54 protein-coding genes (2 of these 54 only partly in view) are annotated in these 57,428 nt (G+C 54.8%); 36 read left to right on the top strand and 18 right to left on the bottom strand.

The genetic code is table 11. The features are described from left to right. The 3 genes from umuC to BJP35_RS14770 all read right to left on the bottom strand — a co-directional run. Positions 1 to 766: the 5' portion of a translesion error-prone DNA polymerase V subunit UmuC gene (gene umuC / locus BJP35_RS14780; protein ID WP_047744565.1), read on the bottom strand. Its footprint begins 497 nt before the window's first position; only the first 766 of its 1,263 coding nucleotides appear in the window; its start codon is at positions 764 to 766; the stop codon falls past the left edge of the window. Continuing rightward, complete coding sequence (gene umuD, locus BJP35_RS14775) at positions 750 to 1,184, bottom strand: translesion error-prone DNA polymerase V autoproteolytic subunit (RefSeq protein WP_044866940.1); 435 nt, start codon at positions 1,182 to 1,184, stop codon at positions 750 to 752. Before umuD ends, umuC begins: the two co-directional genes overlap by 17 nt. A gap of 233 nt (positions 1,185 to 1,417) precedes the next feature. After that, positions 1,418 to 2,284 (bottom strand): aldo/keto reductase family oxidoreductase, encoded by an 867-nt coding sequence (locus BJP35_RS14770; RefSeq protein ID WP_020884301.1) that lies wholly within the window; start codon positions 2,282 to 2,284, stop codon positions 1,418 to 1,420. Between the two features lie 144 nt (positions 2,285 to 2,428). Between BJP35_RS14770 and BJP35_RS14765 the strand changes: the two genes are divergently transcribed. After that, entirely contained in the window at positions 2,429 to 4,090 is a 1,662-nt protein-coding gene (locus BJP35_RS14765; RefSeq protein ID WP_014169836.1) for a methyl-accepting chemotaxis protein, read from the top strand. A 37-nt stretch (positions 4,091 to 4,127) separates the two neighbouring features. Here the strand turns inward: BJP35_RS14765 and smrA are convergent, their stop codons facing one another. Together smrA and BJP35_RS14755 are read right to left on the bottom strand one after the other, a co-directional pair. After that, the gene (gene smrA / locus BJP35_RS14760) at positions 4,128 to 4,691 is read right to left on the bottom strand and encodes a DNA endonuclease SmrA (RefSeq protein ID WP_020884302.1); all 564 of its coding nucleotides are present in this window, start codon (positions 4,689 to 4,691) and stop codon (positions 4,128 to 4,130) included. Positions 4,692 to 5,045: 354 nt separating this feature from the next. After that, a complete protein-coding gene (locus tag BJP35_RS14755) occupies positions 5,046 to 5,957 on the bottom strand; it encodes a LysR family transcriptional regulator (RefSeq protein WP_047744564.1) in 912 nt (303 codons plus the stop codon). A gap of 175 nt (positions 5,958 to 6,132) precedes the next feature. Here BJP35_RS14755 and BJP35_RS14750 point away from each other — a divergent pair, with 175 nt between their 5' ends. From BJP35_RS14750 to uspE, 7 genes are all read left to right on the top strand, one after another. Next, the gene (locus BJP35_RS14750; protein ID WP_047744563.1) at positions 6,133 to 7,443 is read left to right on the top strand and encodes a M20 family metallo-hydrolase; all 1,311 of its coding nucleotides are present in this window, start codon (positions 6,133 to 6,135) and stop codon (positions 7,441 to 7,443) included. Next, the gene (locus BJP35_RS14745; RefSeq protein ID WP_086463354.1) at positions 7,443 to 8,888 is read left to right on the top strand and encodes a M20 family metallopeptidase; all 1,446 of its coding nucleotides are present in this window, start codon (positions 7,443 to 7,445) and stop codon (positions 8,886 to 8,888) included. The genes BJP35_RS14750 and BJP35_RS14745 overlap by 1 nt, the downstream gene beginning before the upstream one ends. 49 nt (positions 8,889 to 8,937) lie before the next feature. Beyond that, positions 8,938 to 10,464 carry a p-aminobenzoyl-glutamate transporter gene (gene abgT, locus BJP35_RS14740; protein WP_020884305.1) on the top strand — a complete coding sequence of 509 codons (1,527 nt, stop codon included), beginning with the start codon at positions 8,938 to 8,940 and terminating at the stop codon, positions 10,462 to 10,464. Positions 10,465 to 10,474: 10 nt separating this feature from the next. Further along, a complete protein-coding gene (ogt, locus tag BJP35_RS14735; RefSeq protein WP_020884306.1) occupies positions 10,475 to 10,990 on the top strand; it encodes a methylated-DNA--[protein]-cysteine S-methyltransferase in 516 nt (171 codons plus the stop codon). Positions 10,991 to 11,173: 183 nt separating this feature from the next. Beyond that, positions 11,174 to 11,926 (top strand): fumarate/nitrate reduction transcriptional regulator Fnr, encoded by a 753-nt coding sequence (gene fnr, locus BJP35_RS14730; protein ID WP_014070017.1) that lies wholly within the window; start codon positions 11,174 to 11,176, stop codon positions 11,924 to 11,926. Between the two features lie 176 nt (positions 11,927 to 12,102). Then, positions 12,103 to 12,255 (top strand): hypothetical protein, encoded by a 153-nt coding sequence (locus BJP35_RS14725; RefSeq protein WP_223398027.1) that lies wholly within the window; start codon positions 12,103 to 12,105, stop codon positions 12,253 to 12,255. Positions 12,256 to 12,365: 110 nt separating this feature from the next. Beyond that, a complete protein-coding gene (gene uspE, locus BJP35_RS14720) occupies positions 12,366 to 13,316 on the top strand; it encodes a universal stress protein UspE (RefSeq protein WP_014169827.1) in 951 nt (316 codons plus the stop codon). A gap of 50 nt (positions 13,317 to 13,366) precedes the next feature. On the opposite strand, the gene pntB is transcribed toward uspE, so the two are convergent. Next, entirely contained in the window at positions 13,367 to 14,755 is a 1,389-nt protein-coding gene (pntB, locus tag BJP35_RS14715) for a Re/Si-specific NAD(P)(+) transhydrogenase subunit beta (RefSeq protein WP_025204333.1), read from the bottom strand. A gap of 10 nt (positions 14,756 to 14,765) precedes the next feature. Continuing rightward, the gene (pntA, locus tag BJP35_RS14710) at positions 14,766 to 16,295 is read right to left on the bottom strand and encodes a Re/Si-specific NAD(P)(+) transhydrogenase subunit alpha (RefSeq protein WP_020884308.1); all 1,530 of its coding nucleotides are present in this window, start codon (positions 16,293 to 16,295) and stop codon (positions 14,766 to 14,768) included. A 535-nt stretch (positions 16,296 to 16,830) separates the two neighbouring features. Between pntA and ydgH the strand changes: the two genes are divergently transcribed. The 3 genes from ydgH (at position 16,831) to folM (ending at position 20,105) form a co-directional block, all read left to right on the top strand. Further along, complete coding sequence (gene ydgH, locus BJP35_RS14705; protein ID WP_020884309.1) at positions 16,831 to 17,775, top strand: DUF1471 family protein YdgH; 945 nt, start codon at positions 16,831 to 16,833, stop codon at positions 17,773 to 17,775. A gap of 185 nt (positions 17,776 to 17,960) precedes the next feature. Beyond that, on the top strand, positions 17,961 to 19,343 hold the full coding sequence (locus tag BJP35_RS14695) for an amino acid permease (protein ID WP_020884310.1): 1,383 nt from the start codon (positions 17,961 to 17,963) through the stop codon (positions 19,341 to 19,343). Positions 19,344 to 19,382: 39 nt separating this feature from the next. Next, a complete protein-coding gene (folM, locus tag BJP35_RS14690; RefSeq protein ID WP_025204335.1) occupies positions 19,383 to 20,105 on the top strand; it encodes a dihydromonapterin reductase in 723 nt (240 codons plus the stop codon). On the opposite strand, the gene BJP35_RS14685 is transcribed toward folM, so the two are convergent. Beyond that, a complete protein-coding gene (locus tag BJP35_RS14685) occupies positions 20,102 to 20,437 on the bottom strand; it encodes a GlpM family protein (RefSeq protein WP_025204336.1) in 336 nt (111 codons plus the stop codon). The genes folM and BJP35_RS14685 overlap by 4 nt on opposite strands. Before the next feature lie 128 nt (positions 20,438 to 20,565). Between BJP35_RS14685 and rstA the strand changes: the two genes are divergently transcribed. The 3 genes from rstA (at position 20,566) to tus (ending at position 24,070) form a co-directional block, all read left to right on the top strand. Further along, entirely contained in the window at positions 20,566 to 21,282 is a 717-nt protein-coding gene (gene rstA / locus BJP35_RS14680; RefSeq protein WP_025204337.1) for a two-component system response regulator RstA, read from the top strand. Between the two features lie 485 nt (positions 21,283 to 21,767). Beyond that, a complete protein-coding gene (gene rstB / locus BJP35_RS14670; protein ID WP_014169816.1) occupies positions 21,768 to 23,066 on the top strand; it encodes a two-component system sensor histidine kinase RstB in 1,299 nt (432 codons plus the stop codon). A gap of 74 nt (positions 23,067 to 23,140) precedes the next feature. Beyond that, positions 23,141 to 24,070: a DNA replication terminus site-binding protein gene (gene tus / locus BJP35_RS14665; protein ID WP_047744562.1), complete on the top strand. Its 930-nt coding sequence runs from the start codon at positions 23,141 to 23,143 to the stop codon at positions 24,068 to 24,070. Here the strand turns inward: tus and fumC are convergent, their stop codons facing one another. Beyond that, complete coding sequence (gene fumC / locus BJP35_RS14660) at positions 24,071 to 25,465, bottom strand: class II fumarate hydratase (RefSeq protein WP_047744561.1); 1,395 nt, start codon at positions 25,463 to 25,465, stop codon at positions 24,071 to 24,073. A 137-nt stretch (positions 25,466 to 25,602) separates the two neighbouring features. Next, a complete protein-coding gene (gene fumA / locus BJP35_RS14655; RefSeq protein ID WP_086463353.1) occupies positions 25,603 to 27,249 on the bottom strand; it encodes a class I fumarate hydratase FumA in 1,647 nt (548 codons plus the stop codon). 197 nt (positions 27,250 to 27,446) lie between these two features. On the opposite strand from fumA, the gene manA reads away from it, so the two are divergent. Further along, positions 27,447 to 28,622, top strand: coding sequence for a mannose-6-phosphate isomerase (manA, locus tag BJP35_RS14650; RefSeq protein WP_049022014.1), 1,176 nt, complete (start codon positions 27,447 to 27,449; stop codon positions 28,620 to 28,622). 99 nt (positions 28,623 to 28,721) lie between these two features. Continuing rightward, positions 28,722 to 30,299: a YdgA family protein gene (locus BJP35_RS14645; protein ID WP_086463352.1), complete on the top strand. Its 1,578-nt coding sequence runs from the start codon at positions 28,722 to 28,724 to the stop codon at positions 30,297 to 30,299. A 69-nt stretch (positions 30,300 to 30,368) separates the two neighbouring features. On the opposite strand, the gene BJP35_RS14640 is transcribed toward BJP35_RS14645, so the two are convergent. Next, positions 30,369 to 31,397: a Mal regulon transcriptional regulator MalI gene (locus BJP35_RS14640; protein WP_014169810.1), complete on the bottom strand. Its 1,029-nt coding sequence runs from the start codon at positions 31,395 to 31,397 to the stop codon at positions 30,369 to 30,371. A gap of 177 nt (positions 31,398 to 31,574) precedes the next feature. On the opposite strand from BJP35_RS14640, the gene malX reads away from it, so the two are divergent. The 3 genes from malX (at position 31,575) to add (ending at position 35,486) form a co-directional block, all read left to right on the top strand. Further along, positions 31,575 to 33,167 (top strand): maltose/glucose-specific PTS transporter subunit IIBC, encoded by a 1,593-nt coding sequence (gene malX / locus BJP35_RS14635; RefSeq protein WP_086463351.1) that lies wholly within the window; start codon positions 31,575 to 31,577, stop codon positions 33,165 to 33,167. A 48-nt stretch (positions 33,168 to 33,215) separates the two neighbouring features. Continuing rightward, complete coding sequence (locus BJP35_RS14630) at positions 33,216 to 34,388, top strand: MalY/PatB family protein (RefSeq protein ID WP_063156060.1); 1,173 nt, start codon at positions 33,216 to 33,218, stop codon at positions 34,386 to 34,388. Between the two features lie 96 nt (positions 34,389 to 34,484). Next, complete coding sequence (gene add, locus BJP35_RS14625; protein WP_014169807.1) at positions 34,485 to 35,486, top strand: adenosine deaminase; 1,002 nt, start codon at positions 34,485 to 34,487, stop codon at positions 35,484 to 35,486. 45 nt (positions 35,487 to 35,531) lie between these two features. On the opposite strand, the gene BJP35_RS14620 is transcribed toward add, so the two are convergent. Beyond that, positions 35,532 to 36,572, bottom strand: coding sequence for an oxidoreductase (locus BJP35_RS14620; RefSeq protein WP_086463350.1), 1,041 nt, complete (start codon positions 36,570 to 36,572; stop codon positions 35,532 to 35,534). 243 nt (positions 36,573 to 36,815) lie between these two features. Between BJP35_RS14620 and blr the strand changes: the two genes are divergently transcribed. The 12 genes from blr (at position 36,816) to gstA (ending at position 47,209) form a co-directional block, all read left to right on the top strand. Beyond that, positions 36,816 to 36,941, top strand: coding sequence for a division septum protein Blr (gene blr / locus BJP35_RS14615; RefSeq protein ID WP_168112406.1), 126 nt, complete (start codon positions 36,816 to 36,818; stop codon positions 36,939 to 36,941). A 232-nt stretch (positions 36,942 to 37,173) separates the two neighbouring features. Next, positions 37,174 to 37,389, top strand: a complete 216-nt coding sequence (ydgT, locus tag BJP35_RS14610) for a transcription modulator YdgT (RefSeq protein WP_006174966.1) — start codon at positions 37,174 to 37,176, stop codon at positions 37,387 to 37,389. An 86-nt stretch (positions 37,390 to 37,475) separates the two neighbouring features. After that, a complete protein-coding gene (locus BJP35_RS14605; RefSeq protein ID WP_025204344.1) occupies positions 37,476 to 37,916 on the top strand; it encodes a DUF2569 domain-containing protein in 441 nt (146 codons plus the stop codon). A gap of 76 nt (positions 37,917 to 37,992) precedes the next feature. Continuing rightward, entirely contained in the window at positions 37,993 to 38,574 is a 582-nt protein-coding gene (rsxA, locus tag BJP35_RS14600) for an electron transport complex subunit RsxA (RefSeq protein WP_014169803.1), read from the top strand. Continuing rightward, complete coding sequence (gene rsxB / locus BJP35_RS14595; RefSeq protein ID WP_014169802.1) at positions 38,574 to 39,152, top strand: electron transport complex subunit RsxB; 579 nt, start codon at positions 38,574 to 38,576, stop codon at positions 39,150 to 39,152. Before rsxA ends, rsxB begins: the two co-directional genes overlap by 1 nt. Further along, entirely contained in the window at positions 39,145 to 41,367 is a 2,223-nt protein-coding gene (rsxC, locus tag BJP35_RS14590) for an electron transport complex subunit RsxC (RefSeq protein ID WP_063156062.1), read from the top strand. The genes rsxB and rsxC overlap by 8 nt, the downstream gene beginning before the upstream one ends. Beyond that, a complete protein-coding gene (rsxD, locus tag BJP35_RS14585; protein WP_014169800.1) occupies positions 41,368 to 42,420 on the top strand; it encodes an electron transport complex subunit RsxD in 1,053 nt (350 codons plus the stop codon). It abuts the gene before it with no gap. Positions 42,421 to 42,430: 10 nt separating this feature from the next. Then, positions 42,431 to 43,051: an electron transport complex subunit RsxG gene (rsxG, locus tag BJP35_RS14580; protein WP_063156063.1), complete on the top strand. Its 621-nt coding sequence runs from the start codon at positions 42,431 to 42,433 to the stop codon at positions 43,049 to 43,051. A gap of 2 nt (positions 43,052 to 43,053) precedes the next feature. Beyond that, complete coding sequence (locus BJP35_RS14575) at positions 43,054 to 43,740, top strand: electron transport complex subunit E (protein ID WP_063156064.1); 687 nt, start codon at positions 43,054 to 43,056, stop codon at positions 43,738 to 43,740. After that, the gene (gene nth / locus BJP35_RS14570; protein ID WP_014169797.1) at positions 43,737 to 44,372 is read left to right on the top strand and encodes an endonuclease III; all 636 of its coding nucleotides are present in this window, start codon (positions 43,737 to 43,739) and stop codon (positions 44,370 to 44,372) included. Before BJP35_RS14575 ends, nth begins: the two co-directional genes overlap by 4 nt. A 617-nt stretch (positions 44,373 to 44,989) precedes the next feature. Further along, positions 44,990 to 46,498 carry a dipeptide/tripeptide permease DtpA gene (gene dtpA / locus BJP35_RS14565; protein ID WP_014169796.1) on the top strand — a complete coding sequence of 503 codons (1,509 nt, stop codon included), beginning with the start codon at positions 44,990 to 44,992 and terminating at the stop codon, positions 46,496 to 46,498. Positions 46,499 to 46,603: 105 nt separating this feature from the next. Beyond that, positions 46,604 to 47,209, top strand: coding sequence for a glutathione transferase GstA (gene gstA / locus BJP35_RS14560; protein ID WP_014169795.1), 606 nt, complete (start codon positions 46,604 to 46,606; stop codon positions 47,207 to 47,209). Between the two features lie 59 nt (positions 47,210 to 47,268). On the opposite strand, the gene pdxY is transcribed toward gstA, so the two are convergent. The 5 genes from pdxY to anmK form a co-directional block, all read right to left on the bottom strand. Next, complete coding sequence (pdxY, locus tag BJP35_RS14555; RefSeq protein ID WP_014169794.1) at positions 47,269 to 48,129, bottom strand: pyridoxal kinase PdxY; 861 nt, start codon at positions 48,127 to 48,129, stop codon at positions 47,269 to 47,271. 65 nt (positions 48,130 to 48,194) lie between these two features. After that, positions 48,195 to 49,469, bottom strand: coding sequence for a tyrosine--tRNA ligase (gene tyrS, locus BJP35_RS14550; RefSeq protein ID WP_032678025.1), 1,275 nt, complete (start codon positions 49,467 to 49,469; stop codon positions 48,195 to 48,197). A gap of 125 nt (positions 49,470 to 49,594) precedes the next feature. Beyond that, positions 49,595 to 50,251, bottom strand: coding sequence for a pyridoxamine 5'-phosphate oxidase (pdxH, locus tag BJP35_RS14545; RefSeq protein WP_047744890.1), 657 nt, complete (start codon positions 50,249 to 50,251; stop codon positions 49,595 to 49,597). A 57-nt stretch (positions 50,252 to 50,308) separates the two neighbouring features. After that, on the bottom strand, positions 50,309 to 50,632 hold the full coding sequence (gene mliC, locus BJP35_RS14540) for a C-type lysozyme inhibitor (protein ID WP_020884329.1): 324 nt from the start codon (positions 50,630 to 50,632) through the stop codon (positions 50,309 to 50,311). Positions 50,633 to 50,725: 93 nt separating this feature from the next. After that, positions 50,726 to 51,850 carry an anhydro-N-acetylmuramic acid kinase gene (gene anmK, locus BJP35_RS14535; protein ID WP_020884330.1) on the bottom strand — a complete coding sequence of 375 codons (1,125 nt, stop codon included), beginning with the start codon at positions 51,848 to 51,850 and terminating at the stop codon, positions 50,726 to 50,728. Positions 51,851 to 52,105: 255 nt separating this feature from the next. On the opposite strand from anmK, the gene slyB reads away from it, so the two are divergent. Together slyB and BJP35_RS14525 are read left to right on the top strand one after the other, a co-directional pair. After that, complete coding sequence (gene slyB / locus BJP35_RS14530) at positions 52,106 to 52,573, top strand: outer membrane lipoprotein SlyB (protein ID WP_014169789.1); 468 nt, start codon at positions 52,106 to 52,108, stop codon at positions 52,571 to 52,573. Positions 52,574 to 52,808: 235 nt separating this feature from the next. Continuing rightward, positions 52,809 to 54,170 carry a GGDEF domain-containing protein gene (locus BJP35_RS14525; protein WP_047744553.1) on the top strand — a complete coding sequence of 454 codons (1,362 nt, stop codon included), beginning with the start codon at positions 52,809 to 52,811 and terminating at the stop codon, positions 54,168 to 54,170. 35 nt (positions 54,171 to 54,205) lie between these two features. Here the strand turns inward: BJP35_RS14525 and slyA are convergent, their stop codons facing one another. After that, entirely contained in the window at positions 54,206 to 54,646 is a 441-nt protein-coding gene (gene slyA, locus BJP35_RS14520) for a transcriptional regulator SlyA (RefSeq protein WP_014169785.1), read from the bottom strand. Between the two features lie 186 nt (positions 54,647 to 54,832). Here slyA and BJP35_RS14515 point away from each other — a divergent pair, with 186 nt between their 5' ends. The 3 genes in view from BJP35_RS14515 to BJP35_RS14505 are tightly spaced (at most 2 nt apart) and all read left to right on the top strand, a layout consistent with a single transcriptional unit that may run on beyond the window. Next, positions 54,833 to 55,069, top strand: coding sequence for a DUF1656 domain-containing protein (locus BJP35_RS14515; RefSeq protein ID WP_020884333.1), 237 nt, complete (start codon positions 54,833 to 54,835; stop codon positions 55,067 to 55,069). A 2-nt stretch (positions 55,070 to 55,071) separates the two neighbouring features. Continuing rightward, positions 55,072 to 55,932: an HlyD family secretion protein gene (locus BJP35_RS14510; protein WP_040017309.1), complete on the top strand. Its 861-nt coding sequence runs from the start codon at positions 55,072 to 55,074 to the stop codon at positions 55,930 to 55,932. Next, positions 55,932 to 57,428: the 5' portion of an FUSC family protein gene (locus BJP35_RS14505; protein WP_047744552.1), read on the top strand. Its footprint extends 537 nt past the window's final position; 1,497 of the gene's 2,034 nt are visible here — the first part of the coding sequence; the start codon lies at positions 55,932 to 55,934; the stop codon falls past the right edge of the window. The genes BJP35_RS14510 and BJP35_RS14505 overlap by 1 nt, the downstream gene beginning before the upstream one ends.

Genomic DNA, 57,428 nt, shown 5'->3' with positions numbered 1-57,428 from the left:
TACGGTGTCCAAACGAGCGGCTACAGATAATCTGCTGCTTCGTGGGCGTGAACTCTTCCAGATCAAGACAGGGCTCGCCGCGCAGCTCGCGCGCCGTGCGCTCCAGGACAACGTTAAAATGTTTGCGAATGACCCACGAGGAAGCTTGTGCCAGCTCCAGCGCCGTGGTGACGCCCATCGCATTAAGTTTTTTGGTAATGCGCCGCCCGACGCCCCACACCTCCTCTACCGGTACGCGCGCCAGCAGTTTACGCTGCCGCTCGCGATCCGATAAATCCACTACGCCTCCCGTGCTGTTCCACCGCTTTGCCGCATAGTTGGCCAGCTTCGCCAGCGTTTTCGTGGGGGCAATGCCTACGCCAACGGTTAATCCCGTATTTTTAAACACCTGCGTGCGCATATGATGACCAAACGCCTCCAGCGCCATGCAGTTGCTGATGCCAGCAACGTTCACAAACGCCTCATCAATGGAGTAAATCTCTATGGCCGGGGCGAAATCGGTCAGCGTCTGCATCACCCGGCTGCTGAGATCGGCGTAAAGCGCATAGTTCGAGCTAAAGACGTAAACCCGCGCGGGAAAGCGCTTCTCTTTGAATTTGAAATACGGCTCGCCCATTTTTATATCGAACTGCTTTGCCTCCCGCGACAGCGAAATAATGCAGCCGTCGTTATTGGAGACCACCACCACGGGTTTGCCCCGCAGATCGGGCCGAAACACCGTCTCGCAGGAGGCATAAAAGCTGTTCACATCAACCAGTGCGAACATGTTTATGCGTTTTGAGTGTGTGGGTGACAACACCGAAGATCTGCAGTTCTTCTTCGGACTGAAACGTGATCGGCTGATAGCGAACGTTATGCGGCACTAACCTCAGGATCGGGCGGGTCTGCAGCTCTTTGACCGTAAACTCACCCGCGACGGATGCCACCACAATATCCCCGTGCACGGCGTTTAACGAACGATCGACGACCAGCAGATCGCCATCGCCGATCCCAACGCCGATCATCGAGTCTCCGCTCACCTTCACAAAGTAGGTCGCGCTGGGATGCCTGACGGCCAGGCGGTTAAGATCGAGACGATCTTCCACATAATCCTGTGCCGGGCTTGGAAAACCACACGCTACGCGTTCTACAAATAACGGTAATTCAAGGGGTTGCTTTGGATAATAAGAAAAGAGAGTGTCCATAAATGCCTTTCTCGCCAGATACTGTATATAAATACAGTATTACGGATTATGGACAAGGATCAAGGTCCTTTACGGGGGTCACCCCAAACGCATTGAAGTGTGAGCGGATTTAATTCAGCCGTATCCTGCGCATCGGCGAAAGAATAGCCAGATAACGCCTGCGGCAGCGACATTCAGGTTTCAAGAGGGACAAAAAAGCCCAAAGCACTGCTTTGGGCTTATGCCTGTCTGGCTTAATCCGCCAGCGAATCGAGCGTTTCCAGCGCGTCAGCCGGGAGCACCAGCTCCGCCGCCGCAAGATTTTGTCGCAGATGCGCCACGGAGGAGGTGCCGGGGATCAGCAGGATGTTCGGCGAACGTTGCAGCAACCACGCCAGCGCGACCTGCATTGCCGTTACGCCCAGCGAATCAGCGACCGCCTGCAGCCCGGATGATTGCAGGGGTGTAAAACCGCCCAGCGGGAAGAACGGCACATACGCAATCCCCTGCTGCGCCAGCGAATCCACCAGCGCATCATCGCCACGGTTCACGATGTTGTACATGTTCTGCACACACACCACCTGCACCATCTTCTGCGCTTCCGCAACCTGGGTGGCCGTGACGTTGCTCAGGCCAATATGGCGCACCAAACCTTGCTGTTGTAACTCGGCCAGCGTGGCGAGAGGTTCAGCAATTGAGCCTTCTGCTGGCCCGTGTGCGCTGAACATGATGCGCAGATTAACCACATCCAGCACATCCAGCTGCAGATTACGCAGGTTGTCATGTACCGCCTGCGTCAGTTCCTGCGCGGAGAAGGCCGGCAGCCAGGAGGCATCACTGCCGCGACGGGCACCGATCTTGGTGACGAGCGTCAGATCGTCGCGGTACGGATGAAGCGCCTCGCGGATCAGCTGGTTGGTGATATGCGGCCCGTAAAAATCGCTGGTATCAATGTGATTCACCCCAGCAGCCACCGCTTCGCGGAGCACATCCAGCGCGGCATTTTTGTCCTTTGGAGGACCAAACACGCCCGGCCCGGCAAGCTGCATCGCGCCATAGCCAAGCCGTTTAACCGTCCGCGACCCCAGTGCGTACGTCCCGCTTTTATCAATGCTGCTCATGTCGACCTTCCTCATAAAAATGATCCGGATTTACAACGAGTTCCTTAACAGACCCCGTAGTTAAGCGCGAGTTAAATTAAAGTTTAATTTCTCTACGACGATAGTATTTGTGTAACCCTGCATCTTCTCTAACGGACGACCGCTATGCTGAAAAATCTGCACGTGATTACCGGTATTATCTTTGCTCTCACCATATTCTGTCTGTTGCAAGTTGTCACGGGAGGGTTGTTCTACTCTGCCGTCAGCAACGACCGCCATAACTTCCAGAACTCCGGGGTGCTCAATGCCCAGCAGGAGAGCCTGAGCGACAGCGTGAACACGCTGATCAAAACGCGCGTCACCGTCACCCGCGTGGCGATCCGCTACCTGAAAAACCAGCGCGACCCGGCGTCCCTTGCGGCGATCAACAAACTGCTTGGCACCGCGGCTGATTCTCTGGCTAAAGCTGAAGCCTATAACAAAGAGTGGCAGAAAATGCCGCAGGTTAACGGCCAGAACGCGGCATTAACCGACGAAATGCAGAAATCATGGAGCCAGATGCATGAAGTGATGCGTCTCTCCATTGCGTATCTGCGTGCCGACAACTACCAGGCCTATGGCGATCTGGATGCCCAACAGGCCCAGGACGATATGGAAGGGGTTTATAACCGCTGGCGCGCCGAAAACAACACCCTGCTGAAAGCCGCAACCGAAGAGAACCAGAGCAGCTTTACCCAGATGCAATGGACGCTGGCAGCGATCTTCCTGGCCGTTATCGCGGTGCTGGTGGTGATCTGGCAGGGTTTACAACACCTGCTGTTAAAACCGCTCCACATGATTATGAACCATATTCGCGCCATTGCGGGCGGCGATCTGACGCAGGATATCGCCCTGTCTGGCCGCAATGAGATGGGCCAACTGGCGGCGGGTCTGCATGAGATGCAACAGTCGCTGGTGACCACCGTCAGCGCCGTGCGTGGTAGCACCGACTCCATTTACACAGGCGCAGGTGAAATTGCCGCCGGAAGCAACGATCTGTCTGCCCGCACCGAGCAACAGGCGGCTTCGCTGGAGGAGACGGCTGCCAGCATGGAAGAGCTGACCGCAACGGTTAAACAGAACTCCGACAACGCCCGTCAGGCTACGCTACTGGCGAAGAACGCTTCAGAAACGGCGGCCCGTGGCGGTCACGTGGTGGATAACGTTGTCCGTACCATGACCGAAATCGCCGACAGCTCGCAGCAAATTGCGCACATTACCGGCGTGATTGACAGCATTGCCTTCCAGACAAACATTCTGGCGCTTAACGCGGCGGTGGAAGCCGCGCGTGCCGGGGAGCAAGGTCGTGGCTTTGCGGTCGTCGCAGGTGAAGTCCGCACGCTGGCCAGCCGCAGTGCGCAGGCGGCGAAAGAGATCAAAGGGCTGATTGAGAACTCCGTCAGCCGGGTGAATACCGGTTCAGAGCAGGTCAGCGAAGCGGGCGCAACCATGAAGGAGATTGTCGCGGCCGTCACCCGCGTGACCGATATCATGGGCGAGATTTCGTCGGCGTCCGATGAACAGAGCCGCGGCATTGAACAGGTGAGCCTGGCCGTTTCGCAGATGGACAGCGTCACACAGCAAAACGCCGCGCTGGTACAGCAATCCGCCACGGCGGCGGCGGCCCTGGAAGATCAGTCGGAACAACTGCGCCAGGCTGTGGCAGCGTTTCGCCTGAACGGAAAGGAAAAAGCCACCGCACCCCGCCCGGCCACGGTGAAAACCCCACAGCTGTTACGCCCGGCAACGGCCAACACCGCCACCGACAGCAACTGGGAAACCTTCTGAGTGACAGGCGGGCGAACGTCTCGCCCGCCAGAAGCACTTAACGGCTGCGCTTAGCGTGCCGTTCCCAGTTCTCCTGTTTCGCTTCGTCAGACTTTCGTAGCGAAACATAGCATGCTCCGCTGCCGCCGTGATGCGGCAGCGCCACGCAAAAGGCCTGCACTTCCTCGAACTCGGTTAACCAGCGCGCCAGATAGCTGCGTACCACGTTGGGATGGGCGTTCTGCTCCCGCCCTTTTCCATGAATGATCACCAGGTTACGTAATCCATCGCGTCCAGCCTGGCGGATAAAGGAAAACAGCATCTGCCGGCAACGCTCGGCGGGCTGGCGTAACAGATTTAAGCTGGCCTGGCGGGAATATTTACCCGAGCGGAGCTTATCAATAACGCCCTGTTGCACCCCTTCCCGTCTGAACGCCAGCGGCTCCTCCAGGGGCAGAAGTTCCAGGAAGCCCAGGGTCAGGAAGTTATCCAGTTGCTCGGTATCAATCTCCTGACGCGTCCGCGTGTTGCGGCTCGGCTGCCAGTGAATATCCGTGCAGCGCTTCAGGGGCTGGATACCCTCCATGGCGTCAAGAAAAAGTGATTTGTCGTCAGGGTTCATGGACATCCTCCCGCTACATCTGAGCCTGTACTATACCTGCGCCAGGCATGGGCCTCAATAACCGCCCCCCAGGATGAGGGCATAAATATTAACCTGATGAATATAAAAATTATTTCTCCGCAAAAGTTAAACGCGACTTAACTTAAATTTCAGCACACATAAAACAGAAAGTTTAGGTTAAAAAAATGTGGAATCAATGATGCTAAAACATATCTTTTTGAGGGTGGGCTGTTATAATTAAATAAACCTGCTTCACGGATATAACATTCAGGATCTGCGAAGGGAAGCACTGCTGTGTGTTGTAGGGTCTGTCTGATGTCGGACAGGCTCTGTTTTTTTATTTTACTCCCCGCTTCACTCCGATACTATTTTCCGCGCCTCTCTTCTGAATTGCGTAATTAACGATTCGGTCAGGGGTGTCTGACGAGAATCACGGCGCTGAATTAAATAATAGGCCGCTTTAGGTAGCGATTCGACAACGGACAGCATAACCAGACGGTGCGCCAGCAGCGGGTCACAGCCCAGTTCCTTTGGAAGGATACTTAAAAAATCACTTTGTGCAACAAGACTAATGCAGGAAGAAAACGTTTCGCAAACAACGTCAATGCGCGGTATTTGCGAGCGATGAGTAAAAACATCTTCTAATTGCTTATAATAACTCCCGCGTGGCGTCGGCATTGTCCAGTTATAATTCAGCAATTCGGTAATGGATGTCGCGCCCGTCGCCGGATGCCCTTCCCGACAAAATACGGCGAAAGGCTTTTCAAACAATTTTTCAAACGTAAACTCATGATCGTACGGCCCCTGATAATAGGTGTTGATGGTGAAATCCAGCTCGCCCTGGCGTAATTCATTGATCATCGACACCAGTTGCCCTTCCATAATCCGGACTTTTACCTGCGGATATTGTGCATGAAAGCGGGTGATCACCGCGGGCATAAGGCTTCGCGAAATACTGGCTCCCATTCCAATATTAATCTGCCCGGCCAGTTCCCCCTGGCGCTGACGGATATCATCCTGCGCCGCGCGTAACTCTTCCAGAATCAGCCTGGCGCGTGAGTAAAACCCTTCCCCACATTCGGTCAATGCGACGCCTTTACTCCTGCGCACAAACAGCTGCGCCGCCATCCCCTCTTCCAGCTCTTTGATCGATTTGGTCAGCGCCGGTTGCGAAAGATTAAGCGTCCTGCTGGCACCGCGGATACTGCCCTGACGCGCGACTTCAACAAACGCCCGGATTTGATGAAATTTAATCTGAAATGACATAGCCCGACCGATAACCGTTGTTTATCAGAGTAAAGAAACTGTCATCTACTTTAATGGAAATGGATGTGCGAGGGTAATTCCTGAACGGTTAAAACTGTGAAAAAACGGTTAGTGATAAGTAAAAACTATCACAGCGTGAAGCAGTTCACATATTTTAATGATGACAGGAAGAGATATGGAATCACTGGCGCAGTACATCCAGACATTAGCCCCACAACTGAGCGCATGGCGTCGCGATTTTCACCATTTCGCGGAGTCCGGATGGCTCGAATTTCGCACGGCGGCGAAAGTCGCGGAAATCTTAGACCAGCTGGGTTATTCGCTGGCGATGGGCCGCGACGTGGTGGACGCAGAAAGCCGTATGGGATTACCCGATGACGCCACGCTGGCGCGAGAGTTTGCCCGCGCCCGGGCGCAAGGCGCACCAGAGAAATGGCTGGCCCCGTTTGAAGGGGGATTTACCGGCATTGTGGCGACCCTGAATACCGGCCGCCCAGGCCCGACGCTGGCGTTTCGCGTGGATATGGACGCGCTGGATTTAAGCGAAGCACTCGATGACAGCCATCGCCCGTTCCGCGACGGGTTTGCCTCCTGCAACCCGGGGATGATGCACGCCTGCGGCCACGATGGCCACACCACTATTGGACTGGGGCTGGCGCACGTGCTTAAGCAAAATGAATCGCAACTCAATGGCACCATCAAACTGATCTTCCAGCCTGCCGAGGAAGGCACCCGAGGCGCTCGCGCCATGGTGGCCGCCGGGGCGCTCGACGACGCGGACTACTTCACCGCGATTCACATTGGCACCGGTGTGCCCGCCGGTGTGGTGATCTGCGGCAGCGATAACTTTATGGCCACCACCAAGTTCGATGTGCATTTTACCGGGGTTGCCGCACACGCCGGCGGTAAACCGGAGGACGGCCGTAATGCCCTGCTCGCCGCGGCTCAGGCCGCTATCGCGCTTCACAGCATTGCCCCACACAGCGAAGGTGCATCGCGGGTGAATGTCGGCGTGATGCAGGCCGGCAGCGGACGCAACGTCGTGCCAGCTAACGCCCTGCTCAGGGTTGAAACCCGCGGCGTAAGCGAAGCCATTAACCAGTACGTCTTTGAACGCGCGCAGGCCGTGATTACCGGTGCGGCGGCACTCTACGGCGTGAGCGTCGAGATGCGTCTGATGGGCGCCGCCACCGCCAGTGCCCCTACACCGGCCTGGGTAGATTATCTGCGCCAGCAGGCAAGTCAGGTTACCGGTGTGGTGCAGGCCATTGACAGAGTCAACGCCCCCGCAGGTTCCGAAGACGCGACGCTGATGATGGCCCGCGTGCAGCAGAACGGCGGAATGGCGTCGTATATGGTGTTCGGTACCGAGTTAAGCGCAGGTCATCACAATGAAAAATTTGATTTTGATGAGCAGGTCATGAACCTCGCTATCGAAACGCTGGCGCGCACTGCGCTTAATTTCCCGTGGACGCGAGGTGTGTAATGCAGGAGAACTACGCTTTTATTGCCGATGCCATCGACACGCGATGTCAGCTGTTAACCGGCATTGCCGACGACATCTGGGATCACCCTGAAACGCGTTTTGAAGAGTTTTGGTCCGCGGAACGGATTGCCGGCGCGCTGGAAGCGGAAGGTTTCACCCTGACCCGTGAAGCCGGCGGGATTCCGAATGCCTTTATCGCCAGCTTCGGCAGCGGTAAACCCGTTATCGCCCTGCTGGGGGAATATGATGCTCTGGCCGGATTGAGCCAGCAGGCACACTGCGCGACGGCACAGTCCGCCACGCCGGGTGCCAACGGCCACGGCTGTGGCCACAATTTGCTGGGAACGGCAGCGCTGGCGGGTGCCATTGCGGTGAAAAGCTGGCTGGAGCAGCACGGGGGGAGCGGCACCGTGCGTTTCTACGGCTGTCCTGGTGAAGAAGGTGGTTCAGGGAAAACCTTTATGGTGCGCGAAGGTTTGTTTGATGACGTTGATGCCGCCGTCACCTGGCACCCTGAAGCATTTGCCGGCATGTTTAACGTCAGCACGCTGGCCAATATTCAGGCCGCCTGGCGGTTTCACGGCGTGGCGGCACATGCTGCTAACTCGCCACATCTGGGGCGTAGCGCGCTGGATGCCGTAACGCTGATGACCACCGGCACCAATTTTCTCAACGAACACATCATTGAGAAAGCGCGCGTTCATTACGCTATCACCGATACCGGTGGAATCTCACCCAACGTGGTGCAGGCGCAGGCTGAAGTGCTGTACCTGATCCGCGCGCCGGAAATGGCCGATGCGCAGCAGATCTACGAACGTATCGAGAAAATCGCTCAGGGCGCGGCAATGATGACCGAAACCACCGTTGCGTGTCGCTTTGATAAAGCCTGCTCCAGCTACCTGCCCAACCGCACGCTCGAAGCGGCGATGTATCGCGCCCTGCAGCATTACGGCACGCCGGAATGGACGGAAGAAGAGCGCCAGTTTGCGCAGGATATTCGTGCCACGCTAACGCCAAATGACCTGCAAAACAGCCTGAAGAACATTGCCGCGACGGGGGGAGAAGCCGGTAACGCTTTTGCGCGCCGTCAGCAGGAGATGTTACTGACAGATGAGGTCGCACCTTACGCCATTACCGATAACGTACTGGCAGGGTCAACCGATGTGGGCGATGTCAGCTGGAAAATGCCGGTGGCACAGTGTTTCAGCCCCTGCTTTACCATCGGAACGCCTTTGCATACCTGGCAACTCGTGGCTCAGGGGCGAACCTCCATTGCTCATAAAGGCATGCTGCTGGCCGGAAAAGTGATGGGCGCAACCGCGCTAAATCTGCTCCAGGATGCAACGCTGCTGCAACAATGCCGGGAAAAGTTCGAACAACAAATCACCGAAAAGCCGTACGTGTGTCCGATTCCGGCAGGCGTGACACCGTCACCTTTAAAATAATAAAACACAAGACAACAACACAACACAACAACAGTCCCGAGGAACGCCCATGAGTATGTCTTCCATACCTTCGCATTCCCCATCCGGTAAGCTCTATGGCTGGGTTGAAAGGATCGGCAATAAAGTGCCGCACCCTTTCCTGCTTTTTATCTGGTTGATCGTGGTTTTGATGGTGGCGACAGCGGTGCTGTCCGCCTTTGATGTCAGCGTGCGCAGTCCGGCCGATGGCAGTATGGTGGCGGTCAAGAACCTGTTAAGTGTCGAAGGGTTGCACTGGTTCTTACCGAATGTGGTTAAAAACTTCAGCGGCTTCGCCCCGCTGGGGGCCATTCTGGCGCTGGTACTGGGCGCCGGGCTTGCCGAGCGTGTCGGTCTGTTACCGGCGCTGATGGTGAAAATGGCCTCCCACGTCAGCGCACGTTACGCCAGCTACATGGTGCTGTTTATCGCCTTCTTTAGCCACATCTCCTCTGATGCCGCGCTGGTGATCATGCCGCCCATGGGCGCTCTGATTTTCCTCGCCGTCGGACGCCATCCCGTGGCGGGTCTGCTGTCGGCGATTGCGGGCGTAGGCTGCGGCTTTACCGCCAACCTGCTGATCGTGACCACCGATGTCCTGCTCTCAGGCATCAGCACGGAGGCGGCCAAAACCATCGACACCGCGATGCACGTCAGCGTCATCGACAACTGGTACTTTATGGCCAGCTCGGTGGTCCTGCTGACCCTGGTGGGCGGACTGATTACCGATAAACTCATTGAGCCGCGTTTAGGGAAATGGGAAGGCCGAAGCGATGAGAAGCTGGAGACGCTAAGTAAAGAGCAACGCGTTGGCCTGCGCGTGGCAGGCGTGGTCTCGCTGGCGTTTATTGCCGCGGTCGCGCTGATGGTGGTACCGGAAAACGGCATCCTGCGCGATCCGGTTAAACATACCGTTCTCCCCTCGCCGTTTATTCAGGGCATTGTGCCGCTGATTATTCTGTTTTTCTTTGTCGTTTCGCTCGCCTATGGGATCGCCACCGGCAAAATTCGCCGTCAGGGCGATCTGCCGCAGCTGATGATCGAACCCATGAAAGAGATGGCGGGCTTTATTGTGATGGTGTTCCCGCTGGCGCAGTTCGTGGCGATGTTTAACTGGAGCAACATGGGCAAATTTATGGCCGTGGGTCTGACCGATGCGCTGGAAGCGGCGGGGTTAAGCGGCGTCCCGGCATTTGTCGGCCTTGCGCTGCTGTCGTCACTGCTGTGCATGTTTATCGCCAGCGGCTCGGCAATCTGGTCGATTCTGGCCCCCATCTTTGTGCCGATGTTTATGATGCTGGGGTTCCACCCGGCGTTTGCCCAGATCCTGTTCCGTATCGCAGACTCCTCCGTCATCCCGCTGGCACCGGTCTCACCGTTTGTTCCGCTGTTTTTAGGCTTCCTGCAGCGCTATAAACCAGAGGCAAAACTGGGTACCTACTATTCGCTGGTTTTACCCTATCCGCTTATCTTTTTAGGGGTATGGCTGGTGATGCTGGTGGCATGGTATCTTGTCGGTCTGCCGATTGGGCCGGGGATTTACCCAAGGCTGCACTAAAGGATTATCGATGCTGAGATTACTCGAAGATAAAATTGCCACGCCGCTTGGTCCACTGTGGGTGATTGCAGACGAGCAGTTCTGTCTGCGCGCCGTTGAGTGGGAAGAACACAGCGACAGGATGGACACGTTGCTCAACGTGCACTATCGCGCGCAGGGTTATGAACGTATCAGCGCCACCAACCCCGGCGGCCTGAGCGACAAACTGACGGCGTACTTCGAGGGCGATCTCAGCATCATTGACACCCTGCCGACCGCCACGGCAGGCACACCTTTCCAGCGCGAAGTCTGGCAGGCGCTGCGCAGTATTCCGTGCGGACAGGTCATGCATTACGGCCAGCTCGCCGGGCAACTCGGCCGTGCCGGTGCGGCCCGCGCGGTCGGCGCGGCAAATGGCGCTAACCCCGTCAGTATTGTGGTCCCCTGCCACCGCGTGATTGGCCGTAACGGCACCCTGACCGGCTATGCCGGTGGCGTGCAGCGCAAGGAGTGGTTACTGCGTCACGAGGGGTATCTCCTGCTCTAGTTTCCAGGCTTTTAGTGCTTAATTTTCTTCCGGTTAGGCTAAAAATCCATAATCAAGCTGTGGAATTTCAAGAAGATGGCAACAGGTTGCCGTCTCTTGTCCTTATTGATGGTTTGGCAGGCTTACGTACTTACCAAAAAGATGTTAAAATTGACCAATATCAATTAAGGCTTGAGCAAACCTATGATCCCGGAAAAGCGAATTATACGACGCATTCAGTCTGGCGGTTGTGCTATCCATTGCCAGGATTGCAGCATCAGCCAGCTCTGTATCCCGTTTACTCTGAATGAGCATGAACTCGATCAGCTTGATAATATCATCGAGCGCAAAAAGCCTATTCAGAAAGGGCAGACGCTGTTTAAAGCGGGAGACGAACTGAAATCGCTCTATGCTATCCGTTCTGGCACCATCAAAAGCTACACCATCACGGAACAGGGTGATGAGCAGATCACCGGCTTCCATCTGGCGGGTGACCTGGTTGGCTTTGATGCCATCGGTACTGGCCATCACCCGAGCTTTGCTCAGGCGCTGGAAACCTCAATGGTTTGCGAAATCCCGTTTGAAACGCTGGACGATCTCTCAGGTAAAATGCCCAATCTGCGTCAGCAGATGATGCGTCTGATGAGCGGTGAGATCAAAGGCGATCAGGACATGATTCTGCTGCTTTCTAAAAAGAATGCAGAAGAACGCCTGGCCGCGTTTATCTATAACCTCTCACGCCGCTTCGCGGAGCGCGGTTTTTCCCCGCGTGAATTCCGTCTGACCATGACGCGTGGCGATATCGGTAACTACCTGGGCCTGACCGTGGAAACCATTAGCCGCCTGCTGGGTCGTTTCCAGAAAAGCGGAATGCTGGCCGTTAAGGGTAAATACATTACCATCGAAAACGGTGAAGCTCTGGCCGTTCTTGCCGGTCACTCCCGCAACGTGGCATAACGCCCCCGCATGATTGATGCCAGGCCGATAAATTTTTATGATTTATTGGTCTGGTACGTCACCACTTCCGTTTCACCACGTTTCCCTGGCACCGCCCCACTCAGTCCCTGAAAGGTTCTTGTTGAGGTTATGAATTGAGAGAAAGTTTATTTTTCGTTTCAGTCGTTATCGCCTCAGTGACCTTCATATTCATCTGGATCATGCTTGTCGGGCCAATGAAGGGTGAAGAAAAAACCTACGTACAGGATTCAACGACGTTTGCGATTGCGGTGATGGTACTGCTGCTGATTGCCTTTATCGCGGTAACGACAACGGTTCTTTTTCTGTGACAGATTTTCATGATTTATTGATCTGACAAAAACTTCCCCCCTGTTTCATTCAAGATATATAGGTTACTCTTTTAATTACAGACTGTGGTGACAGTAGTAAGGAGACCTGTATGGCAAAGTATCAAAACATGCTGGTGGCTATCGATCCTAACCAGGACGATCAGCCGGCATTACGACGTGCTGTGTATCTACATCAACGGATTGGTGGCAAAATCAAAGCGTTTTTGCCGATCTATGACTTCTCATATGAGATGACCACCCTTCTGTCGCCTGACGAACGCACCGCAATGCGTCAGGGAGTGATCAGCCAGCGTACCGCGTGGATCCGTGAACAGGCCAAATATTACCTGGAAGCGGGTGTTCCTATCGATATTAAAGTGGTCTGGCATAACCGACCTTTCGAAGCCATTATCCAGGAAGTGGTCGCCGGTGGGCACGACCTGTTGCTGAAAATGGCGCACCAGCATGACAAGCTGGAATCCGTGATCTTTACCCCTACCGACTGGCACCTGCTGCGTAAATGCCCTTGCCCGGTGTGGATGGTAAAAGACCAGCCGTGGCCAGAAGGCGGCAAGGCCGTCGTGGCAGTCAACCTGGCGAGCGAGGAGGATTACCACAATTCGCTCAATGAAAAGCTGGTCAAGGAGACGATCCAGCTTGCCGAGCAGGTTAACCACACTGAAGTCCATCTGGTGGGCGCTTACCCGGTAACACCGATTAATATTGCCATCGAGCTGCCTGAATTTGACCCGAGCGTGTATAACGATGCGATCCGGGGGCAGCACCTGCTGGCCATGAAGGCGTTACGCCAGAAATTCAGCATCGATGAGAAAATGACACATGTGGAAAAAGGGTTGCCTGAAGAGGTGATCCCGGATTTAGCAGAACATCTGCAGGCGGGGATTGTGGTACTGGGTACCATTGGCCGGACCGGTATTTCTGCCGCGTTCCTGGGCAATACCGCCGAACAGGTGATCGACCATCTGCGCTGTGACCTGCTGGTCATCAAGCCGGATGAGTATCAGACACCGGTTGAACTGGACGACCCGGAAGACGACTAAGTTCAGACATAAAAAAACCGCCGTTTCCGGCGGTTTTTTTTGTCGCTGATTTACAGCGATTTCAGAATCGCATCGACACTGGCTTTTGCATCGCCAAACAGCATGTGCGTGTTCTCTTTGAAGAACAGCGGGTTCTGAACCCCTGCATAACCGGTATTCATAGAACGTTTGAAGACAATCACGTTCTGCGCCTTCCACACTTCCAGAACCGGCATACCGGCGATTGGGCTACGCGGATCGTCCTGCGCCGCCGGGTTAACGGTGTCGTTGGCACCAATAACCAGGACGGTGTCGGTATCGGTGAAATCATCGTTGATCTCATCCATCTCCAGCACGATGTCGTAAGGCACTTTCGCTTCCGCCAGCAGCACGTTCATGTGGCCTGGCAGACGCCCCGCTACCGGGTGAATGCCAAAGCGAACCTTGATACCACGCGCACGCAGCTTCTCGGTGATCTCCGCAACCGGATACTGAGCCTGCGCCACCGCCATGCCGTAGCCTGGGGTAATGATGACCGAGTGTGAGTTTTTCAGCATCTCTGCGGTATCTTCCGCGGTGATCTCACGGTGCTCACCCACTTCTTCGTCAGAACCGGTTGAGGAGCCATCAGAACCAAAGCCACCCGCGATAACGCTGATAAACGAACGGTTCATCGCCTTACACATGATGTAAGACAGGATCGCACCAGAAGAACCGACCAGCGCACCGGTGACGATCAACAGATCGTTGCTCAGCATGAAGCCAGCTGCCGCCGCGGCCCAACCGGAGTAGGAGTTCAGCATGGAGACAACCACTGGCATATCGGCACCACCAATGGAGGCCACCAGGTGCCAGCCAAAGGCCAGAGCAATCAGGGTCATCACCAGTAACGCCAGCACCTGCAGGCCCACGCTTTCAGTGCGCACGAAGACCACCAGCAGCACAAAGGACACGACCAGCGCCGCCAGGTTCAGCTTGTGACGGTTTGGCAGCATCAGCGGTTTAGAAGAGATCTTACCGCGCAGTTTGCCGAACGCGACAATTGAGCCGGTGAAGGTCACCGCACCAATGAAGATGCCGAGGAACACTTCCGTCAGATGAATGTTGACCAGAATCGGTTCCAGACCGGGTGTGTGGTACAGATAGCTGTTGAAGCCCACCAGCACCGCCGCCAGCCCCACGAAGCTGTGCAGAATGGCTACCAGCTCCGGCATCTCGGTCATTTCAACGCGTTTCGCCAGGCGAATACCAATCGCGCCACCGATGATCATCGCCACCAGGATCCATGCAACGTTGCCGGTGTCCGGCCCGAAGATGGTGGCAATCAGCGCAATCGCCATCCCGGCGATACCAAAGTTATTTCCCTGCTGAGACGTTTCGTGTTTGGAAAGTCCCGCCAGACTGAAAATAAACAGGATTGCAGCAACAATGTATGCGGCTGTGACTAATCCTCCAGACATATGCTACCCCTTAGCCTTTACGAAACATTTTCAGCATGCGCTGAGTCACGGTGAACCCACCGAAAATATTGATACTGGCGATCAGCACCGCGATAAAGCTCAGGAAGCTTACCCAGCCGCCGTGGCCAATCTGCAGCAGCGCCCCGACCACGATAATCCCGGAGATGGCGTTAGTGACCGACATCAGTGGCGTATGCAGCGCATGGGAGACATTCCACACGACGTAGTACCCCACCACACACGAGAGCGCGAAGACGGTAAAGTGGCCGAGGAATTCTTTCGGCGCGACATCTGCCAGCCAGCCAAACAGAATAATGACCAGCGCCATGATCGCGTATTTGCGCCACGGAGAAGCCGGTTTAGCTGGCTCTTTAGGCTCAGGTGCCGCTTTCGGTGCCGCCTGAGGCTGCGCGGACACCTGAATCGGTGGCGCAGGCCAGGTGATTTCACCTTCACGCACCACCGTTACGCCACGCACAACAACATCGTCAAAATCAACGGTGATGTTGCCGTCTTTCTCTTTGCAGAGCAGTTTCAGCAGGTTAACAAGGTTGGTACCGTACAGCTGAGAAGACTGCGTTGGCAGACGGCCCGGCAAATCGGTATACCCGATCACCTTCACGCCGTTAGCAGTGGTGGTCACCTGATTTGGCACGGTGTATTCACAGTTGCCACCGTTCTGCGACGCCAGGTCCACAATCACGCTGCCCGACTTCATTGAGTCAACCATCTCACGGGTAATTAGCTTCGGCGCGGGTTTACCGGGGATAAGCGCGGTAGTGACAATGATGTCGACATCTTTGGCCTGCGCGGCGAAGAGTTCCATTTCCGCTTTGATAAAGGCTTCGGACATGACCTTCGCGTAACCGTCACCGCTGCCCGCTTCTTCCTTGAAGTCCAGCTCAAGGAATTCGGCACCCATACTTTGGACTTGTTCTTTTACTTCAGGACGGGTGTCAAAAGCGCGTACGATAGCGCCCAGGCTGTTTGCCGCGCCGATAGCCGCAAGACCCGCCACGCCCGCGCCAATCACCATCACTTTCGCCGGAGGCACTTTCCCTGCCGCGGTGATCTGACCGGTAAAGAAGCGACCAAACTCATGCGCCGCCTCAACAATCGCGCGGTAACCGGCGATATTCGCCATGGAACTTAAGGCATCCAGCGACTGCGCGCGCGAAATACGCGGCACGGAGTCCATGGCCATCACGGTCACGCCACGTGCTGCCAGCTTCTCCATCAACTCAGGATTCTGTGCAGGCCAGATGAAGCTCACCAGCGTCGTGCCAGGATTCAGCAGTTCAATCTCGCTCTCTTCCGGCGCATTAACCTTGAGAATAACGGGCGACTGCCAGACTTCAGCACCGTCCACCACTTCCGCGCCAGCCTGAATAAAGGCCTCGTCATCGAAACTCGCCAGTTTGCCCGCGCCGCGTTCAACTGCGACGGTAAAACCCAGTTTAAGCAGTTGCTCCACCGTTTTCGGTGTTGCCGCTACGCGGGTTTCATTGGCTAACCGTTCTTTTGGTACCCCAATACGCATAGTTTTCCCTTCCATCGGTTTTTGATGATGGTTTGTCGATAAATGCCCGCGGTTTGTATCAACTTTCGCCAGCAGGACAGCGACGACATATGATTAACCCCAGAAAATAAAACAGTAACAAACTTTCTATAACCTACTGAAAATAACGCCCGTGATCTACCGCCAGAAAACACTATTTCTTACTTTATCTGTGAAAAATAAGTGATCTGCGTCGCTGACAGTGATATTTACCTTAAATTCATCGTTGAGACCGATAAATAGCGCAAGCGAAGCGGTAAAAACATGATATAGCGCCATTAGAGAACAACTTATTAACATTAAATTAACTTGTAAAAGTCATAAGCTTTATCAGTTTTGCTTGTCAGACGCCTGTTTTTTCAACATATCACTAAATGTTATCAAATCAGATGATTCAGTGAGCACAGGCTGTGAAAAATGGCGCAGACAGCGACGGGTTTTAAATGCCATAATCGGGACCGTCTCAAATTAACAACAATACCAGTACATGGTTTGCGCAAGGCGAAGGATTATTTTTATGAAGCTTAAGAACACACTCCTGGCGTCCGCACTTCTCTCCGCGACCGCCCTGTCTGCGAATGCCGCGACAGAGTTAACGCCGGAGCAAGCGGCAGCGTTAAAACCTTTTGACCATACGGTCATTGTGGGTCGTTATAATTCTATTGGCGATGCCGTCGCCGCCGCATCAAAAGCCGCCGATAAAAACGGTGCGGCCTCGTTTTACGTTGTTGATCAGTCTGACTCCGGCAACAGCGGTAACCAGCGCGTGACGATTGCGCTGTATAAAGACAATGCGCCGAAAGCTGACGCACCGAAAAACCGCGTGATTAACGGCGTCGTTGAATTACCGAAAGATCAGGCGATTGAGCTGGAACCTTATGACACCGTCACCGTGCAGGGCTTCTATCGCAGCCAGCCTGAAGTGAACGATGCCATTACCAAAGCCGCAAAAGAAAAAGGCGCGTACTCTTTCTTTATCGTGCGTCAGGTCGATGCTAACCAGGGTGGCAACCAGCGCATTACTGCGTTCATCTATAAAGAAGATGCGAAGAAACGCGTTCTGCAAAGCCCGGACGCTATTCCTGCTGATTCCGAAGCGGGTCGTGCGGCGATAGCGAAAGGCGGTGAAGAAGCGAAGAAAGTGGAAATTCCAGGCGTAGCCACCTCTGCCGCACCAAGCGCTGAAGTGGGCCGTTTCTTCGAAACACAATCCACCAAAGGTGGCCGTTACTCCGTTACCCTGCCAGACGGAACCAAAATTGAAGAGCTGAACAAAGCCACTGCAGCGCAGATGGTGCCGTTCGACAGCATTAAATTTACCGGCAACTACGGCAACATGACGGAAGTCTCTTATCAGGTCGCGAAACGTGCGGCGAAGAAAGGGGCGAAGTATTACCACATCACCCGCCAGTGGCAGGAACGTGGTAACAACGTGACCATCAGCGCCGACCTGTACAAGTAACAGAACGGTTGATCCGAGGCGGCGCAATGCCGCCTTTTTTGTTACTTTTTTTTGAAATTCGGCCCCACGTCATTGCATGCTCTCGTGACACTCCGTAAAATCCCGCGCCTTAGTGTGATCCACCATTTTTATGCGCCTGTGCGAAATAATTATTCTGGATTTGGACCTTTCATAACAGGAAGCCAATGGAAAAGAAACTAGGCTTGAGTGCTTTGACTGCACTCGTTTTGAGCTCAATGCTGGGTGCGGGCGTGTTCAGCTTACCGCAGAATATGGCGGCGGTCGCAAGCCCTGCCGCACTGCTTATAGGGTGGGGCATCACGGGTGCCGGGATTTTGCTGCTGGCGTTCGCAATGCTGCTGCTGACCCGCATCCGCCCGGATCTGGATGGGGGGATTTTCACTTACGCCCGTGAAGGTTTCGGCGAACTGATTGGCTTCTGTTCCGCATGGGGCTACTGGCTGTGTGCGGTCATCGCAAACGTCTCCTACCTGGTGATCGTCTTTTCGGCGCTCAGTTTCTTTACCGATACCCCTGAACTGCGGTTCTTTGGCGACGGCAATACCTGGCAGTCCATTGTGGGCGCCTCGGTACTGCTGTGGGTTGTTCACTGGCTGATTCTACGTGGCGTACAGACGGCGGCCAGCATTAACCTGGTGGCAACCCTGGCCAAACTGGTTCCGCTCGGCCTGTTTATCGTGCTGGCCTTTATGGCGTTCCGTCTCGATGTGTTCAGTCTCGATTTCAGCGGTGTCGCGCTGGGCGTACCGGTCTGGGAGCAGGTCAAAAACACCATGCTGATCACCCTGTGGGTCTTCATCGGTGTTGAAGGGGCCGTCGTGGTCTCTGCCCGGGCGCGGAATAAGCGCGATGTGGGTCGCGCCACGCTGCTGGCGGTACTGGCGGCGCTGGGCGTGTATCTGATGGTGACGCTGCTGTCGCTGGGGGTGGTCGCGCGTCCTGAGCTGGCCGAAATGCGTAACCCGTCGATGGCGGGCCTGATGGTGAAAATGTTCGGACCGTGGGGTGACGTGGTGATTGCCGCGGGGCTGATTATCTCCGTGTGTGGCGCGTACCTGAGCTGGACCATTATGGCGGCAGAAGTGCCGTTCCTGGCCGCAACGCACAAAGCATTTCCACGCCTGTTTGCTCGTCAAAACAAAAACAGCGCGCCGTCGGCCTCACTCTGGCTGACCAACATCAGCGTTCAGGTCTGTCTGGTGCTGATCTGGCTCACAGGTTCAGACTATAACACTCTGCTGACCATCGCCTCGGAGATGATTCTGGTACCCTATTTCTTAGTGGGTGCGTATCTGTTAAAAATCGCCACACGTCCGGCGCACTATGTGGTGGGTGTCGGAGCCTGTATTTACGGCCTGTGGTTGTTGTATGCTTCCGGGCCTATGCATCTGCTGCTGTCGGTGGTGTTGTATGCACCGGGCCTGCTGGTGTTTATCTACGCCCGCCGCACGCATCAGTTAGAGAACGCGCTTAGACGCCGTGAGATGGCCTTAATCGGGCTGTTACTGGTTGCTGCCGTACCGGCAACCTGGATGTTAATGGGATAGAATCGCCTTTCCCATTGTTGAACTGAAAAGGAGAACACGATGGGAAACGCGCAGCAACGCCCAATACTGATTACTGGTGGAGGCCGTCGTATCGGCCTCGCCCTTGCCCATCACTTTCTCAATCTTCGCCATCCGGTCATCATCAGTTACCGCAGCGAATATCCCTCGATTGAGGGGCTACGCAAAGCCGGTGCGATCTGCATTCAGGCCGATTTCTCAACCGATGACGGTATTCTGGCCTTCGCTGAAAAAGTAAAATCTACCACCCCCGGGCTGCGCGCCATTATCCATAATGCCAGCGCCTGGCTTCCCGAAAAATCCGGTACGCCACTCAGCGAAACGCTCTCCTGCATGCTGCAGATCCACGTCAATGCGCCCTATCTGCTGAACCATGCCCTGCTCGACCTGTTGCGCGGTCACGGACATGCGGCGGGTGATATTATTCATTTCACCGATTACGTCGTGGAGCGCGGCAGCGACAAGCACATCGCCTATGCGGCCAGTAAAGCTGCACTCGATAACATGACGCGCTCGTTCGCCCGTAAACTTGCCCCTGAAGTTAAGGTGAACGCCATCGCCCCGGCGATGATTTTATTCAACGAAGACGATGATGCGGAGTATCGCCAGCAGGCGCTAAATAAATCGCTGATGAAAATTGCGCCAGGTGAAAAAGAGGTTATCGATCTTATCGATTATCTGCTCACCAGTTGCTATGTCACTGGCAGAACCTTTGCCGTGGACGGCGGTCGACCGCTGCGCTAGTGAAAGCGGCTCCAGAAGAAGATAAGCACCCAGGCGCTGAGTCCCCAGCAGACAACGGCCCCGCTCAGCGCCAGGGGAAGTCGCATAAAACCGGTGAAGTACCAGAGCGAAAGCAGATAGAGAAAATAAGGGATGATCGACCACATCCCGAACACGATGGTCGTACGCAATGCTTCCGTGCCTCGTTCTGAGGCGACAATATAGTGCGCTATTAACGCAAAGGTCGGGAAGAGTGGGATCAGCCCGGCAATATAATAATTCCTGGTTTTAGCCAGAACACCAATCAGTAACACCACCAGCGCACCCAACGCGGCTTTTATCACCAGCCCCATCTTTTTCCCTATAACAATCAAATAACACTATGAGCCAGAATAACGGAACTGGCGTTAATTATGAAAGATTAATGGAACGTTAAGGTTGTGCGGTGTATGTTGGCTTTTTTCACGATAACAGACGTTGTATGAATAAGATTGTTTATGTTGAAGACGAGCCCGAAGTGGGGCAATTGATTGCCGCCTATCTGGGTAAGCATGATATGGACGTCATTGTTGAGCCTCGTGGCGATCGTGCCGAAGAGGTGGTCTTACGTGAAAACCCGGACCTGGTGCTGCTGGACATTATGCTGCCCGGCAAAGATGGCATGACGGTCTGCCGCGATCTGCGCGCCCGGTGGGAGGGGCCTATCGTGCTGCTGACCTCGCTGGACAGCGACATGAACCATATTTTGTCACTCGAAATGGGTGCCAATGACTACATTCTGAAAACCACGCCCCCTGCCGTCCTCCTTGCTCGTCTGCGCCTTCATTTACGCCAGCGTGCCAGCGTTGAACGAGAAGCGCCTGCTCAGTCGCTGACCCCGCACAAAGCGATGCGTTTTGGTACCTTGTCTATTGATCCGATTAACCGTCAGGTTCTGCTTTCTGGCGAGCTTATCGCCCTTTCCACCGCAGATTTTGACCTGCTCTGGGAACTGGCAACCCACGCCGGGCAGATCATGGACCGCGATGCATTACTGAAAAACCTTCGCGGCGTCAGCTACGACGGAATGGATCGCAGCGTTGACGTGGCTATTTCGCGCCTGCGTAAAAAACTGCAGGATAATGCCACTGAGCCGTACCGCATTAAAACCGTGCGTAACAAGGGCTATCTGTTCGCGCCTCACGCCTGGGAAACCTGATGCCGGTTCCCCGAACGAGACTGTTTAAAACATTACGCAGACGAGGTCTGACAGTTGCATAAAATAAGAACACTCAGCCTGATCTGCTGTTTTGGGTTAACCGGGTGCGTTGTCGCAGATATGGATTCAAGTCATTATGACTATGTTCCGTATATTCAGACTATCCAGAATCCCTGGACCCCGGGCCATACCAATGTGCAACAACGCCGTGAGGATTTGTACGCCTGCGGCGTTGATCGAAAGTATTCGCTCAATTCATGGGACGAAAACTTCAGTCGTAACCGCCTGCTGCCGGGCGAAACGATAGAACAGCAAGATTCCAGGATCAAAAAAATAGAAGACTGTATGAAATCAAAAGGGTACGTTCTGTGGGATTACTCACAATGCGGGCCCCGTAAAAAACCGAGCGGTATGTGTAACTAGTTTGGGTTTGCGTGTTTGTCTTCGACGCAGGTTGTTAACGTATTGATTTTCGGTGAGATTGAATGAAAAAGCTGTTTGTACAGTTTTATCTCCTGCTGTTTGTCTGCTTCCTGGTGATGACCATGCTGGTTGGGCTGGTCTATAAATTCACCGCCGAACGTGCGGGCAGGCAGTCACTGGATGATTTAATGAAAAGCTCGCTCTACCTGATGCGCAGCGAGCTGCGAGAGATCCCGCCACACGACTGGGCCAAGACCTTAAAAGAGCTGGATCTGAACCTGTCGTTTGATCTGCGCATCGAGCCGATGAAGGATTTCGATTTAGAGCCACCCGCCATGCAGCGACTGCGTGACGGGGACATTGTGGCGCTGGATGAGAAATATACCTTTATCCAGCGCATTCCACGGAGCCATTACGTTCTGGCCGTGGGGCCGGTACCTTATCTCTATTATCTGCATCAGATGCGCCTGCTGGACCTTGCCCTGCTGGCTTTCATTGCCATTTCGCTCGCGTTCCCGGTCTTTATCTGGATGAGGCCACACTGGCAGGACATGCTGAAACTGGAATCAGCTGCGCAACGTTTTGGTGACGGGCATTTTACCGAGCGCATTCACTTCGACAGCGGTTCCAGCTTCGAGCGTCTTGGCGTGGCGTTTAACCAGATGGCTGATAACATCAATGCGCTGATTATCAGTAAAAAACAGCTCATTGACGGAATTGCTCACGAGCTGCGTACGCCGCTGGTACGCCTGCGCTATCGGCTGGAGATGAGCGAAAACCTGACGGAGGCCGAGTCTCAGGCGCTGAACCGCGACATTGGTCAGCTTGAGGGCCTCATTGAGGAGCTCCTGACCTACGCGCGCCTCGATCGCCCGCAAAACGAACTGAACCTCAGTACGCCGGACCTGCCCGGCTGGTTACAAACCCATATTGATGATGTCCAGAGCGTAAACCCGCAACGTACCCTGCTGACACACGTCACGCCCGGCGATTATGGCGCACTGGATATGCGTCTGATGGAACGTGTGCTGGATAATCTGATGAACAACGCCATGCGCTATAGCGAGAGCACGCTGCAGATTGGCTTAGATTTACAGGGTAGTCAGGCCTGTCTGACGGTTGAGGATGACGGACCGGGCATCGCCCCGGAAGCGCGTGAAACGGTGTTTGAGCCGTTTGTACGCCTCGACCCCAGCCGCGATCGTGCCACGGGGGGATGTGGCCTCGGGCTGGCAATTGTTTACTCCATTGCGCAGGCGATGGGCGGCACGGTGCATTGTGAAGAGAGCGCACTCGGCGGCGCGCGCTTCTGCTTTAGCTGGCCGGTATATCACAACATCACCCTTCCCGTCCCTGCCTGACCTTTATCGCACGCTGGCCTGACCCGGCGTGCTGTGCTATATGATAAGTATGTTGTAACTAATGAAGAGTTATCATGGCGACGTACGATCTCATCGAAAGGCTGAACAGCACGTTCCGCGACATTGAACACGAGTTACTGACCCTGACCGAACGTTTGCAGACCTGCCGTCTGTTAGCCGCGCGGGTCTTTACCCTGCCGGATGTGGTGAAAGGCGCTGAACACGACCCGCTGGAAACCATAGAGGTACAGCAGCATATCGGCAAAGCGGCGCTGGAACTGACGCTGCGGCACTACCGTCGCCTGTTTATCCAGCAGCAGTCAGAAAACCGCAGCAGTAAGGCGGCCGTTCGTCTGCCGGGCGTAATCTGCCTGCAAACTGATGCAACAACGCGAGAAGCGCTGGAAAACCAGATTGCGCATATCAACACGCTTAAGGCGACGTTTGAAAAGATCATCACTGAAGAGTCGGGTCTGGCCCCTGCCGCCCGTTTTGAATGGGTACACCGACAGCTACCGGGATTAATCACCCTGAATGCCTACCGTACGCTGACGGTACTGCGTCATCCCGCCACGCTTCGCTTCGGCTGGGCCAACAAGCACATCATTAAAAACTTCACCCGGGATGACATTCTGGCGCAGCTGGAAAAGAGTCTGAAGGCACCGCGGACTGTCGCACCGTGGTCACGCGAGCAGTGGATTGAACGGCTTGAGCAGGAGTACCACAGCATCGCCTCACTGCCGGCGAATACTCGGCTTAAGATTAAGCGTCCGGTGAAGGTGCAGCCTATCGCGCGCGTCTGGTATTCCGGCCAGCAAAAGCAGGTACAGTATGCCTGCCCGACGCCGCTGATCGCACTGTATGATGCCGATCAGGGGGCCATTGTGCCGGATATTGGCGAACTGCTGAATTACGATGCTGAAAATGTCCAGCATCGTTACAGACCTCAGGCGCAACCGCTGCAGCTGATTATTCCGCGGCTGCACCTGTATGTGGCGCAGTGATTATTTCAGGCTGCCGACCATCGATTCCGGGCGTACCCATGCATCAAACTCAGCCTCCGTCAGGTAACCCAATGCCAGAGCGGAGGCTTTCAGCGTCAGCCCCTCTTTATGCGCTTTTTTCGCAATCTCGGCGGCTTTGTCGTAGCCGATATGGGTATTCAGCGCGGTCACCAGCATCAACGACTCATTGAGCAACTGGCTGATGCGCTCGCGGTTTGGCTCAAGGCCTGACGCACAGTGCTCGTTGAAACTCTCCATACCGTCCGCCAGCAGGCGTATGGACTGAAGCACGTTATGAATCACCATCGGCCGATAGACGTTCAGCTCAAAGTTACCGGATGCGCCGCCCATGTTAACGGCAACGTCGTTACCCATTACCTGGCAGCAGAGCATAGTCATGGCTTCACACTGGGTTGGGTTTACTTTGCCCGGCATGATAGAGCTACCCGGCTCGTTTTCCGGAATGCTAATTTCACCGATACCGCAACGGGGACCCGAGGCCAGCCAGCGCACATCATTGGCGATTTTCATCAACGATGCTGCCAGCCCCTTGAGGGCTCCGTGGGTATGAACCAGCGCATCACAGGTGGCCAGCGCTTCAAACTTATTCGGCGCCGTGATAAACGGCTGCCCGGTGATGGCCGCCAGCTCGTAGGCAACGCGCACCGCATATTCCGGATGGGTATTTAACCCCGTACCGACCGCCGTTCCGCCCAGCGCCAGCTCTGCAAGATGCGGCAGGCTGTACTCGATGTGCTTGAGGTTATGTTCTAACATTGCCACCCAGCCGGAAATCTCCTGGCCGAGCGTCAGCGGCGTGGCATCCTGCAGGTGAGTACGTCCTATTTTGACGATATCGCTGAAAGCCTGCGCCTTCTCGCCAAGGGTGGTTTTAAGCACGTTGAGCTGCGGGATCAGCTGTTCACGAAGCGCAATCACCGCCGCCACGTGCATCGCCGTCGGGAAGACGTCGTTCGAACTTTGGCTTTTGTTTACGTCATCGTTCGGGTGAACCTTACGCTCCATACCGCGCACGCCGCCCAGCAGTTCGCTTGCCCGGTTCGCCAGCACTTCGTTCATATTCATGTTGCTCTGGGTGCCAGAACCGGTCTGCCAGATGGCGAGGGGGAATTCATCGGGATGCTTGCCGGCCAGCACTTCATCGGCAGCAGTGATAATCGCGGTGGCCTTATCTGCCGCCAGCAGGCCTAAATCCTGATTCACTTTGGCGGCCGCACGTTTAGTGAGCGCCAGCGCCTGAATCAGCGAGACGGGCATTTTCTCGGTCGAAATACGGAAATGTTCCAGCGAACGCTGGGTTTGCGCGCCCCATAGCTTGTCAGCCGGGACATCGATCGCGCCCATTGAGTCTTTCTCACGGCGTACCGTAGTCATTACTTTCTCCTTGATAACACTGTCGGGATTGCTCACATGCTTCAGAGATAAGTATTGATTGCTTTACAGAAAAGATATGGCGCTTTGTGCGCTCTTTGATGTGCCGGGTGACGTGAACGCCACCCGGCTATAGTAGATTACTTCACACACGCCGAACATTGAGAGGACTGGATCTGCCTGAAGAAGTCGTTGCCTTTGTCATCCACAAGGATAAACGCCGGGAAATCTTCCACTTCAATTTTCCAGATAGCTTCCATACCCAGTTCCGGATATTCAATGCACTCAAGGCTCTTGATGCTGCCCTGCGCGAGTACGGCAGCCGGACCGCCGATGCTGCCCAAGTAGAAGCCACCGTGTTTATGGCAGGCATCCGTCACCTGCTGGCTACGGTTTCCTTTTGCCAGCATGATCATGCTGCCGCCGTTGGCCTGCAGCTGGTCAACATACGAGTCCATACGGCCTGCGGTGGTCGGGCCTAACGAGCCAGAGGCGTAGCCTTCTGGCGTTTTGGCCGGGCCTGCGTAGTAAATCGGGTGATCTTTGATGTACTGCGGCAGCCCTTCACCATTGTCCAGACGCTCTTTCAGTTTCGCGTGAGCGATGTCACGACCAACGATGATGGTTCCGTTAAGAGAGAGACGGGTCGACACCGGATACTGAGACAGCTGCGCCAGAATCTCTTTCATCGGACGGTTCAGGTCAACGTGAACGGCTTCACCCTCGCCCGCTTTGCGCAACGCTTCAGGAATGTACTTCCCTGGGTTATTCTCCAGTTTTTCGATCCAGACGCCTTCGCGGTTGATCTTCGCCTTGATGTTACGATCCGCAGAACAGGAGACCCCCATCCCAACCGGGCAGGAGGCACCGTGGCGCGGCAGACGGATCACACGCACATCATGGGCAAAATATTTGCCGCCGAACTGCGCACCCAGGCCAAGGTTACGCGCTTCTTCCAGCAGTTCCTGTTCGAGCTGAACATCGCGGAACGCCTGGCCGTGCTCGTTCCCTTCGGTAGGCAGGCCGTCGTAGTATTTGGTCGACGCCAGCTTCACCGTTTTCAGGGTGCTCTCTGCTGACGTACCGCCAATCACAAAGGCAATATGGTACGGCGGGCAGGCAGCGGTGCCGAGCGTGCGCATTTTCTCAACCAGGTAATTCTTCAGCTTGCCCGGTGTGAGCAGCGCTTTGGTTTCCTGGTAGAGATAGGTTTTGTTCGCTGAACCACCACCTTTGGCGATGCAGAGGAATTTGTATTCATCACCGTCCACGCTATACAGGTCAATCTGCGCAGGCAGGTTTGTGCCCGTGTTGACCTCTTTGTACATATCCAGCGCCGCGTTTTGCGAGTAGCGCAGGTTGTCTTCGGTGTAGGTGTTGTACACGCCGTGCGCCAGCGCCGCTTCGTCGCCGCCGCCGGTCCAGACGCGCTGGCCTTTTTTACCCACAATGATGGCCGTGCCGGTGTCCTGGCAGGTAGGTAAAATACCTTTCGCCGCGATATCCGAGTTACGCAGGAACTGCAGGGCGACGTATTTGTCGTTTTCGCTGGCCTGCGGGTCGCTCAGGATATCGGCAACCTGCTGCTGGTGCGCAGGGCGGAGCATAAACGAGGCGTCGTGGAAAGCCTGCTGCGCCAGTAACGTCAGCGCCTGCGGATCGACCTTGAGGATCTCCTGCCCTTCGAATTCAGCGACGGAGACGTGATCGCGGGTTAACAGGTAATATTCGGTTTGATCCTTACTGAGGGGGAAAGGATCCTGATAATGAAAGGGTTTGTTCGACATTGTTCTCTCACTTACTGCTTCAGTCTGATTATTTGGGCAGATGTTCCGCTGCCCGCTTAAAAGCGAGTCAGCTTATCCTACACAATTTTTTAACAAAAACTGAGACTAGTACGACTTTTTACATCCACAGGTTACTTCCATGTGGTTTATTGCTTTAATACCCGGAGTTAATTCCACCATTGAATCAGGGCTTGATAATGCAAAAACTCATTAACTCAGTGCAAAACTACGCCTGGGGAAGTAAAACTGCGTTAACGGATCTCTACGGTATCGCGAACCCAAACAACCTGCCAATGGCAGAACTGTGGATGGGTGCGCACCCGAAGAGCAGCTCAAAAATTGAAGACGCAAGCGGCCAGGTTCGCTCTCTGCGCGACGTGATTGATGCCGACAAAGCCACCCTGCTGGGTGACAAGGTTGCCAGCCGTTTTGGTGAGCTGCCGTTCCTGTTTAAAGTGCTGTGCGCCGACCAGCCGCTCTCGATCCAGGTGCACCCGAATAAAAAAGCCTCTGAGATGGGCTTTGCGAAAGAGAACGCGGCCGGTATTCCGTTAGATGCCGCCGAGCGTAACTACAAAGATCCTAACCACAAGCCGGAACTGGTCTTTGCGCTGACCCCCTTCCTGGCGATGAACGCGTTTCGCGAGTTCTCAGAAATCATCTCCCTGCTGCAGCCGGTGGCGGGTGCTAACAACGCTATCGCTCACTTCCTGGAAAACCCGAATGCAGCAGGCCTGAGCCAGCTTTTCGCCAGCCTGCTGAACATGCAGGGAGAAGAGAAATCTCACGCCCTGGCGGTGCTGAAAGCAGCGCTGGACAGCCAGCACGGTGAGCCGTGGGATACCATCCGCCTGATTTCTGAATTCTACCCGGACGACAGCGGCCTGTTCTCCCCTCTGCTGCTGAACGTGGTGAAGCTGAACCCGGGCGAGGCGATGTTCCTGTTTGCTGAAACCCCGCACGCCTACCTGCAGGGCGTGGCGCTGGAGGTGATGGCCAACTCAGACAACGTACTGCGTGCAGGCCTGACGCCGAAATACATTGATATCCCTGAGCTGGTTGCCAACGTGAAGTTTGAGGCGAAGCCTGCGGATCACCTGCTGACTCAGCCTGTTAAACAGGGTGCGGAGCTGGACTTCCCGATCCCGGTGGATGATTTTGCCTTCTCACTGCATGACCTGAGTCCGGCAGAAACCGCCATCGCGCAGGAGAGCGCAGCAATCCTGTTCTGCGTTGAGGGTGAAGCAACGCTGCATAAAGGTGGCGAACGTCTGGTGCTCAAGCCAGGCGAATCGGCATTTGTAGCGGCAAACGAGTCGCCGGTGAGCGTGAGCGGTACCGGTCGTCTGGCGCGTGTTTTTAATAAGCTATAAGCACTTACTGAATTTTTTAACAACTCTTGCTAAGCTAGTTGAAGACTTTACATCACCGGGCGGTTTCTACCGCCTGGTTTCATTTTAGGGATAGTCGCAATGAAAAAATCGGTCGTAGCGGTAGGAGTGATTGTAGCGTTAGGCGTGGTCTGGACAGGTGCCTCCTGGTTTACCGGGAAACAGCTGGAAAGCCGTCTGGCTGAGATGGTGGCACAGGCTAACGGAGAGCTTAAGCGTGGCGCGCCGGAAGCAGGCGTGGAGCTTGCCTACCAGAATTATCAGCGTGGTATCTTTACCAGCCATATGCAGGTGGTTGTCAAGCCTGTTGCCGGTAATGAAAATGGCTGGCTGAAACCGGGCCAAAGCGTGGTGCTGGATGAAGTGGTCAGCCACGGTCCGTTCCCGCTGGCACAGTTAACGTCTTTTAACCTGATCCCGTCGATGGCGTCTGTTCACACTGTACTGGTGGATAACGACTTAACCAAACCTCTGTTTGATCTGGCAAAGAACGAGTCACCTTTCGAGGTTAACACCCGCATCAGCTACGCCGGTGACACACGTTCCAGTATCGATCTGAAAGCACTGAACTACGAGAAAGATAACGAGAAAGTGACCTTTAGCGGGGGGAATTTCAAGGTTGATGCTGACCGCGATGGAAATGTCTTCTCCCTGACCGGTGAAGCAGAGAGCGGCCTGATCAATGCCGTCAATGAATACGGTCAAAAGGTTCAGCTGACGTTCAATAACCTGAAAGCCGACGGCGACAGCAAGATGACCGATTTTAAAGAGCGTATCGGTAATCAGAAACTCTCTTTTGACAAGATTGCTATCGCGGTTGAAGGGAAAGAGATGGCCGTGCTGGAAGGCATGGAGGTGGACGGCAAATCCGACGTGTCTAAAGACGGTAAGAGCATCAATACCCAACTGGATTACGCCCTGAAGAGCCTGAAAGTGCAGAACCAGGATCTCGGGACCGGCAAACTGTCGCTGAAGATTGGCAATATCGACGGTCAGGCGTGGCATGAATTTAGCCAGAAATACAGCAAAGAGAGCCAGGCACTGCTGAGCAATGCCGCGCTGCAGCAGAATCCGGAAGTTTACCAGCAGCAGGCCATGGCGGTGCTGATGAACAACCTGCCAATCCTGCTGAAAGGCGAGCCGGTTATCACCGTGGCCCCGCTGAGCTGGAAAAACAGCAAAGGCGAAACCAACTTTAATCTGTCCCTGTTCCTGAAAGACCCGGCAACCGCAACGGGTGAACCTCAGACCCTGGCGCAGGAAGTGGATCGCAGCGTGAAGTCACTCGACAGCAAGCTGACCATCCCTGTGGATATGGCGACCGAGTTTATGACCCAGATTGCGAAGCTTGAAGGGTATGGTGATGAAGATGCCGGCAAGCTGGCGAGCCAGCAGGTGAAAGGCCTGGCGGCAATGGGCCAGATGTTCCGCATCACGAAGATGGAAGACAACACCATTTCCACCAGCCTGCAGTATGCCAACGGTCAGGTCACGCTGAACGGCGATAAAATGCCGCTGGAAGATTTTGTCGGGATGTTTGGTATGCCTGCCCTGGGGATGCCGGAACCGGCTGAACCTGCAGCGCCGGCCGTGCCTGAAGCACCCGCTGCACCCGCTGCACCCGCTGCACCCGCTGCACCCGCTGCACCACAGCAGTAATCATCAAAACCCCTCTCTGAGGGGTTTTTTATTACCGGTTGCAGGTACTCAGACTGGTGCCACGAAATACTATTTCACCGTCACTAACCGTGCCGACACAATCTGGTGCCCGGCCTGCACGTCTGCTTTTTCGATGCGCTGCATAATCCTGTCCGCCAGCGTGTAACCCATCTCCCGGGCAGGTGTGGTGGCCCAGACAATGGGCAGATCGTCCAGCGCGTTTTCACCAACGTCGGCAAATGCCCCTAACGCCACCTGGTGGCCGAAGAAGGTTTCAACTCCACCCTCGCCGCTCTGACGCCCGGCGCGGATCAGGCCAAACCAGGCCCCCATCGCAATCACCTCGTTATAGCAAATCACGGCGCTTATCGTCGGGCTACTCCGTAATAACGCGTTTATCGCTTCCGCGGCTTTCTTCTGGCTGGATTCGCATTCCACCACCCATTCGCTGTGGAACGGGAGACCGTATTTAATCAGCGTCGCGCAGTAACCGCCTACCCGCTCGGCTCGCGTCAGGGACGAGCTTTTTCCGCCAAGCCAGGCAATGCGCTGATGCCCCCGATGAATAAGATGCTCCGTCAACATTTGTGCGGCCTGCATGTTGTCCGGTCGCAGGGTATCGGCTTCGTCCAGATAACTGGCGCGCGAGGCAAACACCAGCGGCACGCCTTTTTCGGCGGCGCGCTCGCACAAGTCATTACTCACACCCGACGCGCCGGCGACGATCACCCCGTCGACGCCCTGCGTAAGCAGCATATCCAGACGGGAAAGGAGCTGATCGGCCTCGCGACCGCCGTGAAGCAAAAAGACCATCCGTCCCTGCGCTTCAAGCGCTTCGGTCAGGCCCGCGGTCAGTTCGGCATAAAAGGGAGAGGTCAGGTCACGCACAATCAAACCGATCACACCGCTTTGGCCGCCGCGCAGCGCTGATGCCTGGCGGTTACGTACAAAGCCCAGTTGCTCAACCGCCTCGTTAACCCGTTGCCCGGTCGCGGGAGAAATGCGTCCTTTCCCACTGAGCACCAGTGAAACGGTGCTGACGGAAACCCCCGCCGCCAGCGCGACATCGTTGATGGTGATTTTTTTCGCTACAGCCATGTGTCGGCGTGACTCCCTGAAATGAGATCGGTAAAACGTTTTATCAATATGCAATCTTTATACTACCAGTCAAAGCCTGAGAATGTGATTCAGAGCGCACTAAACTTTGATAAAACGTTTTATCTTCTCGCAGCATTGAAGCAGATAAACTGATTTTAACAATAAAGGAGTCGTTTTATGACGGCGAAAGCAGCACAAAAAATATCGCTGTGGGAATTTTTCCAGCAACTGGGTAAAACCTTTATGCTGCCCGTGGCACTCCTCTCGTTCTGCGGGATCATGCTCGGGATCGGCAGTTCGTTGAGCAGTAAGGACGTCATCACGCTGATCCCGTTCCTCGGGACACCTGTGCTGCAGGCGATCTTTATCTGGATGAGTAAAGTTGGCTCCTTCGCCTTTAGCTTCCTGCCGGTGATGTTCTGTATTGCTATCCCGCTGGGTCTGGCACGCGAGAACAAAGGCGTGGCCGCCTTTGCCGGGTTTGTCGGTTATGCGGTAATGAACCTTGCGGTGAACTTCTGGCTGACGGCAAAAGGCATTCTGCCCACCACCGATGCCGCCGTGCTTAAAGCGAACAACATTCAGAGCGTTATCGGGATTCAGTCCATTGATACCGGGATCCTCGGTGCGGTGATCGCCGGGGTGATTATCTGGATGCTGCATGAGCGCTTCTACAATATCCGCCTGCCTGATGCGCTGGCGTTCTTCGGGGGCACCCGCTTTGTACCCATTGTAACCCTTGTGGTCATGGGTCTGTTTGGCCTTATTATTCCGCTGATCTGGCCAGTCTTTGCGCTGGGGATTAACGGGATTGGCCGCATCATCAACGGTGCGGGCGATTTTGGTCCGATGATCTTCGGAACCGGCGAACGTCTGCTGCTGCCGTTTGGTCTGCAACATATTCTGGTGGCGCTGATCCGCTTTACCGAAGCGGGCGGCACAATGGAGGTGTGCGGACACGATGTGAGCGGTGCGCTGACCATCTTCCAGGCACAGCTGAGCTGCCCGACCACGCACGGCTTCTCTGAAAGTGCGACCCGCTTCCTGTCACAGGGTAAAATGCCGGCCTTCCTCGGCGGCTTGCCGGGTGCGGCGCTGGCCATGTATCACTGTGCTCGTCCGGAAAACCGCCATAAAATTAAAGGGCTGCTGATTTCCGGGGTCATCGCCTGTGTCGTGGGCGGTACAACGGAGCCAATCGAATTCCTGTTCCTGTTTGTCGCGCCAGTGCTGTATCTCATCCACGCGGTACTGACCGGTCTGGGCTTCACCGTGATGGCGGTGCTGGGCGTCACCATCGGGAATACCGACGGCAACGTCATCGACTTTGTGGTGTTCGGGATCCTGCACGGGTTGTCGACCAAGTGGTACCTGGTACCGGTGGTCGCCGCTATCTGGTTCGCGGTGTACTACGGCATTTTCCGCTTCGCCATCACCCGCTTTAACCTCAAAACGCCTGGACGGGATACCGATACCGCCAGCAGCGTTGAGCAGGCTGTTGCAGGTACCGTGGGTAAGTCCGGCTATAACACCCCTGCGATTCTGGCGGCGCTGGGCGGTGCGGATAACATTACCTCTCTGGATAACTGCATCACCCGACTGCGCCTGTCGGTGGCGGATATGTCGAAAGTGGACACCAACGCCCTGAAAGCCAACCGGGCCATCGGCGTGGTACAGTTAAATCAACATAATTTGCAGGTGGTTATCGGCCCGCAGGTTCAGTCAGTGAAAGATGAGCTGGCAACCCTGATGCGTACAGTGGAAGCCTGATGCCTCACCCCCTCGCGCTGAGGGGGTTTTTCTTTAAGGACTTGAGTCATGTTCGATTTTTCAACCGTCGTGGATCGACACGGCACCTGGTGCACGCAGTGGGACTATATCGCCGACCGCTTTGGCGCGGCCGATCTGCTGCCCTTCACCATCTCCGATATGGATTTCGCGACCGCGCCCTGCATCACCGAAGCGCTGCATCAGCGTATTCATCACGGGGTGTTTGGCTACAGCCGCTGGAAAAATGAAGAGTTTCTCGCCGCTGTGGCGCACTGGTTCCGGCAGCGCTTTAACAGCCACATTGATACCGAATCGCTCGTGTACGGGCCTTCCGTTATTTATATGGTGTCCGAACTGATTCGCCTCTGGTCAACTCCCGGTGACGGCGTGGTGGTCCATACCCCCGCTTACGATGCGTTTTATAAGGCTATCGAGGGGAATGCCCGCCAGGTGGTCGGCGTGGCGATGGAAAAACATGCCACGGGCTGGCAGGGAAATAGGGCCGCACTTGAGGCGGCGCTGGCAAAACCGGAAAACAAAATTTTGCTGCTGTGCAGCCCGCAAAATCCCACGGGTAAAGTCTGGACCCGTGAAGAGCTGAGTCACATGGCAGAACTGTGCGCCCGTTATGACGTGGCGGTGATCAGCGATGAAATTCATATGGACATGGTGTGGGGAGGCCGTCGCCATACGCCGTGGAATGAAGTGGCACGCGGCAAATGGGCACTTCTGAGCTCTGGTTCAAAAAGTTTTAACATACCGGCGCTCACCGGTGCCTGGGGGCTGATTGGCGATGAAGAGAGCCGTAACGGTTACCTCAGCGCATTAAAAGGTCGTGACGGGCTCTCTTCCCCTTCCGTGCTGGCGCTGACGGCCCACATTGCTGCCTATCAGCAGGGAGAGCCATGGCTGGATGCGTTGCGGGCGTATCTGGAAGAAAATCTGTTGTACATTGCACGCGAATTACACCGCGCGTTTCCGACGCTCAACTGGCAGCCACCCGAAGCCACGTATCTGGCCTGGATCGATTTACGCCCACTCAACCTTGACGATAAAATGCTACAAAAAGTCCTGATTGAGCAGCAAAAGGTCGCCATCATGCCGGGATACACCTACGGCGAAGGGGGTAACGGTTTTGTCCGTCTGAACGCGGGATGCCCGCGTAGCAAGCTTGAGCAAGGGGTTCAGCGGCTGATCGCTGGCATAACGACGCTCCTGTAATCAGATTGCGCAACGGAATATTCCCTTGCGCAAATAGCTTTTTACCTCGTTTTGTTTTTATAATATGACGCACTTTAACCAGAAAAGAGTGCGACCATGATTGATACACGCCTGCCACTAACTGATATTCACCGCCATCTTGACGGTAACATTCGTGCCCAAACCATCCTCGATCTTGGCCGCCAGTACAATCTCACGCTCCCTGCACAAACGATTGAGACCCTAATCCCCCACGTTCAGGTCACCTCAAATGAACCGGATCTGGTCAGTTTCCTGAGCAAACTCGACTGGGGCGTGAAGATGCTGGCCTCGCTGGATGCCTGCCGCCGTGTTGCTTTCGAAAATATTGAAGATGCCGCCCGTAATGGCCTGCACTACGTTGAACTGCGCTTTTCGCCAGGCTATATGGCGATGACCCACAACCTGCCCGTTGCAGGCGTGGTTGAAGCGGTAATTGACGGCGTGCGCGAAGGGTGTAAAACCTTCGACGTTCAGGCTCGCCTGATTGGCATTATGAGCCGTACCTTCGGTGAAGCGGCCTGCCTGCAGGAGCTGGAAGGGTTACTGGCACATCGTGATGCGATCGCTGCCGTTGACCTGGCGGGGGATGAACTCGGCTTCCCGGGCAGTTTGTTCCTTTCTCATTTCAACCGCGCGCGTGACGCCGGCTGGCACATTACCGTGCATGCCGGTGAAGCGGCAGGCCCTGAAAGCATCTGGCAGGCCATCCGTGAGCTGGGTGCAGAGCGTATCGGTCATGGTGTCAAAGCCGTTGAAGATCGCGCCCTGATGGATTTCCTTGCCGAGCAGCGTATTGGTATTGAATCGTGTCTGACGTCCAATATTCAGACCAGCACAGTGGCATCACTGGCGCATCACCCGCTGAAAACCTTCCTGGAGCACGGTGTTCTGGCCTCACTGAACACGGACGATCCGGCAGTACAGGGCGTGGATATTATTCATGAGTACACCGTCGCCGCACCGCAGGCTGGCCTGAGTCAGGATCAGATCCGCCAGGCGCAGATTAACGGCCTGGACATCGCCTTCCTGACGCCAGCAGAGAAACAGGCGCTGCGGGATAAGGTCGCCCGCGGCTAAGCCCGTTGCCGGGTGGGCGCTTCGCCTTACCCGGCTTTGCCAGAATCACGCCAGACAGAGCGTTGCGCGGTGTTTAGCTGATTCAATCCCCAGTTCAATCAATTCCATAATCTGAATCGCCTGGCTGGCCGGAACCGGGTTATCCCCCGTCCCGTTTAGCGCATCACGGATAGCGGCATAATACGCCGGATAGTTACCCGGGATCGTCAGTAACGTTTCTTCAACCCTCTCCTCGCCTTCCACCCGCGTCACAACCCCGTCCCGCATGTCATAGCCCCAGTCTTCCTGCGGCAAACGCTCGCCGTTTTTCAGGCGTTCTTCCTGAGGATCGAGACCAAACTTCACAAAGCTCCCGCGGGTACCGTGGAGGATATAACGCGCTGATTCGGCGGCTGCCACCATTGTCCCGTGCAGTACAATACGCCGCTGCGGGTAACTCAAGACGGCATGAAAGTAGTCAGTGGTTTGCGCTCCGGGTCTGAGCTGGGCCAGATCGACCGTCATGCTGACCGGCAGGCCAAACAAATTTATGGCCTGATCGAGAAGATGCGGCGCTAAATCGTACCAGATGCCGCTGCCCGGCCCGGCTTGCTCACGCCAGCGGTTTCGGACCTGAGGGCGGAACCGGTCAAAGTGCGATTCAAAAAAGAGGATTTCGCCCAGCGTGCCTTCATTAAGGAGCGCTTTTACCGTCAGGAAATCACTGTCCCAGCGGCGGTTATGAAATACCGAAAGCACTCTGCCAAAACTTTTTGCCAGCGCATCCAGTTCGCGTGCCTGTGACAACGTCACCGTGAAGGGTTTATCGACAATAACGTGCTTACCGGCTTCCAGTGCGGCCTTTGCCAGCGGAAAATGCGTGTCATTGGGGGTGGGAATGACGATCAGATCAATATTAGGGTCGTTAAAAAGATGCTTAGGTTCAGAAACAACCGGCACGGAGGGCCAGTCGGCATGCACTTTCGTGGCATCGCTACTGGAAACTGCCGCCAGCGCCATGCCCGGCGTCCCGGCAATCAGAGGCGCATGAAAAGTCTTGCTCGCGTAACCGTAACCAATAAGCCCGACGCGGATGCTATCACTCATAATGTTGCCCTCTTTTATGACTATCTTATTTCACACTGGCTACTCTGACGTTCTTACAGATTAATCATGTGCCATATGACGTAAAATAGCAGGCTATGCCGGTTGTTTTTGTTACATAGATTTAACGTTCTGATTTTGTTTAGGGGAACCGTTCCCAAAGCACTTGCCGCGGGGGAAACGGCGCTGTAACATTTGCAACCTGTATTTATGGATAAATTACACGTACCAGTCATGACGTCAATTATTAATCGAATCATTGAATTAGCGGGATGGATTGTCCTTGGGGTATCGGTCATTTTGCTTGGCGTTGCCAGCCATATCGATAACTACCAGCCGCCGGAGCCTGTCACCGTCGCCCAACCTAAGTAACCGGTTACCGCAATAAAGAGTGACATAATATGTCAGTTACTTATTGCCAGCCCTGGTGAACACGGTTAACCTTCTCTTCCAGGCATCGTCTGATGCCTGTACTTTCAGCAAAGAAAACTCCTAATTTAGTCGCGTTATCTGAGTGGGCTGTTTACGTCTTTATTAATCCGTTTATTATTCGGACGAATTACCTTAACTGGTATTACTCACTTTTATATGGAAACTTATTAATATGACAGTTCAGGACTATTTATTAAAATTTCGCAAGATCAATTCGCTTGAGAGCCTGGAAAAACTGTTTGACCATCTGAACTACACGCTGTCGGATAATCAGGAAATCATCAATATGTATCGCGCCGCTGACCACCGCCGTGCGGAGCTGGTCTCCGGTGGCCGTTTGTTCAACGTCGGTGAAGTGCCTAAGTCTGTATGGCGTTACGTTTTATAAGAAAGTAGCCATCCGCGCGAAATGTTATATACTCTCCGCCCTGCAAACTGGCTGTACAACATTTCGCGCAGATTATGGGAGAGTTCATGACCGCAACGCCTGGAGAACGAATTGGAGGCTGGTTAATCGCCCCACTGGCATGGCTGCTGGTTGCCTTATTAAGCGCATCACTTGCGCTGCTGCTTTATACCACCGCACTGATTACACCTCATGCAATCCAGACCCTGATGTCGCAAAGTGTGCTTAATATTACGATGTGGTTTGTGTCGTTCGTTTTTGCAATCGGGATGTGGTACTACACGCTATGGCTGACCATTGCCTTCTTTAAGCGCCGTAAGGGTGTCCCTAAACACTACATTATCTGGCTGCTGATTTCGGTCCTGCTGGCGGTGAAAGCCTTTGCTTTTTCGCCAGTTTCTGATGCCCTGGCCGTTCGCCAGCTGCTTTTCCCGTTACTGGCCGCGGCGCTGCTGGTGCCCTATTTCAAGCGTTCGACGCGGGTGAAGAACACCTTTGTGAACCCGTAATAACCTTACAGATAACCTGTTGTCGCCTGCGGTGGTTTGTCCGATAATAGGCGGCTTTTTTATTTCAGGCTAAATAATGACCGATTACTTACTGCTCTTTGTCGGCACTGTGCTGGTTAACAACTTCGTCCTGGTGAAGTTCCTTGGCCTGTGTCCATTTATGGGGGTTTCCAAAAAGCTGGAAACTGCAATGGGCATGGGGCTGGCAACCACCTTCGTGATGACGATGGCGTCTATCTGCGCGTGGTTGATTGATAACTGGATCCTCATCCCGCTGGATTTAATCTATCTGCGTACGCTGTCCTTTATTCTGGTCATCGCGGTGGTAGTGCAATTCACAGAAATGGTGGTGCGTAAAACCAGCCCGGCTCTCTATCGCCTGCTGGGTATCTTCCTGCCGCTGATTACCACCAACTGTGCAGTACTTGGCGTGGCGCTGCTGAACATCAACCTTGGGCATAATTTCATGCAATCGGCGCTGTACGGTTTTTCTGCCGCCGTCGGTTTCTCTCTGGTGATGGTGCTGTTCGCCTCGATTCGCGAGCGTCTGGCAGCAGCGGATATCCCTGCGCCATTCCGCGGTAACGCGATCGCCCTGGTGACAGCAGGTTTAATGTCTCTGGCCTTTATGGGCTTTAGTGGTCTGGTGAAGTTGTAATGAGTACTATCTGGATAGCCATCGCCTCTATCAGCGTGCTGGGGTTGGTGTTTGGCCTTATTCTGGGTTACGCCTCCCGCCGTTTCGCGGTAGAGGACGATCCTGTTGTAGAAAAAATCGATGAGCTTCTGCCGCAAAGCCAGTGCGGGCAGTGTGGCTATCCTGGCTGCCGCCCCTATGCCGAAGCGGTAGGCGTGCAGGGTGAAAAAATTAACCGCTGCGCACCCGGCGGTGAAGCGGTAATGCTGAAAATAGCCGCCCTGCTTAACGTTGACCCGCAACCTGTTGACGGCGATGAAGATGTGCAGGAGCCGGTTCGCGCCCTCGCCGTGATTGACGAAGCGAACTGCATCGGCTGCACAAAATGCATTCAGGCATGCCCTGTCGACGCCATCGTTGGCGCAACGCGCGCCATGCACACCGTCGTGGCGGATCTGTGCACCGGCTGTAACCTCTGCGTGGCACCCTGCCCGACGCAATGTATAACGTTGCGCCCGGTTGAACCGACTACCGAAAGCTGGAAGTGGGATCTTCAAACCATTCCGGTTCGCATCATTCCTGTGGAACAACATGCTTAAGTTATTTTCTGCTTTCAGAAAAGAGAAGATTTGGGACTTTGACGGTGGTATCCATCCACCTGAAATGAAAACCCAGTCCAACGGCACGCCGCTGCGCCAAATTCCGCTGGCGTCCCGTTACGTCATGCCACTGAAACAGCATATCGGTGCTGAGGGTGAACTGTGCGTGAAAGAAGGGGATACCGTCCTTCGCGGCCAGCCGTTAACATTCGGTCGCGGACGTATGCTGCCGGTCCACGCTCCGACGTCCGGTACAGTGGTGGCGATCGCCCCCCATACCGTTGCACACCCCTCTGCGCTCTCCGAGCTGAGCGTCATTATTGAAGCCGACGGAGAAGACCGCTGGATCGACCGTGACGGCTGGAGCGACTACCGCAACCGGAGCCGCGAAGCGCTTATCGAGCGTATTCATCAATTCGGCGTTGCCGGCCTGGGCGGCGCAGGGTTCCCTACCGGCGTCAAACTGCACGGCGGCGGCGATAAAATTCAGACTCTGATCATCAATGCAGCAGAATGTGAACCCTACATCACCGCCGACGATCGTCTTATGCAGGACTGCGCCGCGCAGGTCGTGGAAGGGATCCGCATTCTTGCCCATATTCTGCAGCCACGCGAAGTGCTGATTGGCATTGAAGATAACAAGCCACAGGCTATTTCGATGCTGCGCGCCGTCCTCAACGGCAGCCACGATATCGGCCTGCGCGTTATCCCAACCAAGTACCCCTCTGGCGGCGCCAAACAGCTGACGCAAATTCTGACCGGCAAGCAGGTTCCGCATGGCGGACGCTCTTCGGACATCGGGGTGCTGATGCAAAACGTCGGGACAGCCTACGCCGTGAAACGTGCGGTGGTGGACGGTGAACCGCTGACCGAGCGCGTGGTTACGCTGACCGGTGAATCTGTCGCACGTCCGGGCAACGTCTGGGCGCGTCTGGGTACGCCGGTTCGTCATCTGCTGGAACAGGCTGATTTTTGCCCGGGCAGCGACCAGATGGTGATCATGGGTGGCCCGCTGATGGGCTTTACCCTGCCGTGGCTCGATGTCCCGGTAGTAAAAATCACAAACTGCCTGCTTGCCCCCTCCCCGACCGAAATGGGTGAAGAGCAGGAGGAGAAAGGCTGTATCCGCTGCAGCGCCTGTGCCGATGCCTGTCCGGCGGATTTACTTCCGCAACAGTTGTACTGGTACAGCAAAGGTCAGCTGCACGATAAAGCGCAGGCCCATAACCTGGCCGACTGCATCGAATGCGGTGCCTGCGCCTGGGTCTGCCCAAGTAACATTCCTCTGGTGCAGTACTTCCGCCAGGAGAAGGCCGAGATTTATGCCATCTCCATGGAAGAGAAACGCGCAGCCGAAGCGAAAGCGCGTTTTGAAGCGCGTCAGGCGCGTCTGGAACGTGAAAAACTGGCCCGTCAGGCGCGTCACAAACAGGCCGCAGTTCAGCCCGGCGAAAAAGACCAGGATGCGATTAATGCCGCACTGGCACGCGTGCGGGAGAAAAAAGCGACGGCAGCCCAGACCGTGGTGATCCCGGCCGGTGAAAAACCGGATAACAGCGAAGCGATTGCCGCCCGCGAAGCGCGTAAAGCGGCTGCGCGCGCCCGTCAGGCAGAAAAAGCACAGTCAGCCTCCTCTGACGCTGAGATCGATCCGCGTAAAGCCGCCGTTGAAGCCGCCATTGCCCGCGCCAAAGCCCGTAAGGCCGGCGAGCAAAACGTGGTAGTTGAACAAGACGCGGAGACCATAGATCCCCGTAAGGCGGCTGTTGAAGCGGCGATCGCGCGCGCCAAAGCCCGTAAGGCCGGCGAGCAAAACGCGGTGGTTGAGCAAGAAGTGGAGGCCGTAGATCCCCGTAAAGCGGCTGTTGAAGCGGCGATCGCGCGCGCTAAAGCGCGCAAAGCAGCGGAGCAGACTGAAACCGCTACGCCTGAAACCCCCGTCGACCCGCGTAAAGCGGCTGTCGAAGCCGCCATTGCCCGTGCCAAAGCGCGTAAAGCGGCGGCGCAGCCTGAAGCCGCTGAACCTGAAGCACCTGTCGACCCGCGTAAGGCGGCTGTTGAAGCCGCCATTGCCCGCGCCAAGGCCCGCAAAGCAGCACAGCAGGAAGAACAGCAGCCGGCCGCAAACGACGACCCACGTAAAGCCGCAGTCGCCGCCGCCATTGCGCGCGTTCAGGCGAAGAAAGCCGCACAGCAAGCAGTTAACGAGGATTAAATGGTTTTCAGAATCGCAAGTTCCCCTTACACCCATAATCAGCGCCAGACATCACGCATCATGATGCTGGTGTGCCTGGCGGCGCTGCCGGGCATTGCCGTTCAGTGCTGGTTTTTCGGCTGGGGAACGCTGTTCCAGATAGTGCTGGGTTGTGCCAGCGCCTTAGGGGCAGAAGCCCTGGTGCTTAAACTGCGTAAGCTGGCGGTTTCCCGCATCCTTGCCGATAACTCAGCACTGCTGACTGGCCTGTTGCTGGCAATCAGTATTCCACCGTTTGCTCCGTGGTGGATGGTGGTGCTCGGTACGGTGTTTGCAGTCATTATTGCCAAACAACTTTATGGTGGGCTGGGCCATAACCCGTTCAACCCGGCGATGATTGGCTACGTCGTACTGCTGATCTCCTTCCCGGTTCAGATGACCAGCTGGTTGCCGCCGCATGACATTGCCGCGACGGTACCCGGCTTTATGGATGCCCTGCACGTTATCTTTACCGGCCATACCGCGCTCGGTGCGGATATGAACGCGCTGCGTATGGGCGTGGATGGCATCAGCCAGGCCACACCACTCGATACGTTTAAAACCTCCCTGCATGCCGGGCACTCCGTCGATCAGATTATGAAATCTGCCATCTTCAGCGGCATGCTGGCGGGCGCGGGCTGGCAGTGGGTGAACCTTGCTTATTTGCTGGGCGGGCTATTCCTGCTGCAGCAGAAAGCGATCCGCTGGCATATTCCGGTCAGCTTCCTCGTGACGCTGGCGGTCTGCGCCACACTGGGATGGGTGTTCTCGCCAGAATCGCTCGCCAGCCCACAGATGCATCTGCTCTCGGGGGCAACCATGCTGGGTGCGTTCTTTATCCTGACCGATCCGGTAACGGCATCTACCACGAACCGTGGCCGCCTGATCTTCGGTGCACTGGCCGGCTTGCTGGTGTGGCTCATCCGCAGCTTTGGCGGTTACCCGGACGGTGTGGCATTCGCGGTTCTGCTTGCAAACATCACCGTTCCGCTCATCGACTACTACACGCGTCCGCGCGTGTACGGCCACCGTTAAGGGTTTCGCGATGCTGAAAACAATGCAAAAACACGGCGTCACGCTGTCCATTTTCGCCGCGGTCCTCACCGGACTGACGGCCCTGGTGAACAACCTGACCAAATCGACCATCGACGAACAGGCGGTGAAGCAGCAAAAAGCCCTGTTCGATCAGGTGATCCCCCCTGATTTCTACGATAATGACCTGCAGAAAAGTTGCTTCGTGGTCCAGGCACCTCAGTTAGGCAAAGGCCCGCACCGCGTCTTTATTGCCCGTAAGGGGGATAACGCGGTAGGCGCGGTAATGGAAGCGACGGCGCCCGATGGCTACTCCGGGGCGATTCAACTGCTGGTCGGCAGCGATTTCTCCGGTACCGTGTTGGGTACGCGCGTGACGGAACATCATGAGACGCCAGGCCTGGGGGATAAAATTGAAACCCGTCTGAGCGACTGGATTTTGCATTTTGCCGGAAAAGTGATCCACGGCGAAGCGGATCCTGCGTTTGCTGTGAAAAAGGATGGCGGCGAGTTTGACCAGTTCACGGGGGCAACCATTACCCCACGGGCCGTGGTCAATGCCGTAAAACGAGCCGGGCTGTATGCGGAAACGCTGCCCGCGCAGATGAACAATCTCCCGGCCTGTGAGGAGTAATCATGAGCCAGATTAAAGAGGTTATCGTCCAGGGATTGTGGAAGAACAACTCCGCGCTGGTACAGCTGCTGGGGATGTGCCCACTGCTGGCGGTGACATCCACCGCCACCAACGCGCTGGGTCTGGGGTTGGCAACCACGCTGGTTCTCACCCTGACCAACCTGTCCATCTCTGCCCTGCGCCGCTGGACGCCATCGGAAATCCGTATTCCGATTTACGTCATGATCATCGCGTCGGTGGTGAGTATCGTCCAGATGCTGATTAACGCTTATGCGTTCGGTCTGTATCAGTCGCTCGGGATCTTTATTCCCCTCATCGTAACCAACTGTATTGTGGTCGGGCGTGCGGAAGCTTTTGCCGTGAAAAACAGCCCGGCGATGTCGGCTCTGGATGGTTTCTCTATTGGTATGGGGGCAACCGGTGCCATGTTCGTGCTCGGCTCAATGCGTGAGATCCTGGGTAACGGAACGCTGTTTGATGGCGCAGATGCGCTGCTCGGCGGCTGGGCTAAAGCGCTGCGCATCGAAGTCTTCCACACCGATACGCCGTTCCTGCTGGCCATGCTGCCGCCAGGCGCGTTTATTGGCCTCGGCATGATGCTGGCGATAAAATACCTGATTGATGAAAAACGTAAGCGTCGCGCGGCTGAGCGCAGCGTACAGGAAGGGATACCCGAGAAGGCCTCATGAATAAAGAAAAGCGCATTGCGATCCTGACCCGTCTGCGGGATGAGAACCCACACCCGACGACGGAGCTGAATTTTAACTCCCCGTTCGAGCTGTTGATCGCCGTGCTGCTCTCTGCGCAAGCTACCGACGTGAGCGTTAATAAGGCGACCGCCCTGCTTTATCCGGTCGCCAACACGCCAAAGGCGATGCTGGAACTGGGCGTGGACGGGGTGAAGTCCTATATCAAAACCATCGGTCTGTTTAACAGCAAGGCTGAGAACGTGATCAAAACCTGCCGGATCCTGCTGGAACAGCACGGGGGGGAAGTGCCGGAAGATCGCGCCGCGCTGGAAGCATTACCCGGCGTGGGACGCAAGACTGCGAATGTGGTACTTAACACCGCGTTTGGCTGGCCGACTATCGCCGTTGATACCCATATTTTCCGCGTCTCTAACCGCACGAACTTCGCACCGGGCAAGAATGTCGAGCAGGTTGAAGAGAAACTGCTAAAAGTGGTTCCCGCCGAATTTAAGGTGGATTGCCATCACTGGCTCATTCTCCATGGCCGTTATACCTGTATTGCCCGTAAGCCTCGCTGTGGCTCCTGTATCATCGAAGATCTCTGCGAGTACAAAGAGAAAGTGTATCCCTGATATCTTGCGCTTTTCGTTTTCTGACGCAACGGCAATTCCTTACTAAAAGAGGGTCTACCAGAGGACCTTCTTTTGACCATAATTTATCCGCCTTCCTTACCGCTTCCCTTATCACTTGTTCGAGCCTTTAACGCTCAAACAGGTTAATACTTTTTTCATAGCCGAAAATTTCTATACATATGTGATCAAGATCACCCTGATAACTTCGTGTTGAATTTTTGTTGTTAAAAGCGGTGTAAACCCTTTGCCAGACAAGATCAAACTCATCACGAGCAACACATAAGACCAGCTATTTTTCAGAATATGGGCTATATCACTGCAATAAACCTCAAATAGCAGAACATATCGCCATTGAGGGCGAAATACGGGTGAATGCCAGTCAAAAAAACTCCCTTTACAGATCGTATGAAATTTAACGCTGAATAACATTTGTATGAACCGCCGATTATAGCGGCCCAGTTATATGTAACAGATTATTACAAACGTATTGCCAGACGGTGCAGGATAGTGAACATTACCCGCCGTTTCTCCTCCCAATATAACTATAAGGCGGATGGACTACGGCCATCACGCGATGAACACCCCCGTTAATATGGGATGTAAAAAAAGAGGTATATGTGTCGACTGCAAACAATAAACCAACAGATGAAAGCGTAAGTCTTAACGCTTTTAAACAACCTAAAGCGTTCTATCTCATCTTCTCTATCGAGTTATGGGAGCGTTTTGGTTATTACGGCCTGCAAGGGATCATGGCGGTTTACCTGGTAAAACAGCTGGGTATGTCCGAAGCAGATTCCATTACGCTGTTCTCCTCTTTCAGTGCCCTGGTGTACGGTCTGGTCGCTATCGGCGGCTGGCTGGGTGATAAAGTCCTCGGGACTAAACGTGTCATTATGCTGGGTGCGATTGTCCTGGCCGTTGGCTATGCGCTGGTTGCATGGTCTGGTCACGATGCCGCTGTAGTTTATATGGGTATGGCGACTATCGCCGTCGGTAACGGTCTGTTCAAAGCGAACCCGTCTTCCCTGCTCTCTACCTGTTACAACAAAGATGACCCGCGTCTGGACGGTGCATTCACCATGTACTACATGTCCGTGAACATCGGTTCCTTCTTCTCCATGCTGGCAACCCCGTGGCTGGCCGCTAAATTCGGCTGGAGCGTTGCGTTCTCCCTGTCCGTTGTCGGTATGCTGATCACCGTGGTTAACTTTGCCTTCTGCAAACGCTGGGTTAAAGACTACGGCTCCAAACCAGACTTCGAACCGGTTCACATTGGCAAACTGCTGGCGACCATTGTCGGCGTGGTGATCCTCGCGGCAATCGCAACCTGGCTGCTGCATAACCAGGGCATCGCGCGTGCGGTTCTGGGTGTGGTTGCGCTGGGTATCGTGATCATCTTCGCGAAAGAAGCCTTCGCCATGCAGGGTGCCGCTCGTCGTAAGATGATTGTGGCCTTCATCCTGATGCTGGAAGCGATTATCTTCTTCGTTCTGTACAGCCAGATGCCAACGTCTCTGAACTTCTTCGCTATCCGTAACGTTGAACACTCAATCCTGGGTATCGCGTTCGAGCCGGAGCAGTATCAGGCCCTGAACCCGTTCTGGATCATGATTGGTAGCCCGATTCTGGCTGCTATCTATAACAAAATGGGCGACCGTCTGCCGATGCCGCACAAATTTGCTATCGGTATGCTGCTGTGTTCTGGCGCATTCCTGGTACTGCCGCTGGGTACGAAATTTGCGACTGACGCCGGTATCGTCTCCGTTAACTGGCTGATCCTGAGCTACGCGCTGCAGTCTATCGGTGAACTGATGATCTCCGGTCTGGGCCTGGCGATGGTTGCACAACTGGTTCCTCAGCGTCTGATGGGCTTCATCATGGGTAGCTGGTTCCTGACCACTGCGGGTGCCGCCATCATCGCAGGTAAAATTGCAAACCTGATGGCCGTGCCGGATAACGTGACTGACCCACTGGTCTCTCTGAACGTCTACGGTACCGTGTTCATGCAGATTGGTATTGCTACTGCGGTTATCGCGGTTCTGATGATGCTGACTGCGCCGAAGCTGAATCGCATGACTCAGGACGACGACAAGACGGCGAAAGCGACCGAAACCGCTACCGCATAATGTCACTGAGAAACGACTGAACAGAAGCCGCTAATGTATTAGCGGCTTTTTTTTTACCCGTTCGCGCACTAACATAGCTGAAACCTCAGCAAAAAGGAGTTACCGATGAAACTGTTCTACAAACCGGGCGCGTGCTCTCTTGCTTCCCACATTACCCTGCGCGAGAGCGGCAAAGATTTCACGCTGGATGGCGTTGACCTGATGAAAAAACGCCTGGAAAACGGCGATGATTTTTTTGCTATTAACCCGAAGGGACAAGTTCCGGCTCTGCTGCTGGATGACGGTACCCTGCTGACCGAAGGCGTGGCGATTATGCAGTTCCTCGCCGATAGCGTGCCCGACAGGCAATTGCTGGCACCGGTAAGCACGGTTTCTCGCTACAAAACGCTGGAGTGGATGAACTACATTGCGACCGAGCTGCACAAAGGCTTTACGCCGCTGTTCCGTCCGGAGACGCCGGAAGAGTACAAACCGACCGTACGTGCTCAGCTGGAGAAAAAACTGCAGTACGTTAACGCATCGCTGAAAGACGATCAGTGGATTGGGGGCGCGCGTTTTACGATTGCCGATGCCTATCTGTTCACCGTGCTGCGCTGGGCGCGGGCCATTAAGCTCAACATGGACGGGCTGGACCACATTGCATCGTACATGGATCGCGTAGCCGCGCGTCCTGCGGTGGCTGCAGCGCTTAAAGCAGAAGGGTTGAACTGACCGGCGCACTGTATTGCCGGGTGGCGCTGTCGCTACCCGGCTGACAGGAACGTTAACCGTTATAACCGGGTCGCGCTGAAGTAATGCTCCGGTTTCGCGATACGATCCTGTGCCGCGACCACCTGCAGTTCATACTCCTGCATCTCTTTTGTCGCCTTCATGATTTCGTACACCGCAGCAGTCACATGCTCAAGCGCATCCCGCAGCGTGGCTCCCTGAAGTAATTTCACCAGCAGCAAACCGCTTGTCACATCACCGACACCCACCGGCTGACGCATGCCGAAGTCCACCAGCGGACGGCTGATATGCCAGGCTTCGTCTTTCGTCACCAGCAGCATCTCAAAACGGTCCCTGCTCAGCCCTGCGCGCGCGAGATGTTTCACCAGGACAATCTCCGGCCCCTGGGCTATTAGCTCGCGAGAGGCGCTTACCGCCTCTTCTACGCTATTCACCGGATGCTCGCAGAGAATTTCCAGCTCAATGAGGTTCGGCGCAATAATATCGCTGGCCGGCAGCGCATGACGCACATGGAATTCAGCCACGCCGGGGGCCACGATACAGCCTTTCTCCGGATGCCCCATAACAGGATCACAAAAGTATTTCGCCGCCGGGTTTGCCGCTTTCACCTGGCGGACAATGCCCAGGATATGCTCTCCCTGCTCTGCCGAACCGAGATATCCGCTCAGTATCGCATCACAGCGTTTTAGCTGATCGATATTGGCAATGCCCTGCACGATGTCGGTGAGGTGCGAAGGCGGCATCACGCAGCCGGTCCATTGACCGTATTGTGTATGGTTAGAGAACTGCACGGTATTGAGGGGCCAGACGTTGGCACCGAGGCGGCGCATCGGAAATTCCGCGGCGCTGTTGCCAGCATGCCCAAAGACCACGTGGGACTGAATGGCGAGGATGTTCTTCATTTTTACTTACCAAACCCTGAAAAAACAAAAGGGGCGTGGTTTCCCACGCCCCTGGATACTTTTAATTATTTCCAGCAGACCAGACAGTAGTTTTTCTTACCGCGACGCAGAAGCGTGTAGCGGCCATACAGACGATCGCTGTCAGCAAAGGTGTATTCCGGGTCGGCCTGTTTTTCACCGTTAATGGTGATAGCGTTCGAGGCGATGGTTTTACGCGCCTGACCGCGGGATGGCTGCAGCTCGGAGTCCACCAGCGCCTGCATCAGGTCGGCACCTTTTTCCATCTCAACCATCGGCACGCCATCCTGCGCCAGCTGTTCGAAGTCCGCTTCGCTCAGATCGCTCAGCGTCCCGTTGAACAGGCTTGCAGTAATACGTTTTGCCGCGGCCAGACCTTCTTCACCGTGAACCAGTTTGGTCACTTCATCAGCCAGTACGTACTGAGCACGTGGCGCTTTACCGCTGGTTTTGTCTTCTTCTTCCAGAGCATTGATCGTCTCAATGTCCATAAAGGTGAAGAACTTCAGGAAGCGATAAACATCGGCATCCGCCGTGTTAATCCAGAACTGGTAGAATTTGTACGGGCTGGTTTTCTTCGGATCAAGCCATACCGCGCCGCCTTCGGTTTTACCAAATTTGGTGCCGTCGGCTTTGGTGATCAGTGGAACGGTCAGACCGAAGACCTGGTTCTGGTGCAGACGACGCGTCAGATCGATACCCGACGTGATGTTGCCCCACTGGTCAGAGCCGCCAATCTGCAGGCAGACGCCGTGCAGTTTATTCAGGCAGGCGAAGTCATAACCCTGCAGCAGGTTGTAGGAGAACTCGGTAAAGGAGATGCCCTGGTCGTCACGGTTCAGACGCTGCTTCACCGCTTCTTTGTTAATCATCTGGTTAACAGAGAAGTGTTTGCCAATGTCGCGCAGGAAGGTCAGCACGTTCATGCCGCCAAACCAGTCATAGTTGTTGGCCGCAATCGCAGAGTTGTCACCGCAGTTAAAGTCGAGGAAAGGCGCAACCTGTTTGCGGATCTTATCCACCCACTCCTGCACGGTGTCTTCGGTGTTCAGTTTACGCTCAGCAGCTTTAAAGCTTGGGTCACCAATCAGACCGGTCGCGCCGCCTACCAGTGCGACAGGCTTGTGGCCCGCCATCTGGAAGCGTTTCAGGCATAACAATGGAACAAGATGCCCCAAATGCAAGCTGTCAGCGGTAGGATCGAAGCCGCAATAGAGCGCGATCGGGCCTTGCGCCAGTCGCTCTGCTAACGCTTCCTCGTCCGTCACCTGAGCCACAAGGCCCCGCTCTTGCAATTGTTTAATCAAGTTACTGCTTGCCATCAAATTCTCCATGTATAAACGACTGCACCTTTGCCGGTACACGACTTTTCGCCTGATGCGAAAGGTACATAGAATAAAGCGCAAGCGCGGCCTGCGCTAGCGCTTAAATCAACAAATTTCGGCGATTACGGTGCCAGCCTGTCGATTTTCCAGCCGCCATTTTCACACTGGTATAAAAAGCGGTCATGCAGACGGTGTTCGCCGCCCTGCCAGAATTCCATCTGCTCGATCGGAATGCGGAAGCCCCCCCAGAAACTGGGCAACGGAACTTCGCCCTGCTGGAATTTCTGCTTCAGTTCGAGAAATTTGCTTTCAAGCACGCCACGCGCCGAAATACGGCTGGACTGTTTTGAGACCCAGGCGCCAATCTGGCTGTCACGCGGACGGCTGTGGAAATACTTCACCACTTCCAGCGTGGAGAGACGCTCTGCTTTGCCGGTGACCATCACCTGACGCTCCAGCATATGCCACGGGAACAGCAGGCTGATACGAGGATTGTTTTCTAAATGGTGTGCCTTACGACTGCCCAGGTTGGTGTAAAACACCAGGCCTTTCTCGTCATAATGTTTGAGCAGGACGATACGCTGATACGGTTGACCGTTTTCATCTACCGTTGCGACAACCATTGCCGTTGGGTCGGCGAGTTTCGCTTCACAGGCCTGTTTCAGCCAGCGTTCAAAAAGCACGAGGGGTTCGGCGGGAAGATCCTGGCGACGCAGGCCGCCTTTGGTGTATTCACGGCGCAGATGCGCAATTTGCTGCAGTTCGTCGTTATCTGACATGGCGTTAGCTGACATTGACATTGGGTGGCGCTATTGTGCGCCGCCCCTGTAAAAATCTCAACGCTTCGGATTTTCGAGCTGGCAATTGTTCAGCACAATACGGTCGCGTTTGTAGACGGTGGCGCTGTCGCCTTTCGACCAGAAGACATAAATTCCGTCCGTGTAGCGTGCGCCGGAGGCAGAAATGCCCTGCTTGAGGGTGAGCAATTTGTTGTCGTAGACAAAACTGGCTTCCTGACGCGGATTGTTCAGCTTAACGGTCAGCGGTTTTTCATCACAGCGATACTCCAGGGTATCGGTCTGCATGCGATCAAGGAACTGGTTGTAGACGCTGCATCCTGACAGCAATAAAGGCGCGGCAATAAGAAGAAGTTTTTTCATGGGCGTATTCCGAAGACTTTCCTGGTCCTGGAGGGCATGGCTGCCCTCCTGTTTCATTCCATTCTAACGACCACACGCCGCGCTGAATTTCAGTTAACTCTGATTATGACGCGGATTCGCCGGGAAAATGGCCCCGAGGACGCTGGCCTCACGTGCGCCAGTCACCGACGGCAAATTGCCCGGAAGCCCGGCAATGGTGCGCCAGGCAAGCCAGGCAAAGGCCAGCGCTTCCATATCATCGCCGCTGATGCCGGCTTCATCGGTGGTCGTCACCTCGGTACCCGGCAATAACCCGGCAAGACGTGCCATCACCAACGGGTTACGGCTGCCACCGCCGCACACCAGCAGGCGTTCGCATCCACCGCTGAGAAGAACCTGTTCCGATATCGAAACCGCCGTTAACTCGGCGAGCGTCGCCTGGACATCCTGCGGTGCAAGCGCCGGGAACTGCGCCAGCTGACGTTCGAGCCAGCCATAGTTGAAATATTCGCGCCCCGTGCTTTTGGGCGCCGGTAGGGCGAAATACGGATCGCTTAGCATGGACTGCAACAGCGGGATGATCACTTTGCCTTCGCTGGCCCACTGCGCGTCTTTATCATACGCCTGACCACGCTGACGCCAGATCCAGGCATCCATCAGCATGTTACCCGGGCCGGTGTCATAGCCGCGTACGGGTTGATCCGGGATAAGCAGAGACAGGTTGGCGATACCGCCAATGTTCAGCACCATCCGGCGCTCTGTCGGATGGGTCAACAATGCCTGATGAAAAGCGGGCACCAGCGGCGCGCCCTGCCCGCCAAGCGCAATATCGCGACGCCGAAAATCACCGACTACGGTCACGCCCGTCTTCGCCACAATCTGGTTATTGTCGCCGATTTGCAGGGTATGCGGTGCATCGCCGACCGGCTCATGCCAGACCGTTTGTCCGTGACAGCCGATAGCGACGACATCCTGCGGGCGAAGCTTTTCTTTATGCATCAGAGCCAGTACCGCATCGGCAAACAGCGCCCCCAGCCGCACATCAAGCTGACCAAGCTGAGAAAGCGTCAGTTGCTGCCCCTGACAGACACTGAGAATGTCCTCTTTCAGCGCCAGGGGGATAGGCCAGGTCAGGCTCGCCTGCTGTGCTACCATGTTTTCATCAATAGCGGCCAGAACGACGTCTACGCCATCCAGACTGGTACCCGACATCACACCAATGTAGCGACCCGATTTCATGCGCTTTCCTTACGTTGCGTGGGCTAATGCTCTCCACTCAACCATAAACAGCGCCGCTTTGCTATCCGGCGATAATATTTTTTAACAATCTCAGACAGGTAACCTGCCGGGTGCCCGTTTATGTCTCGTTAAGTTAAATTCAAGTACAATTTTCTTATTGTTAGTGCAAAGATATGAACTATGGCCCCTTATGCCATATAATTTAGCCATAACGGATGCCCGCCATCGGGCGTTTTTGGTGAACAGGAGATTCAAATGATTTTACGTGTACTGGGCGTTTCGCTGATCGGTTTAACCCTTGCAGGCTGTGTGAATGACAGTTCACTTTCTGGCGACGTGTACAGCGCTTCTGAAGCCAAACAGGTTCAGAGCGTCACTTACGGTACCGTTGTTAACGCACGTCCTGTACAAATTCAGGGTGGCGATGACAGCAACGTGATGGGCGCCATCGGCGGTGCTGTGCTGGGTGGCTTCCTCGGTAATACCGTAGGCGGTGGCACAGGTCGTTCGCTGGCCACAGCAGCAGGTGCCGTTGCGGGTGGCGTTGCAGGCCAGGGCGTTCAGGGTGCAATGAACAAAAGCCAGGGCGTAGAACTGGAAATCCGTAAAGATGACGGCAGCACCATCATGGTAGTACAGAAACAAGGTAATACCCGTTTCTCTGCCGGCCAGCGCGTTGTTCTGGCGAGCAACGGAAGCCAGGTCACCGTTTCTCCACGCTAATTCAAACTGGATGTGGTCATCAGACCACATCCATTTAACAAATCCGTTTAGCGAAGCCAGTAAACAAATCTATTTACATATAATATAATTATCAGCAATATATTTACAAAAAACATTCCCGCCATGAATCATTAAGCGCGGTATATCTTGTTCCTGCGCAAAGTATTTACTCTCCACGCCTGTTACTCTCTTTCTCACTTTACATTTTTTAATTTTATTATTCCGTCAAATCCCTATGCTTGCACTACAACGATATTTTAAGAACCCTTATATTACATTCTGTTTTGGATGCATCGTCGTCGTTGGAATATTACAAGGTCTCTTTGTAAAACTGGTAGAATTAGTTCCTTCATTCTCACCGCTGCTATTCCCGACACTTACCATATTTTTGCTGGTATTCCACCTGTTTATTGCCTGCTTCATGGTCATGAAATACTGGTGCGACAGACGGCGGTTGTACCTTATCGCCCTCGCCTCGGCCTTCGCCGGGTCGACGATGCTGATGGCCGGTACCCTGTCCAGCTTCCCGTCATGGCTGGATCTCTATCAGTTCAATGTTGTCGACTATAACGACGCCATGATCTTCTTTATGTTCCGTCATATTCTTATGGCGGTGCTGATAATAGTCTCAGCGTTACTCTATTCCATTCGGGATTATCCCCTTTCACGCCCCGCGCATATTGCCGTGGTTATCGGTACAATGCTGTTTACGGTTTCTATGGTCGCCCTGGCCTGGTTCTGCTCCAGCCACTCGGCACTAATAACGCTGGATCTGGTGGATAATGAAACCCGGCAATTTATGGTTCTCTGGAGCCAGGTCATAAATATCTTTTTGATTCTTCTCTGGGTTGTGGCGTTAGCAACGTTAATGACGATTACCCGGGTGCGGAATCTTTTTTGGGTTGGCGGTAATTTCTTATGTGTCTGTTATGTCCTGACGCTCTCATTACTGTTAGCCGGCGGGCATGCTGAGGACACGTCCTGGTATCACGCTCGCTTATTCGAAACCGTGGCGACGCTGATGATTATTTTTGTCCTGCTGTACGACGTCTTTAACCTGTATCGCGACTCGCACATAAAGTATCAGCAGTCTTATCAGAACTCGATCCGCGACCCGCTGACGCGCCTCTACAACCGCAGTTATTTTTACGACGCCTTAAATCAGGCACTCAGCATCAGCAAAGCCAACCACCCTGTGTCGGTTATCGTCAGCGATCTCGACCGTTTTAAGCGCATCAACGACTGCTACGGCCATCTGCAGGGAGACAAAGTATTGCAGTTTGTCGCCAACCTGCTGATGGATTCCGTCCGCCCACAGGACATCGCGGCACGTATTGGTGGGGAAGAATTTGTCCTGATGCTGACCAATACTTCGTCGGAAGCAGCGTACCAGGTGGCTGAACGCATACGGCTAAAGCTGAGCAGTTTTGATAAGGTCAGCAGCGGCGGTCAGTTACCTGAATCCATCACGATTAGCATGGGGGTATTTACCGCCACCTCTCCGACGACGACCGCTGAAGCGTGCGTGGAGAATGCTGACAAGGCGATGTATGAAGCGAAAGAGACCGGGCGTAACCGTGTCGTTGTGTCGAGGTAAAAAAGGCCTTGCTGCTGCAAGGCCTTGTGATGGTGTCAGTCGCGTGACTGCAGCTCATGGATGTTCTGCTCAAGGCGCCCAATGAGGCTGATGAGCAGTTCAAGCTCTGCGGGTGAAACCCCGGAAAGGATTTCGCCGCGCGTTTTGGTGATAACGGCTTCCATTTCAGTAATGATAGGGGCCGCTTTCTCAGTGAGCTTAATCCGCTTAGCGCGACGATCGCTGGCGCAGGTTTGCCGGGAGATGAGTCCTTTCTCTTCCAGTTGGTCAAGCGTACGTACCAGTGACGGTTGCTCAATGCCGATCGCTTTTGCCAGTTGAATTTGTGACTGGTCGGGTGGCAGCTGATGAATGTTATGCAGCGTGACCCAGTGCGTCTGTGTCAATTCCAGAGGTTTCAGGCGATGGTCAATCAGAGCACGCCAGACGCGTACCAACCTTGCCAGATCAGAACCTAATGGCGATTCCAATTTCATCTCCTTATAATTAGCTTGCTAAGTTATTATACTGATTTTAGAATAGTGTGCAGCATTTGTATTGGCAAAACAAATGCAATACTGCATTCATCGAACTTAAAAGGATGACTTACACTGAATTGTGATGTTCCATCAGATTAAGACTCGCCCTCGCGGCATTTTGTTCACTGCAAAGGATCTCTGCCCGTGACGTTTTTTCAAAGCTCCGTGGGACTCCCCCTTCAGGACCTGATTTTCGGTGCGTCAGTCTACTTTCCGCCCTTGTTTAAGGCCGTCCTGGTCGGCTTTATGATTTGGCTCATAGCCCATCGCCTGCTTCGCGACTGGATGTACTCCGGCGAGATTTGGCACCCCATGTTAATGGATCTCTCCCTGTTTGCCCTTTCCGTATGCCTGGGCCTAGCTGTCTTGATTGTGTGGTGAATATGCCCCTGAAAACGCTGAAGTACTTTTCCACGCTGATTGTTCTTGCTCTGGCCCTGGTTGCCGGGTGGTGGCTCTGGAATTTTTATATGCAGTCACCCTGGACACGTGACGGCAAAGTGCGGGCTGAGCAGGTCAGCATTACCCCACAGGTTTCGGGCAGCATTACGACGCTTGTCGTGAAAGATAACCAGTACGTTAAAAAGGGTGACGTGTTATTCCGTATCGACGACACCCCCTATCATATTGCGATCCTTAACGCCCAGGCACAGCTGGCGAAGGCCCAGTCTGATTTAGCAAAAGCCAATAACGAAGCCAATCGCCGCCGGCATTTGTCGCGCAACTATATTTCCGCAGAAGATTTAGATACTGCCAATATCAACGTTAAGGCCATGCAGGCGAGCGTGAACGTCGCGGAGGCTACGCTCAAACAGGCGCAGTGGGAGCTGACACAAACCGTTATTACCGCGCCAGTCGATGGATGGATCACCAACCTGTCAGCCCGCGTGGGGAATTATGCCACCGCCGGGCAACCCGTTTTCGCCCTTGTCGACAGCCACTCGTTCTATGTGGTGGGTTATTTTGAAGAGACCAAGCTTCGCCATATTCGCGAAGGGTCTCCCGCTACCATTACGCTTTACAGCGGTTCGCAGAGGTTACAGGGTCACGTCTCCAGCATTGGCCGCGCCATTTACGATCAGAGTGTTGAAATGGATTCAGGCCTGGTACCGGACATCAAACCGAACGTGCCGTGGGTACGTCTGGCCCAGCGCGTACCGGTTCGTGTGGAGTTTGACCATTTACCGCAGGGCATAACGCTGGTCTCCGGCACAACCTGCACCGTCGCCATCGGGACCCGTTGATGAACCTGCAGGCCTTCTCCTGGCGAAATACGCCGTGGATGAAAGCGACACGTCCGCAGTGGCGCTATGCGCTGCGTAATGGCATTGCGATGTGTCTGGCGCTGACTGTCGCCTATTACCTCAACCTTGATCAGCCCTACTGGGCAATGACCTCTGCCGCGGTGGTGAGTTTCCCCACCGTCGGCGGGGTGATCAGCAAAAGTCTTGGACGTATTGCCGGCAGCCTGTTGGGTGCCACCGCAGCGTTAATCATTGCAGGTCATACGCTGAACGATCCGTGGCTTTTTTTGTTGAGCATGGCGATATGGCTGGGCTTTTGTACCTGGGCCTGCGCGCACTTTACGAATAACGTTGCCTATGCCTTCCAGCTGGCTGGCTATACCGCCGCCATTATCGCCTTTCCGGTGGTGAATGTGCTCGATACCACCGAGCTGTGGGACATCGCCCAGGCGCGCGTCTGTGAAGTGATTGTCGGTATTCTGAGCGGCGGTTTCATGATGATGATACTGCCGAGCACCTCCGATGGCACCGCGCTTATTACCGCCCTGAAGACCATGCATACCCGTTTACTGGAGCACGCAAGCCTGCTCTGGCAACCGGATACCAACGACGACATCCGTCTTGCGCACGAAAAGGTGATCGGCCAGATCCTGACCATGAATCTGTTACGCATTCAGGCCTTCTGGAGCCACTATCGCTTTCGTCGTCAGAACACCCTGCTGAACTATCTGTTGCATCAGCAGTTGCGTATGACCAGTTCAATCTCCAGCCTGCGCCGGATGCTGCTCAACTGGCCCACGCCCCCTGCACATACGCGCGCCGTGATTGAAACGCTGCTCGCGGCGCTTGCACGCCCGGATGCCGACATCTACACCGTCGCGAAGATTATCGCCCCGCTCGCGCCAGTAGATGAGTACGATTACCGTCACCGCGCCTTCTGGCAGCGTCTCAACTATTTTTGCCGGTTGTATCTGCGCAGCAGCCGCTGGATTAACGCCGTGGAAAATGCCACCCCGGTCACCGAGTTCGCTGTCCCCGGTAGCCCGGCGCTGGCACGACACACAGACTCGATGGAGGCACTGTGGAGTGGTTTTCGTACCTTTTGCGCGCTCACGCTGGTTGGCGCGTGGAGTATCACCACCCAGTGGGAGTCAGGCCCTGCGGCCCTGACGCTTGCTGCTATCAGCTGCGTGCTGTACTCCGTCGCCGCGTCACCGTTCAACTCCCTCACGCTGCTGCTACGCACCCTGGTGCTGCTTTCGCTGTTTAGTTTTGCCGTGAAGTTTGGGTTGATGGTGCAGATAAGCGACCTGTGGCAGTTCCTTCTGTTCCTGTTCCCGCTGTTAACCACCATGCAGTTGCTGAAGCTGCAAATGCCCAAACTCGCGGGGCTGTGGGGACAGCTGATTGTATTTATGGGCTCGTTTATCTCCGTCACTAACCCGCCGGTTTATGACTACGCCGATTTTCTCAATGATAATCTGGCGAAGATCCTT

The sequence above is a fragment of the Enterobacter sp. J49 genome, from assembly GCF_002148625.1.
In the GTDB taxonomy this organism is placed as follows: domain Bacteria; phylum Pseudomonadota; class Gammaproteobacteria; order Enterobacterales; family Enterobacteriaceae; genus Enterobacter; species Enterobacter ludwigii.
Note: the sequence above shows the minus strand (reverse complement) of the source record. Positions and strands in the feature narration are given on the sequence as shown.

Coding starts and splice junctions, on each gene's coding strand:
- umuD (WP_044866940.1), bottom strand. CDS start 1,184: ATGGACACTCTCTTTTCTTATTATCCAAAGCAACCCCTTGAATTACCG.
- malX (WP_086463351.1), top strand. CDS start 31,575: ATGACGGCGAAAGCAGCACAAAAAATATCGCTGTGGGAATTTTTCCAG.
- rstB (WP_014169816.1), top strand. CDS start 21,768: ATGAAAAAGCTGTTTGTACAGTTTTATCTCCTGCTGTTTGTCTGCTTC.
- rsxG (WP_063156063.1), top strand. CDS start 42,431: ATGCTGAAAACAATGCAAAAACACGGCGTCACGCTGTCCATTTTCGCC.
- slyB (WP_014169789.1), top strand. CDS start 52,106: ATGATTTTACGTGTACTGGGCGTTTCGCTGATCGGTTTAACCCTTGCA.
- uspE (WP_014169827.1), top strand. CDS start 12,366: ATGGCAAAGTATCAAAACATGCTGGTGGCTATCGATCCTAACCAGGAC.
- anmK (WP_020884330.1), bottom strand. CDS start 51,850: ATGAAATCGGGTCGCTACATTGGTGTGATGTCGGGTACCAGTCTGGAT.
- fnr (WP_014070017.1), top strand. CDS start 11,174: ATGATCCCGGAAAAGCGAATTATACGACGCATTCAGTCTGGCGGTTGT.
- BJP35_RS14510 (WP_040017309.1), top strand. CDS start 55,072: ATGCCCCTGAAAACGCTGAAGTACTTTTCCACGCTGATTGTTCTTGCT.
- fumA (WP_086463353.1), bottom strand. CDS start 27,249: ATGTCGAACAAACCCTTTCATTATCAGGATCCTTTCCCCCTCAGTAAG.
- ogt (WP_020884306.1), top strand. CDS start 10,475: ATGCTGAGATTACTCGAAGATAAAATTGCCACGCCGCTTGGTCCACTG.
- BJP35_RS14575 (WP_063156064.1), top strand. CDS start 43,054: ATGAGCCAGATTAAAGAGGTTATCGTCCAGGGATTGTGGAAGAACAAC.
- pntA (WP_020884308.1), bottom strand. CDS start 16,295: ATGCGTATTGGGGTACCAAAAGAACGGTTAGCCAATGAAACCCGCGTA.
- BJP35_RS14525 (WP_047744553.1), top strand. CDS start 52,809: ATGCTTGCACTACAACGATATTTTAAGAACCCTTATATTACATTCTGT.
- rsxB (WP_014169802.1), top strand. CDS start 38,574: ATGAGTACTATCTGGATAGCCATCGCCTCTATCAGCGTGCTGGGGTTG.
- tyrS (WP_032678025.1), bottom strand. CDS start 49,469: ATGGCAAGCAGTAACTTGATTAAACAATTGCAAGAGCGGGGCCTTGTG.
- abgT (WP_020884305.1), top strand. CDS start 8,938: ATGAGTATGTCTTCCATACCTTCGCATTCCCCATCCGGTAAGCTCTAT.
- BJP35_RS14770 (WP_020884301.1), bottom strand. CDS start 2,284: ATGAGCAGCATTGATAAAAGCGGGACGTACGCACTGGGGTCGCGGACG.
- manA (WP_049022014.1), top strand. CDS start 27,447: ATGCAAAAACTCATTAACTCAGTGCAAAACTACGCCTGGGGAAGTAAA.
- tus (WP_047744562.1), top strand. CDS start 23,141: ATGGCGACGTACGATCTCATCGAAAGGCTGAACAGCACGTTCCGCGAC.
- add (WP_014169807.1), top strand. CDS start 34,485: ATGATTGATACACGCCTGCCACTAACTGATATTCACCGCCATCTTGAC.
- BJP35_RS14645 (WP_086463352.1), top strand. CDS start 28,722: ATGAAAAAATCGGTCGTAGCGGTAGGAGTGATTGTAGCGTTAGGCGTG.
- rsxD (WP_014169800.1), top strand. CDS start 41,368: ATGGTTTTCAGAATCGCAAGTTCCCCTTACACCCATAATCAGCGCCAG.
- nth (WP_014169797.1), top strand. CDS start 43,737: ATGAATAAAGAAAAGCGCATTGCGATCCTGACCCGTCTGCGGGATGAG.
- BJP35_RS14605 (WP_025204344.1), top strand. CDS start 37,476: ATGACCGCAACGCCTGGAGAACGAATTGGAGGCTGGTTAATCGCCCCA.
- pdxY (WP_014169794.1), bottom strand. CDS start 48,129: ATGAAGAACATCCTCGCCATTCAGTCCCACGTGGTCTTTGGGCATGCT.
- BJP35_RS14620 (WP_086463350.1), bottom strand. CDS start 36,572: ATGAGTGATAGCATCCGCGTCGGGCTTATTGGTTACGGTTACGCGAGC.
- ydgT (WP_006174966.1), top strand. CDS start 37,174: ATGACAGTTCAGGACTATTTATTAAAATTTCGCAAGATCAATTCGCTT.
- BJP35_RS14685 (WP_025204336.1), bottom strand. CDS start 20,437: ATGGGGCTGGTGATAAAAGCCGCGTTGGGTGCGCTGGTGGTGTTACTG.
- smrA (WP_020884302.1), bottom strand. CDS start 4,691: ATGAACCCTGACGACAAATCACTTTTTCTTGACGCCATGGAGGGTATC.
- rsxC (WP_063156062.1), top strand. CDS start 39,145: ATGCTTAAGTTATTTTCTGCTTTCAGAAAAGAGAAGATTTGGGACTTT.
- folM (WP_025204335.1), top strand. CDS start 19,383: ATGGGAAACGCGCAGCAACGCCCAATACTGATTACTGGTGGAGGCCGT.
- rsxA (WP_014169803.1), top strand. CDS start 37,993: ATGACCGATTACTTACTGCTCTTTGTCGGCACTGTGCTGGTTAACAAC.
- BJP35_RS14750 (WP_047744563.1), top strand. CDS start 6,133: ATGGAATCACTGGCGCAGTACATCCAGACATTAGCCCCACAACTGAGC.
- slyA (WP_014169785.1), bottom strand. CDS start 54,646: ATGAAATTGGAATCGCCATTAGGTTCTGATCTGGCAAGGTTGGTACGC.
- BJP35_RS14755 (WP_047744564.1), bottom strand. CDS start 5,957: ATGTCATTTCAGATTAAATTTCATCAAATCCGGGCGTTTGTTGAAGTC.
- pntB (WP_025204333.1), bottom strand. CDS start 14,755: ATGTCTGGAGGATTAGTCACAGCCGCATACATTGTTGCTGCAATCCTG.
- mliC (WP_020884329.1), bottom strand. CDS start 50,632: ATGAAAAAACTTCTTCTTATTGCCGCGCCTTTATTGCTGTCAGGATGC.
- gstA (WP_014169795.1), top strand. CDS start 46,604: ATGAAACTGTTCTACAAACCGGGCGCGTGCTCTCTTGCTTCCCACATT.
- fumC (WP_047744561.1), bottom strand. CDS start 25,465: ATGACTACGGTACGCCGTGAGAAAGACTCAATGGGCGCGATCGATGTC.
- ydgH (WP_020884309.1), top strand. CDS start 16,831: ATGAAGCTTAAGAACACACTCCTGGCGTCCGCACTTCTCTCCGCGACC.
- rstA (WP_025204337.1), top strand. CDS start 20,566: ATGAATAAGATTGTTTATGTTGAAGACGAGCCCGAAGTGGGGCAATTG.
- BJP35_RS14765 (WP_014169836.1), top strand. CDS start 2,429: ATGCTGAAAAATCTGCACGTGATTACCGGTATTATCTTTGCTCTCACC.
- BJP35_RS14745 (WP_086463354.1), top strand. CDS start 7,443: ATGCAGGAGAACTACGCTTTTATTGCCGATGCCATCGACACGCGATGT.
- pdxH (WP_047744890.1), bottom strand. CDS start 50,251: ATGTCAGATAACGACGAACTGCAGCAAATTGCGCATCTGCGCCGTGAA.
- BJP35_RS14695 (WP_020884310.1), top strand. CDS start 17,961: ATGGAAAAGAAACTAGGCTTGAGTGCTTTGACTGCACTCGTTTTGAGC.
- BJP35_RS14640 (WP_014169810.1), bottom strand. CDS start 31,397: ATGGCTGTAGCGAAAAAAATCACCATCAACGATGTCGCGCTGGCGGCG.
- BJP35_RS14630 (WP_063156060.1), top strand. CDS start 33,216: ATGTTCGATTTTTCAACCGTCGTGGATCGACACGGCACCTGGTGCACG.